The organism is Paraburkholderia dinghuensis (genome assembly GCF_003837865.1).
GTDB classification, from domain to species: domain Bacteria; phylum Pseudomonadota; class Gammaproteobacteria; order Burkholderiales; family Burkholderiaceae; genus Paraburkholderia; species Paraburkholderia dinghuensis.
In genome coordinates, this window is sequence record NZ_RQIS01000026.1 from 1 (window position 1) to 57164 (window position 57164).

Sequence of the window (57164 nt, forward strand, 5' to 3'; positions counted from 1 at the left end):
CCGTGAATCTCGACTTCTTCATCTGCAGAACTCCCTCTTAACGAGAAAATTCTACTTCTCCCGACGATGGATTTGCGGGGGCATTACCCATCCATCTGCAGCGTTGCAAGGATTTTTCGATCGAACTGGTCGATTTGCATAATTTAGTCAGCGAACTGTCATTAGACGAAACAAATCGACGCCAGTGGCCGTGCGCTTCGTTAAAAATGCATGAATTTTACATGTTATCGAGGCTAGCATAGACACCAGGCGATATGAAGTCGGGTCTACCTATGACAGCTCAAACACAGATGCAAACGACGGTGCCGGTTCTCGCGATCCGGAGTGTCCTCCAGGCGGGCGGGCTGATTGCGGTATTCGTCGCCTTGACGTTCGCTGGAAAATGGCTCGGCACGTCGATTAACCCGGCACTGGCCGGCTTCGTCGCGGTGCTCGCCGGGCTGTTCGCGAAGCTGGTTCCGGTGTCTTCCGTGGAGAGCGGCGCGCGCCTTCTCATCTCCCAAAGCGCGCTATTCCTGATTCCACCCGCCGTCGCGGTTGCGCGCCAACGTGACTTGCTCGCAGCGAACTGGTTGCCGATCGCTGCGATTGTCGTCGGGGGCACGGTGATTTGCGTGGTTGCGACGTCGTTTTCGGTGGAGCTTGCAACGCGCGCACTTCAGAGAGGTCGTGGATGATGGCGCTCGTCGTGGGTATGGCCGCGACACTGGCCGTCTATTTGCTCAACGTTCGCCTTCACCGGGCCTGGCGTAATGTCTTGACGTCACCTCTGATTCTCGGGCCGGCCATCCTCATCGCAGGACTTTCGCTCCTGCATGTGCCGTTCGACGCTTACCTGCAGTCGACGCATGTGCTTGTCTGGATGATTGGCCCGCTGACTTTGGCACTCGCGGTCCCGGTCTACCAGAATCGTCAGTACGTTCGACATTGGTGGCCGGTACTGCTCGTGGGCACCATCGTGTCGGGAACGACTGCGATGGTCTCTACCGTGATGCTTGCGCGGCTGTTCGACTTGCCAGCCATCGTCGAGCACAGTCTGGTGGCGCGGTCCATTTCGATGCCGTTTGCTTTCGTCGTATCGGATGAGCTTTCCGGGGCGCGGGACCTGACCACCTTGTTTGTGGTGGCAAGCGGCACCGCCGGGATGGTGCTTGGAGACGTGTTGCTCCTGGCTTTCAGAGTGAAGTCGGCACAGGCGCACGGCGCGACGCTGGGCGCAGTAGCGCAGATGGCTGGAACCATCCGCGCTCACGACCGGGGCATGCCGAATGGTGTTATGGCGAGTTTGACGATGGTTCTTGGCGGCGCCTTCACGGTGCTTGCAGCGCCGCTGGTCGTGCGGCTTATCTAGTACGCACGGCGTTCAGAGCGACCACTCTGTCCGGCGCGCCAACTGCATCGTCTCCACGTAATCAGGAGCGGGAATAGCGCTTGCGCTTACGTTCTCGTTTCCCATTTGCGTGGAGATAACGATGCAACGACGAATTTTCATCCTCACGGCGGCCGCAGCGCTCGCCACGAGTGGTTTCGGGGTCGGGGGCTGCACCACGACGCCGGGCTCGACTCCGACCGCAGCGGACAACGCATCGAAGCGTCAGTCGATTGACGCGAGTGTTGACGGCACCTTGAACAAACTCCATGCCACTGTACCGGGCTCGCGTGAACTTCTCGCGAAGGCGCGTGGCGTGCTCGTATTCCCGTCGGTGCTGCAGGCCGGGTTCATTGTCGGTGGGCAGTATGGCGAAGGCGCGCTGCGTGTAGGCGGGGAGACCGTTGGCTACTTCAACACCGTGTCGGGCTCGTTCGGCTTCCAGGCGGGCGCGCAGTCGAAGGCGATTATCTTCTGCTTCATGACGCAGGACGCGCTCAACCGCTTCCGCGCGTCGGAGGGCTGGTCAGTTGGGGCGGATGCGTCGGTGGCGCTCGTCAAGGTCGGCGCAAACGGTCTGATCGATACGACCACCGCGACCGCACCGGTCCAGGTGTTCGTCCTTACGAACGAGGGCCTGATGGGGGACGTCTCGCTGGCGGGCACGAAAGTCACGCGTCTGAACATCTAGAACCGCTTCTGGACGCTCTGAACGCGCGATGGACGCGCAAGAAAAAAGGCAAGGCGCGAGCGCCTTGCCTTTCTTCTTTGAGAGGTGAGAGCGGTGCGTCAGCAGCCGGTATTCTTCACCCGCTCCACGGCGAGCCCGAAGAGCGGACGCAGCTTCGTGCCGATCACATTGCCGAAAAATGCCGAGACGACCCACAGCCAGCCGTGCAGGCTACCCGACACGATGCCGCTGAAGTACGCGCCGATATTGCAGCCATATGCCAGGCGTGCGCCGTAGCCCATCAGCAGTCCGCCGACAATTGCCGCGATCAGCGAGCGCAGCGGCAGACGCCACACCGGCGCGAAGCGGCCGGCGAGCGAAGCGGCAACCATCGCGCCGATCACGATGCCGAAGTCCATGACCGACTTCACGTCGTGGCTGAGCGGCGCGGCGAGGGCGGCCGCGTTAGGGCCGGTGCTCCACACATGCCAGCTCGCGACGTCGATGCCCATCGCGGAGAACGCCTTGGCGCCCCACAGCGCGAACGCCGACGTGATACCCCACGGATGGCCCGAAAGCGCGAGGGTCACGAAGTTCAGGATCGCGAGCACGACGCCGCCGACGACGAGCGGCCACGGGCCGTGCAGCCAACGCGATGCGTTCGGTGCGCGCTCCACGTCGTTCACGAGACGGCCGTGACGGCGCTTTTCGATCAGCACGGTCAGCGCGGCGATCGCCGCGAACACCACGAGGTTCAGCGCGATGCCGGGGCCGACGCCGAGCGTCTTCACGAGCGAGATCGGCTGGAGATGCGGCAGTGCGGACCAGAACGGCATGTGCGCCGTACCGATCACCGAGCCGAGGATGAACGCGATCAGCGTGACGACCATCCGCGTGCTGCCGCCGCCGACCGTGAACAGCGTGCCGGAGGCACAGCCGCCGCCGAGCTGCATGCCGATGCCGAACATGAACGCGCCGATCAGGACCGACGTGCCGACGGGCGACACTTCGCCGACGACCGGATGACCGAACAGCGTGCCGGCGGAAAGCGCCGGGAAGAACAGCAGCACGCCGATCGCGAGCATCAGCATCTGCGCGCGCAGGCCGGCGCCGCGGCCATCGGCGATGAACACGCGCCACGCGGACGTGAAGCCGAACGCGGCGTGATAGAGCGTGATGCCGAGCAACGCGCCGAGGACGTACAACGCGGCCTGCTTCACGCTCACGGTCTGCGCGAGATAGATCGCGCCGAGCACGACGAGGGCGAGCGCGACGGTGAGCGACTTCGGATTGATGAAGTCGAGGCGGCGCGGCGTACCGCTGAACGACGTGGACATATCGGACATGATGAGCGGGGCGGCGCGAAAAATCGTTGAGGGAAAGGCCGCGAGTATACCTAAACGTCGCGTTGCGGCCGCCGCCTGCCAGGGGCGACGCCCCTCGACCGCAGGGGCTGGGTGCGCGCCTTTCCGCGAGCCTGAGAGCCCCGCCACACGGGGCTTTGCGGGATTCGGAGCCAGCTAACGCTGGTCGCTTAATAACCCCTCGTAATAGCGATATTTCGAATCTGCCTTGAAATCGTCATTTTTTTGCAGGCAAACGGCAAGGTTGCACCCCGGTGGCGAGAGGCGATGAACAGGTGGCGCGCCCGGTTGCGCTCTCACGCATCCGGGCCGCAACCAGAAGCTCGACGGTCCATCCTGTCGATTGAACAATGGGCTCACGCAATCTAAAGCATCGTCAGGTAGCCTGAATCATTCACGCGGCTTCGCGGGGCGCTTCGCCGAATTCTGCGCGCGGCACTGACCGCGCCGAATGGACACTTCGTGCAGCCGGGGCAGCAGCGGCGCGCTCTTTCTGAACGGTTTTGCGCGTCGCGGCCTGAATGGCGGTAAGGGCAATCGTGTACACGATGTCGTCGACGAGCGCGCCGCGCGAGAGGTCATTCACCGGCTTGCGCAGGCCCTGAAGCATCGGGCCTACCGAGACGACGTTCGCCGAGCGCTGCACAGCTTTGTAGGTCGTATTTCCCGTGTTGAGGTCGGGAAACACGAACACATTCGCGTGACCACCTAGCGGGCTCCCCGGCGCCTTCTGCCGCGCCACGTCCTCTACCGCGGCGGCGTCGTACTGGATCGGACCATCGATCACAAGATCGGGGCGCAAGCGTCGCGCGATCGCGGTCGCCTCCTTGACCTTCTCCACGTCCGCGCCCGCGCCGGAGGTTCCGGTCGAATAAGAGATCATCGCGACGCGCGGGTCGATGCCGAAGGCCCGCGCACTGTCCGCCGACTGGATGGCGATTTGCGCGAGTTCCTCGGCGTTCGGATCAGGGTTGATCGCACAGTCGCCATACACGAACACCTGGTCGGGCATCAGCATGAAGAACACACTCGATACGAGCGGCGAGTCCGGCAACGTGCGAATCAGTTGAAGCGCTGGGCGCACCGTATTGGCCGTCGTATGGACCGCGCCGGAGACGAGGCCGTCCACCTCGCCGGTGGCGAGCATCATGGTGCCCAGCACGACCGTGTCCTCCAGTTGCTGGTGCGCCTGAAGTTCGGTCAGGCCCTTCGCGCGGCGCAATTCCACCATCGGCGCGACATAGTGTTCGCGAACTACTTCGGGGTCCACAATTTCGACATTCGCGGGCAGCTCGATGCCGTGACCGGCGGCCACGGCGCGAATGGTTTCCGGCGATCCGAGCAGCACGCAGCGTGCAATGCCGCGCGCGGCACACAGTGCCGCGGCCTGGATAGTGCGAGGCTCGTCGCCTTCGGGCAGCACGATCCGGCGATTGGCGGCCCGCGCCGATTCGACAAGGCGCGTGCGGAATATCGGCGGCGACATCAGCGGCATCACTGGCACGTCCAGACGCGCGACCAGCGGTGCAGTCATGATTCGCTCCCCGATGAAATCGATAACCTGCTCCATGCGCTCGGCGTCGCCGCGGCCGATATGGCTCGACAGGTTCGCGAGGCGCGACGCGACGTGGAACGTATCCTCGTCGGTGCCGAGAATTGGCAAGTGATCCAGTGGACGTCCCCTGAACAGCCCCGCCAGTTCGGCGGGCAGCGCGCCCCCGCCAGTGAGAAGCATGCCTGCGATCGGCATGCCGCGAAGCGCGGCCAGGGCGACGGCAAGCATCGCGTCGGCCCTGTCTGAGGGCAGCACGACCAGCGTTCCTGGACGCAGGTGCGGTAGCAGTTTTTCCGGCGAACTCGCGGCGACGAGCACGTTTTGCACCCGCGCGGGTGCGGTCGCGCCGGTGCGCAGGACGCGCAAGCCGAGATTACTGACGACGTCGATCAATCGTGGCGAAAGCAGATGCTCGGCCGTTGGCACGGTCGCGAGCACGGGGGTGCCGTCCGCGAGTGTTTCGGATAACTTATTTTCTGCCGACGTTTCGGGCTGAACGTCCGCATGGTTCACGAGCACGCCCGCGAGCGGGCGCCGGCCGCCATCGCCGTACTGTTCGGCTGCTCCTGCGGCGATTGCGTCGAGGTCGTCGATACCACGCGCGCGTGCCGAGACCACCGGAATGAGTTCGGCGCCGAGCGCGCGGACGATTTCGATGTTCAGGCGTGTCGCGATCTGGAAGTCGACATCCGGAATCAGACCTTCGACCACAACGATCTGATTACCTTCGCCCGCTGCGTCCACGTTCGACACCACGTCCTCCATCAGGCCCGCGAGATCGCCCGCACGAACCCGTTCGATCGCGCGGGTATAGGCAATCGGTTCCAGCGTTTGCGTGCTGCACAGCGTGCGCGCGAAATACCCCGAGAGGTCGGGCTCGGCCGCGTCCGCCTCGGCCTGCGCGACCGGTTTCGCGAACCCGACGCGAACGCCAGCAAGCTGCAGCGCGCGCACGAGTCCGAGCGCCATCGACGTAAGGCCGGCGTCACGTGACACCGGAACGAGATAAAAGATACGTGCTGTGTTGCTCATGATCTGGTTTTTCCCTTATTCGGCCGGCAGGCCGCGCTCACGCAGGATCTGGACAGCCTCGGCAACCTTTGCAGCCGAGGGTGGTTTGACGTAGGCCAGCTTGTAGTCGAGGTCGAGGGATTTCCATTTGTGTGCGCCGAGTTGATGAAAGGGCAGTACATCGACACGCTTGACGATCGGACCCAGTTCGCGCAGAAAGTCACCGAGCTGCGCGATGTGGACGGGATCGTCGGTGAGGCCGGGTACCAGCACGTAACGGATCCACACGGATTTATTCAGATGCGCGAGGCGCCGCGCGAACGCGAGCGTCGGTGCGAGGTCGACGCGGGTCAGCTTCCGGTAGTGTGCCGGGTCGATATGCTTGATATCGAGCAGCACGAGATCCACAGCGTCGAGCCATGTGTCGCTGACCGTGCCGCCGAGGTAACCCTGTGTGTCGAGCGCGGTGTGCAGATTGAGCTCGTTGCGGAGCCGTTTGAGCAGTTCGCCAACGAACGCGCGTTGCGCGAGCGGCTCGCCGCCTGAGACCGTCACGCCACCTGTGAAGCGCAGGAATCGCGCGTAGGGGCGGATCTCTTCTACGGCTTCGTCAACGGTAATCTCGCGCCCGGACGAAAAGCGCCACGTGTCCGGGTTGTGGCAGTACTGGCAGCGCAGGGGGCAGCCAGAGAAGAAGTAGACGAAGCGCACGCCAGGACCGTCGGCCGCCGCGCCGGTGTCCACCGAGTGAAGCAGGCCGCGCGGCACTGCTGCTTTCGCGAGGACGCGGCGCGGGGCTTGCATGCGGTGGATTGTCGGAGTGTGAACGGCGGGGTACATGGCGTGTCCTTGATGATCGGTTTGCCGGACCGGTTGCGAAGGCATCCGGCCCGGCGTGGGGCTTAGAGCGAAGCGTGGAATGTTCGCGAAATAACGTCGAGTTGCTGTTCGCGCGTCAGTTTCACGAAGTTCACGGCGTAACCGGAAACCCGAATGGTGAGTTGCGGGTACTTCTCCGGATGCTCCATGGCGTCGATCAGCGTTTCGCGGTTGAACACGTTCACGTTGACGTGGTGTCCGCGTGCGTGAGCGAACGCATCGAGGCAGTTCGCGAGATTGCGCCTGCGCTCATCCGGACGCCGGCCGAGCGCATCGGGCGTGGCCGATGCCGTCCACGAAATGCCGTCGAGCGCGCACCAGTAGGGGATCTTCGCAACCGAAGCGCCCGCCGCGACGAAGCCCTTCGTATCGCGGCCGTTCATCGGATTCGCGCCAGGCGCAAATGGCTCGCCCGCGCGGCGGCCATCCGGCGTGTTGCCCGTCTTCTTGCCGTACACCACATTCGACGTGATGGTGAGCACGGACTGCGTCGGCACCGATTCGCGATAGAAGTACGGTTGCGCCGTAATCTTCTTCATGAACGTCTCGGTCAGCCATACGGCAATCTGGTCGACGCGGTCGTCGTTGTTGCCATACGCCGGATATTCACCCTCGATCACGTAGTCCACCGCGAGTCCCGCCTCGTTACGCACTACTTTGACCTTCGCATAACGGATGGCCGAAAGGCTGTCTGCGGCGACCGACAGGCCGGCGATGCCACAGGCCATCGTGCGCAGGATGTCGCGATCATGAAGCGCCATTTCGATACGCTCGTAGGCGTACTTGTCGTGCATGTAGTGGATGGCGTTGAGCGCCTTGACATACGTGCGGGCCAGCCAGTCCATCAACGGATCGAGCTTCGCCACCACTTCCTCGTACTCGAGCACGTCGCCCCTGATCGGTTCGAAGCCTTCGGCAACCAACTTGCCGCTTACCTCGTCCACGCCGCCGTTGATTGCGTACAGCAGAGTTTTGGCGAGGTTCGCGCGCGCGCCGAAGAACTGCATTTGCTTGCCGATGCGCATGGCTGACACGCAGCAGGCGATGCCGTAGTCGTCGCCCCATTGAGGACGCATCAGGTCGTCGTTTTCGTACTGGATCGACGATGTCTGGACCGAGACCTCCGCGCAGTAGTCCTTGAAGCCCTGAGGCAGCTTTTCGGACCAGAGCACGGTGAGGTTAGGCTCGGGAGCCGGCCCCAGATTGAACAGCGTTTGCAGGATGCGGAAGCTCGAGCGCGAAACGAGCGTACGGCCGTCCTCGCCCATGCCGCCGATCGCCTCGGTTACCCACGTCGGGTCGCCGGAGAACAGCTGGTCGTAGTCGGGCGTGCGCAGGAAGCGGACGATGCGAAGCTTGATCACGAGATCGTCGAAGAGCTCCTGCACCTCTTCCTCGGTGATGAGTTCACGCGCCAGATCTCGCTCGATATAGATGTCGAGGAAGGTCGTGATACGGCCAAGCGACATCGCCGCGCCGTTCTGTTCCTTGACCGCCGCGAGGTAGGCGAAATAGGTCCATTGCACCGCTTCGCGCGCGGTCAGAGCGGGCCGTGCGATGTCGTAGCCGTAGCTCGCCGCCATGGTCTTCAGTTCTTCGAGCGCGCGATACTGTTCGGAGAGTTCTTCGCGTGTGAGCAGCGTCTTCTCGTCGAACACGGCGTTGTCCAGTTCGTGGAAGGCACGCTGGCGATCGCGCTGGAGCGCGTCGACGCCGTAAAGCGCCACGCGCCGGTAGTCGCCGATGATCCGGCCGCGGCCGTAGGCATCGGGCAGACCCGTGATGATCCCGGACTTGCGTGCGGCGAGCACATCGGGCGAATAGACGTCGAAAATGCCCTGGTTGTGGCTCTTGCGATAGAGCGTCCAGATTTCCTTGATGATCGGATCGAGCTTGAAGCCATACGCCTCAAGACCCGATTCAACCATGCGCAGCCCGCCATTGGGCATGATCGCGCGCTTGAGCGGGGCGTCGGTTTGCAGACCGACGATGAGTTCATTGGCGCGGTCGATGTAGCCGGGCGCGTGTGCGGTAATGGACGCTGCACGGTCGGCGGAAACGTCGAGGACGCCCTTTTCGCGCTCGGCCTTAAGCAGAACCGAAAGCGTGTTCCACAAAGCCTGGGTTCGTGCAGTCGGCCCCGCGAGGAACGAATTGTCGCCTTCGTACGGCGTGTAGTTGAGCTGGATGAAGCTGCGCACGTCCACCGACGATTGCCACGGGCCCTCGACAAAACCTGCCCAGGGGTCTGCTTTCCATTCATGCGAGACTACGTTCATTCTGAAACTCCATCTATCTAGTTTGCTAGTACCGCTTGTGGCGGCGCGTTACGAATCGATACTTCCAGTCGGCGGATACGCTCGACCTGTCTTTTTCCGTTTGATCTACAGTTCTTCTCGCTCATTGTTCGAGCGAGGCGCATCACCTTTGGAGCCCCATCAAGCGGCGCGCAAAAGTCCCTGCTGATGCAGCCCGGCAATGCGAATCGCGTCACGCGCGATCATCGCTTCCTCGTCCGTCGGGATGACCCACGCCTGGGTGTGTGAGCCGCGGTCGATTCGCCCGCATGCGCCACCCACCATCCGGCGATTCGTCTGGGCGTGCAGGACGAAAGAGAAGGCGCGAAGGCGGTTGAGCACCATCTCCCTCAAGCGCGCCGAATTCTCGCCAATGCCACCGGTGAAGATGACGCCGTCGAAGCGGGTCAGCGATGTCGCGAGCGCACCGATATAGCGCACGACGCGGTGAGTAAATACATCGAGGGCGAGCTCCGCGCTCTGATCGCCAAAATCGGCTGCATCCTCGAGCGTCCTGAAGTCGCTCGACAGTTCAGAGATGCCGAGCAATCCCGAGTCGCGATTCAAGAGGGCTTCGACACCTGCGAGGTTCAACTGCGCGACACGCCCGATCTGCGCTGCAGCGCCGATGTCCAGATCGCCCGAGCGCGTGCCCATGACGAGGCCCTCGAGCGGGGTGAACCCCATCGTCGTATCGCAGCTTTTGCCGTTACGCACCGCGCAGGCCGAAGCGCCGTTGCCGAGGTGGACAATCACCAGTCCGTGATCGTCAGGGTCGAGGCCAAGCAGTTCGACGGCCCGCTCCGAAACATAGCGGAAGGACGTGCCGTGAAAACCGTAGCGGCGGATTCCGTGATCGCGATAGAAGCGCTGGGGAATCGCGTAGGTGAACGCTTCGACGGGCATGGTCTGATGAAACGCCGTATCGAAGACCGCGACCTGCGGTATCGACGGAAGGAGTTCGCTGCAGGCACGAATGCCGAGCAGATTCGCCGCGTTGTGCAAGGGCGCGAAATCAGTGCACGCCTCGATATTGCGAATGACTTCGGGCGTGATGCGAGCTGATTCGGTGAAGCGCTCGCCGCCGTGCACGACACGGTGACCGACTGCTCTCACGCGCTTGATCCAGCCGTTGCTTTTCACGAGCGAGAGGATCGCGCGGAGCGCGTTCTGGTGTCCGGTGCTGGTGAGTTCTTCGGTGAATCTTTCACCGTTCTGCCGAACGATCAGCCGGGCCGGTCCAGACGTGCAGAGTGATTCGGCGATACCACTGAGCAGCGGGCTGCTGCCGTCAGCCGGCAGCAGCTTGAACTTCACCGACGACGATCCGCTGTTTACGACGAGCACAAGTGGTTGTTGGTCTGACATGGTGGTACCCAGGAATTCAAAACGGTTCTTTGCCCAGGGCAGGCGAGGTGAGCGCCCCCGCAGTGAAGGCGCGGGGGCTGCACCTGGCTTGCACCTGAAAGGTGTTGTTACTTCCATCCTCGGTCGGGCGTTATGCCTGGCCGCCGGCAGCTTGCAGCGGAGCAGAGGCGGGCCGAGGGGGGCGGATAAACAGCACGATCGAGAGAGACACGGCGCACAGGGCGATGATCGCGAAGAAGGTGCCTTGCAGACCGCCACCCAATATCCCGATGAGTGCGCCAGTCAGCGCGCTGAGACCGAAGCCCTGATAGACCAGGCCGTAGATCTGGGTGACATTCTTCACACCGAAGTAGTCGCCGACCATTGCCGGATAGACCGTCAGGCATCCACCGAAGCTGAAGGTGATCGCCGCCATGGAGACGAGGAAAATCGGCTTCGAAAGCGGAGCGAAGAGCAGGAGACACACGCCGCTCAGCATCAACACCAGTGCGAGAGCGATAGCAGGCTTGCGGCCGACGTGGTCGGACCCGGGGCCCAGGATCAACCGCCCGGCGATGTTGGCCAGCGCCATGATCGAGACTGCTTCCGCAGCTTCCGCGGCAGTGAGGTCGACGAGACGAATGCCGACGTCGGTTGCGATGCTGATGGAATAAAGACCGCCCATGCAGGTGGTGAACAGCATCACGAAGATAAGGTACGCCTGCGGCATGCGAAGGACTTCGCGCAGGCTATAGCCCGTCTTCGCGGGGGCACCGGCTGTGTCCTGCGGAGCGCTGGTGAGCAGCGGGGTAATGCCAATGAGCAAAACGGAAATCAGGATTCCCCAGAACGCGAACGCACTCGATACGCCGAATTCGTGGAGCAATGCGACGTTGACGTACTTGAAGACAAAGCTGCCCAGTCCGTATGCGCTGATCGAAAGTCCGGAAATCAGGCCCTTGCGCTCCGGCATCCAGCGAATCATGTTGGAGAGCGTGAGCATGTAGCTGACACCGTTGGCAAAGCCGACCATGACGCCCGCGGTCAGATACAGTTGCCAGAGGGAGCTGACACGGGAGGCGAGAAACAACCCGGCGACGAGCAGGATGGCTGAGCCGATAACCGTTTTCCGGATGCCGAACTTGCGCTCAAGCGGGCCGGAAGCAGACGCCCCGAGCGCGAGAAAAACGGTAGTGAAGGCGAAGGTGAGTGCGACCTTGCCGAGCGGCCAGCCGAACTGGGTGACCAAAGGCTGGTTAAAGAGACTCCATGTATAAATGGAGCCAAGCACGAGTTGCGCGACAAGCGTGCCGAGCAGGACGACCCATGGCCGTTTGGAGTTAGAGATCTGATTCATGAAGTTTCCGTTCTTCACTGAAGGCGAGTGATAGCGTTCTTGCAGTGCATGAGCTGGACAAGCGCGTGGCGTTAGCGAGTAAAATTTTCTTTGAACAATGCATAGGTATCCTTAATACAAATGTTTCGACTGCGCCCTTGATAGACATTCGCGCCGACACACGGACTCGCGCCGGCGGAATTCGCCGGATTCGCTGCTTTTGTCCTTGGCAAAGGCTCGGTGAGATAGCGGCCGTATCTGCCAAATCCGACTGCTACCTCGTTGCTGCTGCAAAACGGAAAATGCGGGTACGGATCTGGTAGTGACTCGCTTCGGCGTGAAGCGTCATTCAGATCGCGTTATGTGGCGACGCACCGTAGTTGATAAATCAACTATAGGCTTGTCTGTAAGGAATTTGTATGTGTCACCGCGTCGCAATCTCTTATTTGGCAGCGACAAGTTCGCGGTTGTTACCGGAAGCGTCAATTGATGGGCGAATGATCCGTGATACTGAACGCGTCCTTGTGCGGAAAGTTAGCTAACCAGAATTCAGGCGAGGCAGCCTTTTCCGTCGATGTGCGCTGGCGGGAAGCCTCCGCCCGGCTTCGCTGACCCGGAACACCGGCGCCGGACATGAACGACCGCTCGCTCAAGCGCAAGTCCGCTTGCCTGTGCGCGACGCGTTGTCGCGAGCATCGGCGGTGCGGCAACAGCTGTTTTGGTCACTCACGGAGCGTGCCGAGCCACGAACAGCCATGCGGGATCGGAAAAATGGGTGCCGCGATCGCATTTGCGTTTTCGCGTTGCGCGGAAACCGGAGCTTCTCTCCAGGCGTTCTCACGTCCGAACAAGCACGTTCTGGCTGGTAGTGACCCGAAATCGATACGCGCGCGATTCGGCGATCAACGAGGGAAAGAGCGTCCCGACCCTGCGAACGCTTTGATGGGGTGAGCGAGTCGTCGAGCGCAAGAACGAGGTCGTCACGACACTCGGGAGATCAACGGCGGCCGGCAGGGGAGCAGCGCCCCATGGCTGAACCTGGGACGCAAATCAGATTCTGAGGTGGTCGAGGACGCGGGGCGAGCGGCTGGAGAAGGTAAGCCCCGAAACGCCGATACACGAGCCACCGAACGGTACGACGATGGCTCGCGCATTCGCGGCACACGCGTCAGACGCTTTCCCAGCCGGAGGCGGTTAGCACCTTGTCCAGAAGATAGCGTAACGTCGCAACTTCTGAGTCATCGAGGCAGCTGTACAGGTCCTGGTCGCGAATCTTCATCGTCGGCCCGACTTTCCTGAAGACTTTCTTGCCCGAGGCGGTCAGCGAGATGATCACACTGCGACCATCCTGACGATTGCTTCCGCTCGCGACCATCTCCCTGGAAAGGAGGGCCTCGACTGTACGGCTCGCCTGACCTTTATCGAGGTTGGCTCGCCGCGATATATCCATGAGGGTCTGCGGGCCGAACGTGCCGATGACGGCGATCACATTCGCCTCCGGATAAGGCAGACCCAGCTGCTCGCGAGCCAATTCGCTGCTCTTGCGATCAGCGATTCTGTTCAGCGCTTTCAGACGGTACGTCAGAGACTGGGTGGGCGACTCAGGGTGTTCCATAGGCATCGCTCGGAAAATTTAAGGTGCTGTTACGGTTCCAGGATGCTATGTTGGACGGACCATGGCGGGAGGTCAACGTTGCCGTAAAACGGCGGGCCTTGAAAACGTGATCCAGGGAAAGGTCTGCAACGATTCGACGAGCGTCCGGCAAGAGTCCTCACAGGCTACCGCCGATGATAGACGTTGGATCCTGGCCGCCGGGACGCTTCCGCGCTCGCCGGAGGCCGGACTCCTCACCCAGGAGGGGGCACATGACGATTCCCGACACGCGGGCCAAAATCGTCGATTCGGGCACCTGGCGCTTCCGTGCCGGCATCGGCGTCTTCGTGCTGGCCTACGCGGCCTGGGTGCTCGTCCCTCTCGCAGCCCTTGCCGGCATATCTGCCGCTGGCATCGCGACGCTGACCGGCGCGATCGTGGTTGCCAACAAACTTATGCTGCTGGCCTGTGTCGCGGTCATGGGCAAGCCCGGATTCGAGCGGCTGAAGGTTCACCTGTTGCGCCACTTCAGGCCGCTTTTCCCCGCCGATACCGTGGGGCCGGTGCGCTACGCCATCGGCCTCGTGATGTTCTGCCTGCCTCTGGTGTCAGGCATGCTAGAGCCCTACGTGGATGCGATCTGGCCCGGGCTGCTGCCACATCGGTGGGAGGTGCAGTTGCTTGGCGACCTGATGCTGGTTGCCAGCTTCCTGGTGCTCGGCGGCGATTTCTGGAACAAGTTTCGAGCGCTGTTCATCCGTTCCGCGAGAGTGGTGGATGACGGCGAATCCCGGTCTCGCGGATGACCCAAACTGCTGATTGACGGCAACCTGCGTCGCCTGAGCCCTTTCGACCGCTGCTGCGAACGATCGCTTCTGGGTCACCGGCTGGAATTTCGTTGCCGAGGTGACCCTCGCGTTTCTCGCGCTTCTCGCGCTCGGACGAATGCCATCGGCGCCTTTCCGGATATCGATGTTAAATACTGCTAACGAGTTTGCGAGGCAGGTGCCGTGAATGTCGATCTTTCCGGGCATCGCGATCGTCCTGACGGTGCTCCCTGGATTGATGGAGCGGAAGCGGCGGGGTGTGCGCGCGAGTGGGGTGTAAATATTGGGCATGGCGGAACGGGACAGCGAAACGCAACATGCGCGAGCGCGCGGAAGAAGGGGGATCGTCACGCCCGGGTACGACAGGTCGAAAAAAGGGTAAGCGTGGGCGCGGCATCACGGCGTGCGCTGGCTCATCGTCCGCAGCCACTTGCCGGGTGCGGTGTCGCGCCTTCGGGTGCGCCACGCAGCCGACCGTATTGCCCGCACCGGCAACATGGCTATTCCCTCATGGATAGTCCCTATGCAGCCGGGCGTCCCGCATGCCGTTATCGGTAACGATGCGCGCTCTTGCGCGCCGGCCCACTCGCTACGCTACGGACACGCCATGCTAAAGAACGTCACTATCCGCGGTGGACTTACCTTTGTTATCGGCAGCTTCATCGCGTTCCTGTTGATCATGATCGGGGTGGCCTACGGTTCGTTGAAGCTGACGAACGACAGCCTCACTGAAATCCGTGCAGGTGCGCAGTCGCTCGTTGCACTCAAGACGAGTTCGGAGAAGTTGCTGCAGGTGCGTCTCGCGCTTGGCGGCTATGAGACGCTCTTCAACGTCGGCAAGGCCACGCCGCAGATGCTCGATCAAGCCCATCACGTGCTCGCCGATTCGAACGATCAGTTCCGCAGCTACAGCGCGGGCCCGTTTGCCGGCGACGAAGCCCGGCTCGTGCAGGCGGTTGCGCAGACGCGCGCGGCGCTCGTCGATCAGGCGCTGGAGCCGGAGTACAAGGCACTGGTCGACGATGATTTCAGCACCTTCCGCACGATCCAGGGTGAAACCGCCAATCGTTACTACGCCGACTACGCCAAGGCGATCGACGCGCTCGAACAATGGCACGTCACGCAAGAGCAGCGCGAGGCCGACACCGCAGCGCAACGCTTCAACGTCTCGGTCATCGTGTTTGGTGTGATCGGCGTCGTGGGCATCGCACTTGGGCTCATTGCGCGCGCGGGTCTCTCGACGGCCGTCATCAAGCCTGTGAATCAGATGATCCGTCACTTCCAGCGCATCGCGGCAGGCGATCTGGGCGTGGACGTGCGCGTGCGCTCGACCAACGAGATGGGCCAGTTGCTCGGCGCGCTCATGCAGATGCGCGACGGGCTGACGGGTACCGTTTCGCGCGTGCGCGGCAGCACGCAGGAGATCGCGCTTGGCGCGAACCAGATCTCGGCGGGCAACGCCGACCTGTCCAGCCGCACGTCGCAGCAGGCCGCCGCGCTCCAGGAGACGGCGGCGAGTCTCCATGAATTGTCGGGCACGGTGCGCCAGAACACGGCGAGCGCGAAAGAGGCGAGCGGTCTTGCGCAGGGCGCGCTCGACACGGTCTCGCACGGCGCGGACGTCGTTGCGCGCGTGAACGTGACGATGAACGAGATCTCGGCGTCGTCGCGCAAGGTGGAGGAGATCACCGGCATCATCGAGGGCATCGCGTTCCAGACCAACATTCTCGCGCTCAATGCGGCCGTCGAAGCGGCGCGCGCGGGCGAGCAGGGACGCGGCTTCGCCGTGGTCGCGAGCGAAGTGCGCAGCCTCGCTCAGCGCTCGGGGACTGCGGCCAAGGAAATCAAGGAACTGATCTCCGCTTCCGTCGCGACGGTTGGATCGGGCGCGCGGCTCGTCGAAGACGCGCGCGACACGATGGACGCCGCGCGTACCGCCGTCTCGCACGTGAACGACATCATGCGCGAGATTGAAGCGGCGACGCTCGAACAGAGCGACGGCATCGAGCAGGTCAATCACGCGATCGCGCAGATCGACGAAGCCACGCAGCGTAACGCGGCGCTTGTGGAAGAGGTGGCGGCGTCGGCGCAGTCGCTCGAGTCACAGGCGGAAGTGCTGCGCGATGCGGTGGCCGTGTTCAAGGTGAGCGACGGTGCGCGGAGCCGGTGACGTTCAAGGCGCGCGGCGGCCTGAGCGGAAATGAAGGATTTGCTCTGGCATCCGAACAATACGGCGCTCGACTGAGCGCCGTATTGCCGACACCTGAACACAGCAGCAGAAAAAGCGCCTGAATAAAGAAAATGACGCATTCCCGCGAGGGAGTGCGTCATTGTCGATGGTGCTGCTTTGTTCGTAGCTTATTTGCTACTTATTCGCTGCTTTGTGCGTTGCTTCATTCGTTGCTTCATTCGTTGGTAGGCTCGATTGGACTCGAACCAACGACCCCCACCATGTCAAGGTGGTGCTCTAACCAGCTGAGCTACGAGCCTGTCGAGGCGCGAATTATAGAGACACTCGTGTGCGCTTGCAAGCGCTTTTCGAGCATCGCCATTCAGGCCGCTTCGCGCGCGAGGTCGCGCAGGTTGCGTGTCGCGTCGACGAGCACCTCGCGCGCTATGCGTGCGCGCTTGCCGATCAGCGCTTTGGCGCTGCGCATGTCACGTCCCTGATTCACCGTGATCGCACCCACCACGGCGCCATCGCCGTCGAGGCCGAAGAGCACGCACGGCGGCGCGGCGAGCGAGCCGCGCGCGAGCCATTCGGGCGCAGCCATGTCGCCCGCGAACTGGATGTTCAGGCCGCACTGGTCGGTCCAGAACCAGGGCGCGTCGGCGGATTCGGGCTCCGATTCGGGATCAAGCGCGAGCATCGCGCGTGCAGCCGTCACGGCCTGGCGGTTCGCGTTCTCCCAGGTTTCCTCGCGCACGGCGCGGCCGTTCGGGGCGCGGCGGCAGGCGGCGTCGCCGGCCGCGTAGATGTCGGGATGCGACGTGCGGCACTGCGCATCGACGACGATCCCGTTGTCGATGTCGAGCCCGGCCATGCGCGCGAGCGTCGTCTCCGGTTCGACGCCGATGCCGTAGATCACGGCATCGCCCGCGCAACGCGTGCCGTCCTGCAGCGTCAGCACGATTTCATCCCCTTCACGCGCGGCCGAAACGATCGGCACGCCAAGATGCAGCGAGACGCCGCGCGCGCGATGAACGTCGCAGAGGTGCTCGCTTAGCATGGGCGGCGAGCAGCGCATCATCGCCCGCGGGGCCTGTTCGATCACCGTGGCCTCGGCGCCGAGATCGACCGCGCTCGATGCCAGTTCCAGGCCGATCACGCCCGCGCCGACCAGTAGCACGCGGCGTCCGGGTTTAAGCACAGCGTGCAGGCGGCGTGCGTCGTCGAGCGTGCGCAGCGTGTGGATGCCGTCGCCGAGCGCGTCGAGCATCGGCAGGCGGCGCACCCGTGCGCCGGTGGCGAGCAGGAGCTTGTCGAAGACGATCGTCGTGCCGTCCTGCAGCGCGAGGGTGCGCGCGTGCGGATCGAGTCCCACGACCGGCACGCCGAGACGCAGTTCGATCGACTGTTGCTGATAGAAGTCGTCGGCGTGGATCGCACAGCGCGCGGTATCCGGCTGCAACAGGACGTCCTTCGAGAGCGGCGGGCGCTCGTAGGGCGCGTGTGGTTCGTCGCCGATCAGCACGACGCGGCCCGTGTAACCCTGGCGGCGCAGTTCCGCCGCCGCGGTGGCGCCGGCCTGGCCCGCGCCGACGATGGCAATGGTCGATGCGCTCATCGTGCGTGCTCCATTACAGATGCAGGCCGCCCGCCGCGTGACGGATGCCGCGTATGCCGAGACCGGCGTCGGCGTTGATCATCACGCCGCTCAGCACGCGGTTGTTCGCGCGCGAGGCGAGCATGACGTAGGGGCCGGTGAAATCGGCGGGTTCCGGGAAAAACTGCAACGGCAGGATGCTGGCGATGGCCTCGGGCGTGCGCGAGTCCATGATGCGCAGATCTTGCTGACCGAGCGAAGCAGGGCCGCGCAGGTCGCTAGCCATGCCGCACGGACCGACGCCGTTCACGCGCACTTTCGGTGCGAGTTCATAGGCGAGCTGGCGGATGATGCCCACGGCCGCGTGTTTGCTCGCGGTATACAGCGGGCCGCCGCCGCCGGGGTAGAACGACGAGTTCGACAGCGTGAAGATCATGCTGCCCTCCGATGCGATGAGCGCGCGTGCCGCCGCCCTGGCGCCGAGCAGATAGCCCTTCACGTTGATCGAGAAGAGTTCGCCGAAGCCGCTGTCGAGCTGCTCGGGCGTGAGATCGACGAGGCTCGACGCATGATCCCAGATCGCCGCATTGCCGATGAAGGTATCGAGCTTGCCGAACGCTTCAACGGCGGCGTTCACGGCGCGTTCATTGTCGGCGTAAGACGTGACGTCGCCTTGCACCGCGACGACTTCGCTCGCGCTGAAACGCTCGCGCAGCGCGGCGACCTTTTGCGCCGACCGTTCCAGCACGGCCACGCGCGCGCCTTCCGCGAGAAAACGCTCGACGAGCGCGAGTCCGAGACCCGATCCGCCGCCCGTGATCAACGCGACGTCATTGTCGAGCCAGCCCCCGGCGTCTTTCATGCTCATGCCGCCTCCGGCACGTCGACATACACGGCGCCGTCCATCAGAGTGACCGGGAACGTCGCGAGCGGATCGGTGGCGGGCTGGCACAGCGCACGGCCGGTCTTCAGACAGAAACGCGCGGCGTGCAGCGGACATTCGACCGTCGCATCGTCCTCGATATAACCTTCGGACATCGAAGCATTGCCGTGAGAGCAGCGGTCGTTCAGCGCAAAGAGTTCGCCGTTCACCTTGAACACTGCAATAGCGGCGGACGGGCCGTCCACCTTGATCGCTTCGCCATCGGACAACGCGTCGTCCTGGCAGACAAAGATTCGAGCCATGATCAGAAAAGCACACTCAGGTTATGGGAGGACAACACCGCCTGATCGAGCGTGATCTCGCGATGGCACAGTTGCCAGCCTGCGGCGGTGTCGGCGCGGCGCACGCGGTCGAGGCGGCAGCCCACGTAAAACGTTTCGTCGCGTTCCTTCTGCGACCGGTAGAGGATGTAGTTCACGCGCGCCTCGAATTCGCCCGGCGTGTCCGTCGCGGCGACGCGCAGGTTCGAAACGCAGTGGCGCGTGCGCGAGGGCGGCTCTTCCGCCCATGCCATGCCGGTTTCGAGCCGCGCTACGCGGCGTTCGAGCTGGAAGCGCGTGTCGTTGAAGATCCACGTGGTGGGCGGCTGCACGCCGCGGCGGCGGTCGCGCGTCTGCGCGTTCACGGTCGTGCGCATCGTGTAGTGAATGTCTTCGGCGAGCAGGTCGATCCAGTCGCGAAAGCGCCATTCGTCGAGCAGCGCGGCTTCGTGGAAAAGGAACTGCTCGATGTCGTGGTGCAGTTCCAGCGCGACGCGTGTGTCCTTGCCGGTCGCGCGTTGGGCCACTTCACTCATTTGAGCACCTCCGCTTCATAGCGCTGCGTGCGCTCGTTGATTTCGTCCCACGTTTCGGAGAGCAGCAGGTCGGCCCAGTAGCGATACAGGCCGCGTGCTGCGGTCTCGGAGAAGATGTAGTTCGTGATGCCTGGAATGCCATCGTCGCGGATGCGTTCCTGGCCGAGGCCTTGCTCCATGCACAGCTTCGATTTACGCGCGCGATGTCCGCGCAGCACCTTCTGCACTTCGGCCCAGTTCTCCGAATCGTCCTGTTCGAGAAAACCGGCCGGACCGAACGCGCGCGTCGCGCTGCGTTCGAAGGCGGCTTTCACTTCGTCGGAGGCGTCTTTATCGGCGATACAGAACGCCCACACCTCGACCTGGTTCGGTCCGCGCGGATGCCACACGCGCAGTGTTGCCGTGCCGTTGAGCCAGGAAAGCGTCGGGAACAGGTTGTTGTGGCCCGCGAGTCGAAGCGCTCGCACCTTGCCAAGACGCGCTTCTGCTTCTTCGTAGGTGTCACGGAAGTACTGTGAAACTTCGCCGTCCACCCAGACGTTCGCGTCCGGCTTTTCGGTGAAAAAGAAGCCGCTGCCGTGGCCGCGCTCGCCGTATTGCAGCGCGTCCTTCGCGGTTTCCCAGACGGGGCGTGCGGTCTGGCCCGCGCCGAGCGCCTTGTCCGTGTCGTTTTCTTTCGCGCCGAGCACCTGTACCGCCGATGCGTGCGAAAACAGCGCGTGATACTGGTCGCTCGCGAACTGCTCGGCCGGGAATTTCCAGTTGCAGTCGATCACCCACTTGTGCACGCCGCCGACGATCTCGGTGCCGCCCTCGCGGCGGTCGAGCACGCCGTCGAGGTACCATGCGATGTCGCCCATGTACGTTTCGAGGTCGGGCGCGTCGGCATCCCAGTTGCCGAAAATGAGGCCTTTGTATACGGCGACGCGCGTCACTTCCTGGAGGCCCCACTTCTCTTTGCACAGGCCTTGCGGATAGGCGCGCGGCTCCAGCGGCACGTCGATCAGTGCACCGTCCACGCCATACGACCAGCCGTGATACGGGCACGTGAACGCGCGCGCATTGCCGGAATCGGCGAAGCTCACGCGCATCGAGCGATGGCGGCACTGGTTGAGGAAGGCCTTGATTGAACCGTCTTTCTGGCGGACCACGACGATGGGGTCTTCGCCCATGTACGTGTTGAAAAAGTCGCCCGCTTTCGGTATTTGACTGACGTGCGCGAGAAAGAGCCAGCAGCGGCCGAACACGCGTTCGAGTTCGAGTTCGTAGATGGCGGGGTCGGTGTAGATCGACGGCGTGACGCGACCATTGCGTGCGTCGACCAACGCGTCGATGTCGATGTTTGTGGACATGCGAGTCTCCTGTCGATGGGACCTGGCGCTTTAGCGCTTGATCCCAGCCCATGCAAAGCTCCGTGGCATTTCGTCCCGGTGGGGAATGCAACCGGATCATCGTTGTCGCCCCGGTCAAAGTGAAATATTTTGTTTGTTGGCAGTTAGACGTTTGAACGATAATTACGCATGGAACTGAGACACCTGCGCTATTTCATTGCCGTTGCCGACGAGTTGAGCTTCACGCGCGCCGCGCTTCGACTCCACACCGCGCAGCCGTCGCTTAGCCAGCAGATACGCAATCTGGAGGACGAGGTCGGCACACCGCTCCTCGAACGCACGCGCCGCAAAGTCGAACTCACCGAGGCGGGCAAAGTGTTTCTTGCCGAGGCGCGTCTCGTGGTGGCGCAAGCCGACCGCGCGGTGGCGCGGGCACGCCAGGCGGGACAGCAGGGGCTCGCGACGGTGACGATCGGCTTCGTGCCTGCCGCGGAAATCCGCATCTTTCCCGCGATCCTGCCGCGTCTGCGAATGCGTTTTCCCGATGTGAACGTCGAGTTGCGCAGCCTGCCCACCGCGGATCAGGAGCAGGCGCTTCTGCGTGGGGACATCGACGTGGCATTCATGCGTCGTCCTGTGCATTCGCCTTTGCTGAAGAGCGAGATTGTGTTGACCGAGCCGCTCGTGGTGGTGTTGCCGAGCGCGCATCCGCTCGCGAAGCTCGAGCGCATTCCGCCCGCGAAGCTCAACGGCGAGCCGTTCATCAACACGCATTCATCGTTTTCGGGGGAACTGCATAGCGTCGTCGAAGGCTGGTTCGACGCACACGCGCTGCACCGCAAGGTCGAGCAGGTGGCGACCAATATTCTCCTGAACCTGAACCTCGTGGGCATGGGGCTCGGCTATGCGCTGCTGCCTGCCTATGTCGGCTCGCTGACGAGCAGCGCGATCTGCACACGTGAACTGGAAAGCGAGCCGCCCACGATCGACCTGCTGATGGTGACGCGCAACGAGCCGCATGGGGCCGAGCTTCAGGGACTGCTCGATATCGTGCGCGAAAATGCTGCCGCGTCTTGAGGTGCGGCGCGCTCAGCGTTTCGTCGCGGGCTTGTCTTCCGGTGCTTCGAGCGCCGTCACCATTTCTTCGGCCGCGCGCTGCAATTCAGGCAGGAACCGGCGCACGGCCTCCGCTGGGTTGATGGCCTGCTCCAGGTAGACCACGTTCAGGCTCGCCAGCACGCGGCCGTGCGCCTCGATCGCCACGGCCAGCGCACCGATCTTGCGCTGGTCGGACCAGTCGCCGTGATTCGAGCCGAAGCCGTCCGCGCGCGTCTGCCGGATCAGGTTGCGGATAAACGCGTCGTCGAGCGCGAGCTTCTGCTGCTGTTCGCCGCCCGCGCCCGAGCGCAGCACGTCGAGGATGTCCTCGCGTTCGGGTTCCGGGCAGGTCGCAAAGTAGACACGCCCCGCTGCCGTCAGCAGCATCGGCAGACGGCGGCCCACCATCGCGCGGTGAAACGAAAGCGGGCTGAAGCGGTGCGTCGTCTCGCGCACGATCATCGCGTCGCCGTCGGGCGTCGTCAGGTCCGAGGGCCACACGATGCGCTGAAGCATCTTCGCCATGATCGGCGGCGCGATCGTCGCGATGTGCTCGTCGTCCGTGAAGCCCTCGCTCAGCGCGCGCACGTTCAGCGTGAGGCGGAAACTGTCGTCGGAATCGCTGCGCCGCACAAACCCTTCTTCCACGAGCGTCTCCAGCAAACGCCGCACCGTCGTGCGGTGCAGACCCGTCGTCTCGCTCAACTGCTGGCTCGTCGCGCGGCCGTTTTCCATCGCGTTGAGCGCTTGCAGTACCTGCAGGCCGCGTGCGAGGCCACGCACGTTTGCATACTTCGTCATATCTCAAATTCCCCTGCCAAATCAGCGATGTGCATTCTATGCACATTTTTCTGAAAATGTTGAGCCAGCTCCAGGCCACACCTAGACTCGCTGAACATTTACCGGCCTGCGGCACTACGCCTCACCCGGACTGCCAGTCCCCGCCGGGACCTTTCAGCATCCGCAGCGGCCGTCGAGCCGAGCGAGCCAGGAGACACATGAATACCCCCAACGATCAGGCGGTGGATTCCTTCCGTTCCCGCGTCGAGGCGACCGATGTCGCCATCATCGGCGCGGGCCCCGTCGGCCTCATGATCGCCAACATTCTCGGCCGCGAGGGCGTGCGTGTCACGGTGATCGAAAAGCTCGAACAGATCATCGATTACCCGCGCGCCATTGGTCTGGATGACGAAGCATTGCGCGTTTTCCAGTCGGTCGATCTCGTGCGCGAACTGCTGCCGCACACCACGCCCGACCACTGGATGCGTTTCGTCACGAAGGACGGCCACTGCTTCGCATCGATCGAGCCGCGCACCGACGAATTCGGCTGGTCGCGCCGCAACGCGTTTCTTCAGCCGACCGCGGACCAGGTGCTCTACGAAGGCCTCAAGCGCTTCGACGGCGTGCAGGTCCTGCTGGGCCACTCGGTCGACTCGTTCACACAGGATGAAACCGGCGTGAGCATCGACGTCACGGGCGCGGATGGCGCGCGCCGCACGATCCGCGCAGCGTACATGGTCGGCGCGGACGGCGGCAACAGTTTCGTGCGCCGCGCGCTGAACGTGCCGTTCGAAGGCCGCACGAAGCCGAATCAGTGGATCGTCGTGGACGTGCGTAACGATCCGGTCGGCTCGCCGCACATCTACATGCATTGCGATCACACGCGGCCTTATGTGTCGGCCGCGCTGCCGCACGGCATCCGCCGCTTCGAATTCATGGTGATGCCTGGCGAGACGGAAGAAGAGCTGTCGAAGCCTGAAAACATGGCGGCGCTGATCCGCAAGGTCGTCGCGGATCCGGAAAGCGTCGATTACATCCGCAAGCGCGTCTATACGCACAACGCGCGACTCGCGTCGACGTTCCGCGTGGACCGCGTCCTGCTGGCCGGCGACGCCGCGCACATCATGCCCGTCTGGCAGGGCCAGGGTTACAACAGCGGCATCCGCGATGCGAGCAACCTCGGCTGGAAACTCGCGATGGTCGCGAAGGGGCTCGCCGATGGCCGCCTGCTCGACTCCTATACCGTCGAGCGCCGGGCGCATGCACGTTCGATGATTCACCTCTCCGAAGTCGCGGGCGACATCTTCGCGCCGACCACGCGCTTTGGCGCGCGGTTCCGCGACGTGTTCGTGAAGTCGCTGAACCATTTCCCGTCGGTCAAGCGCTACTTCGTCGAAATGCGATTCAAGCCGATGCCGCGCTATGAAGCGGGCGTCGTGCTGCTGCCGCCGCCGAAAGAAACGGGCGGCTGGCTCGCGCGCCTGCTCGAACGCTCGGGCAATTCGGCGCCGGGCCGTCTGCTCGGCCTGATGAGCGAGAAGCGCGATTCGCTGATCGGTCGCCTCGCGTACGGTCCCGATCCGCTCGCCGCTTCCCCCGTGGGCCGAATGTTCATCCAGCCGCGTGTGTGTCTTGCCGATGGCCGCGTCGTGCTGCTCGACGACGCGATCGGCAACGGCTTCGCCGTGCTCGCCTGGGGCGCGGACCCGACCTTCGGCCTCACGCCAGAGGCGCGTGCGCTGTGGGAGCGTCTGGGCGCGCGTTTCGTGATCGCGAAGCCGGACGTGCAGCTCAATTACACCGACGACGTGCCCGAAGGCGTGCTCGCCATCGGCGACGTCACGGGCCGGCTGAAGGACTGGTTCACGCGTATTCCGGAATCGGTGGTGCTGCTGCGTCCGGACCGTTTCGTTGCGGGCGTGTGCACACCGCAGCAGGTCTCGGGCGCCATCGTCGAACTCGCGGGCAAGCTCGGTGCGAACGCCGTCGCCGGTTTGCCGTCGTCACAGCATATCGGACGAGATCAGGTCGCCGTTACACAAGAAGCAGGAGCATAAATTAGTATGCCTATTCATCTCGAATGTCTTTCGCACACACCGTTGCACGGTTATTACGATCCGTCGCCGGAAGTCGTTGCGGAAGTCGAACGCGTGGGCCGCGCGGCGCGCGACCGCGTCGAAGCGTTTGCGCCCGACCTGATCGTGGCGTTCGCGCCCGACCATTACAACGGCTTCTTTTACGACGTGATGCCGCCGTTCTGCATCGGCGCGCGCGCTGAAGCGATCGGCGACTTCAAGAGCATGGCTGGCACGCTGCCGGTGCCGGAAGATCTCGCACGAGCGCTCGCGCAAAACGTGCTGGCCGCGGATATTGACGTTGCGCTCTCGTATCGCATGCAGGTCGATCATGGCTGCGCGCAGGCACTTGAAGTGCTCACGGGCGGACTCGACCGCTATCCGGTCATTCCGGTGTTCATCAACTCGGTGGCGCCGCCCATGGCGACGCTGCGTCGCGCGCGCCTGCTCGGCGACGCGATCGGCCGCTTCTTCGCGCGCACGGATAAGCGCGTGCTTTTCGTCGGGTCTGGCGGTATTTCGCACGAGCCGCCGGTGCCTGAACTCGCTGGCGCGATGCCTGAGGTTCAGGAGCGGCTCATCGCCGGACGCAATCCGACTCCGGAGTCGCGCGCCGCGCGCCAGGCGCGCACGGTGGCCGCCGCGAAGTCGTTCACGGCGGGCGACAGCCATCTGCATGCGCTCAATCCCGAATGGGATCGCGCGTTTCTCGCGACGCTCGCTTCCGGCGAACTGACCGTGGTGGACGGCATGACCAATGAAGCGATCACGCGCGATGGCGGGAAGTCGGCGCATGAGATTCGCACGTGGGTGGCCGCGTTCGGGGCGCTCGCTGCGTCTGGCCCGTATCGCGCGTCGCTCGATTACTACCGCGCGATTCCCGAGTGGATCGCGGGCTTTGCCACCATGCACGCGACGTCGGCGGCATGACGGAACGCATCAAGGAGAACGCGATGTCTAATTCGAACCTCGTGACGACGCTAGCCGCGCGCCTGCGCGCCGCCGAAGCCTCGCGTAACACGATCGTCCCCGTGCGCGGCGAAATCGCCCCCGACGACATGACCACCGCCTACGCCGTGCAGCAGGCCAACGTGGACCTGCGTGTGGCGAACGGCGAGCGCATCGTGGGCCGCAAGATCGGCCTCACCTCGCTTGCGGTGCAAAGGCAGCTCGGCGTCGACCAGCCCGACTTCGGCGCGCTGTTCGCATCGATGGCGTACGGCGACGGCGAACCGATCCCGCTTTCGCAGCTGATCCAGCCGAAGGTCGAAGCGGAAATCGCGCTCGTGCTCGAGCGCGACCTCACGCACGACAGGCACACCTTCGTCGACATCATCAACGCAAGCGCCTACGCACTGGCCGCCATCGAAGTGGTGGACAGCCGCATCGCGAACTGGGACATCCGCTTCGTCGATACCGTGGCCGACAACGCATCGAGCGCGCGCTTCGTGGTGGGCAGCCGCCCGGTGCCGCTCTCGCGGATCGATCTCACGGCGTGCGCGATGGAACTCTCGCGCGACGGCGAAGTGCTCTCGCGCGGCAACGGCGCGGCGTGCCTCGGCAATCCGCTGAACGCAGCCGTGTGGCTCGCCGACCGCATGGCGCAGCTCGGCACGCCGCTGCGCGCGGGCGACGTCGTGCTCACCGGCGCGCTCGGGCCGATGGTGGCCGTCACGGAAGCGGGCACGTTTACCGCACAGATCGAAGGGCTCGGCAGCGTCCGCGCCACTTTTACTGCCTGATCAGGGAACATAAATGGCTTCGCAAAAACTCAAGGCCGCGATCATCGGATCGGGCAACATCGGCACCGACCTCATGATCAAGATCATGCGGCACGGCAGGCATCTCGAGATGGGCGCGATGGTCGGCATCGACCCGGCATCGGACGGCCTCGCGCGCGCCGCGCGCCTGGGCGTCGCGACCACGCACGAGGGCGTGCAGGGCCTCGTGAACCTGCCCATCTTTAAAGACATCGACGTGGTGTTCGACGCCACCTCGGCCGGCGCGCACGTCAAGAACGACGCGTTCCTGCGCGAGCACAAGCCCGGCATCCGCGTGATCGACCTCACGCCGGCGGCGATCGGTCCGTACTGTGTGCCGGTCGTGAATCTCGACGCGCACATCGACGCGCCGAACGTGAACATGGTCACCTGCGGCGGCCAGGCGACGATCCCGATGGTGGCGGCCGTCTCGCGCGTGGCGAAGGTGCATTACGCAGAAATCGTCGCCTCGATCAGCAGCAAATCGGCGGGTCCGGGCACGCGCGCGAACATCGACGAATTCACCGAAACGACGTCGAAGGCCATCGAAGTGGTGGGCGGCGCGGCGAAGGGCAAGGCGATCATCGTGCTCAATCCGGCCGAGCCGCCGGTGATGATGCGCGACACCGTGTACGTGCTGTCCGAACTGGCCGACCAGGCGCGGGTGGAAGCCTCGGTCGAAGAAATGGCGAAGGCCGTGAACGCCTACGTGCCGGGCTACCGCCTCAAGCAGAAGGTGCAGTTCGACGTGATCCCCGAGAGCGCGCCGCTCAACATCCCGGGCCTCGGCAAATTCAGCGGCCTGAAGACTTCGGTGTTTCTCGAAGTCGAAGGCGCGGCGCACTATCTGCCGGCCTACGCGGGCAACCTCGACATCATGACCTCGGCGGCGCTCGCCACCGCGGAGCGCATCGCCAGTTCGGTCGTCGCCGCTTAAAGGACAACGCACATGAGCAAGAAACTCTATATCTCCGACGTGACGCTGCGCGACGGCAGCCACGCCATCCGCCACCAGTACTCGATCCAGAACGTGCAGGACATCGCCCGCGCGCTGGACCGCGCGAAGGTCGATTCGATCGAAGTGGCGCACGGCGACGGCCTGCAGGGCTCGAGCTTCAACTACGGTTTCGGCGCGCACAGCGACCTCGAATGGATCGAGGCGGTGGCCGACGTCGTCACGCACGCGCAGATCGCGACGCTGCTGCTGCCGGGCATCGGCACGATTCACGACCTGAAGGCCGCGTACGACGCGGGCGCGCGCGTGGTGCGCGTGGCCACGCACTGCACGGAAGCGGACATCTCGAAGCAGCACATCGAGTATGCGCGCGAACTTGGCATGGACACGGTGGGCTTCCTGATGATGAGCCACATGACCACGCCGGAGAATCTCGCCGTCGAGGCGAAGAAGATGGAACGCTACGGCGCGACCTGCATTTACGTGGTCGATTCGGGCGGCGCGCTGACGATGAACGATGTGCGCGACCGCTTCCGCGCGGTGAAGGCTGTTTTGAAGCCCGAAACGCAGACGGGCATGCACGCGCATCACAACCTGTCGCTGGGCGTGGCGAACTCGATGGTTGCGGTGGAAGAGGGCTGCGACCGTATCGACGCGTCGCTCGCGGGGATGGGCGCGGGGGCCGGTAATGCACCGCTCGAAGTGTTCATCGCGGCGGCCGAGCGTATGGGCTGGCATCACGGCACGGATCTGTACACGCTGATGGACGCGGCCGACGACATCGTGCGTCCGCTGCAGGACCGGCCGGTGCGCGTGGACCGTGAGACGCTCGCGCTGGGCTATGCGGGGGTGTATTCGAGCTTCCTGCGCCATTCGGAGGTGGCTGCGAAGAAGTATGGCCTGAAGACCGTCGACATTCTGGTTGAACTGGGCAAGCGCCGCATGGTGGGTGGCCAGGAGGACATGATCGTTGACGTGGCGCTTGATTTGAAGAAGCGCGCTGAAGCCGGACAGCAGTAAACAGCGGCACCGCGCACGGTCTTCGCGACCTGAATGAGCGGGAGGAGCCGATGGTTCCTCCCTGGCGATTAACCAGGATTTAAAGAGGAAGGACATCATGACTGCACAGGCAATCACGGAGGCGTCGACGAGCAAGTTCGCCCGCGTAAAGGTGGACGATCAGGACGTGCAGATTCACTACAACGACGCGGGTGCTGGCGCAGAAACGGTCGTGATGCTGCACGGTTCGGGTCCGGGTGCGAGCGGCTGGGCGAACTTCAACCGCAACGTCGAGCCGCTCGTCGCGGCCGGTTATCGCGTGATCCTCATGGATTGCCTCGGCTGGAGCAAGAGCGACCCGATCGTCTGCACCGGATCGCGCTCCGAACTCAACGGCCGCACGCTGAAGGGCCTGCTCGACGTGCTCGGCATCGAGCGCGTGCATATCCTCGGCAATTCGATGGGTGGCCACAGCGCCGTGGCGTTCGCGCTCGCGAACCCGCAGCGCGTCGGCAAGCTCGTGCTGATGGGGGGCGGCACCGCCGGTCCGAGCAGTTTCGCGCCGATGCCGACCGAAGGCATCAAGCTGCTTCAGGGTCTCTATCGCGAGCCGACCATCGAGAACCTCAAGCGCATGATGAACGTGTTCGTCTACGATGCGAGCGCCCTCACCGACGCACTGATGCAGGCGCGGCTCGATAACATGCTCGCGCGTCGCGACCACCTGGAGAACTTCGTGAAGAGCCTCGCGGCGAATCCGAAGCAGTTCACCGACTACGGTCCGCGCCTGGGCGAAATCGCGGCGCCGACGCTCGTGATCTGGGGCCGCGACGATCGTTTCGTGCCGATGGATACGGGTCTGCGACTGCTCGCGGGAATGCAGAACGCGCAGTTGCACGTGTTCAACCGTTGCGGCCACTGGGCGCAGTGGGAGCATGCGGACGCGTTTAACCGCATGGTGCTGGATTTTCTGCAACACTGATTGGGTCGCTTCTCGCGATGGTGATTCGTAACGTCGCGAGTGCTGGACCGGAAAAGGCGGCGTGCGTGACAGCACGCCGCCTTTTTTCGTTCTTCGACACGACTTTCAATCTGGCGATACGGAGTGTGTCGAGTTCGTTCTTGAGTTCCCTTGACGACCGACCATACTAGTACCCATACGCAGAGTCGCAGAGCCTATTCCGGAGGACTGCCATGCCGACGTACCAATACCGCTGCGAGAAGTGCGGCAAGACGTTCGAGAGCGTCGAACATCTCGCTGAACATGAAGCTGCTCATCCGCACTGTCCTGACTGCGGTAGCGAAAAGATTCAGCACGTGCCTACAACATTCATTCCGAAGACTTCAAGGAAGAGTTGAGGGCGGGTCTGCTTTTCTGTTCACGCGTCGAGCCGTTGTACGTCAACCTTATCGAAGACGGCGGGTGTATTCGTTCGCGCCGCTTGCTGATTTCGAGCCCGTATTTCACGCAATCGCCCAAAAACGTCACTTTTTCGCGAGCGCGTTGATGCTGTCGATCCGTTTGTCGAAGGTCTCCTTGTTGCGATTGCGGAGATCGTCGAGGTCGGACACCACCTTGTTAAACCGCACGGTCGCCCTGTCGTCCTTGATTTCGTCGATTTTCTTTTTCATATCGACAAAATCACTGATGCGTTTGTCCTTCTTTTCTTCCTCGGTAAGCTTGCTGATCAGGACTTCGAGCGCGTCGGAAATGCGCCCCAACTGGCGGCCATAGCTGTCGCTGTTGACGACGGCCTGTTCGGTGGCCGGATCGCCTGAGTTTTCGTTGTTGACGACGACACCTGCGAAGGTCCACGGCAAGATGGGCTCGTTGAGCGATTGCGGCGCGGCGATGAGGGGAAAGAACGAGCGCATCATCAAAGCCCAGTAATTTATGGCCGGTGCGAACAACGCGTTATTGTCAGTGGGTGAAGACATCGCATTCTCCTGGGAGTCCAGATGATAATTTCAGTGTCCTCGATAGAGCGTCGATGAAGGCGACGGAGCGGGCGGTGGCTCCGGAGCGGCAGAGCGCGCGAGGATCTTCTGCATGACATCGCGCACGATGTCACCTGCGGCGCCAGCCGTTGTCGGCGCGTCGTCCGGTTGACTGGCTGGTGCGGTTTTCGACTGGATGATGTCCTGCATGTGCTGGGCCGCGGTCGCGTCTTCGCCCAGCGGCGCGAGGTGTTTCGCGACCAGCGCGAGCAGGCTCTGCAAGTGCGTCACGTCGCGGCCGCTCGCGGCCTGTAGTGCGGCGGGGTCGATTGTGGGCTCTGACACTGCGATCGACGCAGGGCTCCGTTCCGGGTCGACCGGTGCATTCAGCGCCGCGGACAGGTCGGGCGCGGCGGCCTCGCGTGCGCTCAGCGGTCCGGCGATGCCAAAACAGTTGCGAATGGTCTTGATGATCGACGTGTGGTCATAAGGCACGGGTCCCGCCGCGCGCAGCACAGACCCCGCGGCGGTGTACGGCGAGACGATGATCGCGGGGACGCGCACGCCGAAGCGGTCGAACGTGAAGCGCTGGGTCGGCCGCGGCGGCTCGGGCTGCGTCGCGGCGGGCGGCGCAACGTGATCGAAGCAGCCGCCGTGCTCGTCGAACGTCACGATCATGAGCGTGCTGCCCCAGTTGGGCGACGCACGCACGGCGTTATACACGCGCGCGACGAGCGCATCCGCGAACGGCACGTGGTGCGGCGGATGCATATCGTTGGGCAGATTCTGCGCGTCAGGGTAATACCGCGGCTCAATGAAAGCGTAGGCGGGTAGTTGACCCGCCGCGGCGTCGCTGATGAATTCGTCGATCAGCCGGAAGTTTCCAAAGTACGGCCACAGGCGCGACAGCAGTGCGGCCTGCGGGAAATCGTGGAAATAGATCTTCCACGGCACGACGCCTTGCAGCTCGTTGAAGATGGTCTGCATCGGAAACGGAAAGCCATCGAGCGTATTGTTTTCGTAGCCGTTAGCCGTACCCGCATGCAGGAAGAACCGGTTGGGCCAGGTCTGGCACGGCGCCGAGGCGAACCAGCGGTCCGAGACGGCGAAACTGTTTGCCAGTTGGGTCAGCGCCGGAAGCTCGGCGGGTGTGAAGCCGTGCATGATGTCGGCGCCATTGCCGCCCTTGTTCCGGTAGTTGGAGACGAAGCCGCTCATCGGCGGTACGCCCGTCACAGGTCCGTTGAAGAGTTGCGCGTTGATGTCGTCGAACGATTCGCCGGGGTCGGGATCGGGCATCGTCGAACCGTCGGCGTCAGGCGGCGTGGTCCATGGCGCGATGCCGTCGTTGCCCGCGCAGTCTGCGCCGTCGAGCCCGTCGAAAGTGGGGCCCGCCGGACGCAAATGGCCGAGGACGTTATCGAACGAACGATTCTCCAGCATCAGCACGACGATGTGCTGTATGGCGGACCAGTCAGTCATCTCATCTCCCGCAGGTTGCACGAGTCTTGCGATGCTGCGGCCCCGCCCATCGGTTCTTGCCGGCGAAGCAGCTTCACGGATTATCCACGCGAAGCGCAATGGGCGGCGTGAAGGCGCGCGGACGAGTCGGTTGCGAAGTCAGTGAGTCAAGGTCATTGCGTTCTTTACGACGATGACGACGAACGCGATCGCGATCAGCGAACGCTGACGCAGCGATCATTGGATCCCGAACGACGATTGCGCTTAGAGGGCAGGCGTTAGCCGCCCGCGCGCGACGGGCGGACCGATGAAGCGAAGCGACGAAATCACGGGCAACGCACCGCGTTCCGAACCGTCAAACGATTCCGGTCGTATAAAACACGATGATCACGAAGAACACCGCAAGCGTCTTGATGATCGTGACCGCGAAGATGTCGCGATACGATTCGCGGTGCGTGAGGCCCGTTACCGCGAGCAGCGTGATGACCGCGCCGTTGTGCGGAAGCGTGTCCATGCCGCCGCTCGCCATCGCGACCACACGGTGCAGCACTTCCATCGGAATGTTCGCGTACTGCGCGCTCTTGATGAACAGATCGGACATGGCCGCGAGCGCGATGCTCATGCCGCCCGATGCCGACCCGGTGATACCCGCGAGCGCGCTAACGGAAACCGCCGCATTGACGAGCGGGTTCGGAATGCTCTTGAGCGCGTCGCTCACGACGATGAAGCCCGGCAGCGCGGCAATCACGCCGCCGAAGCCGTATTCGGACGCGGTGTTCATCGAAGCGAGCAGCGCGCCCGCCACCGCGGCTTTCGTGCCGTTGGCGAAGCGCGAACTGACGCGGTGGAACGCCGTGACGATCACGAGCACGATGCCGAGCACGAGCGCGCCTTCGACGGCCCAGATTCCCACGACCTGCTTGATGGTGGTCGTGACGGGCGCGTGAATGCCGGGTAGCACGTCGGGCGTTACAGTGAAGCTCTCGCCGTACCAGATCGGAATCCAGCGCGTGAGCAGAAAGTTCGCCACGCCCACGAGCACGAGCGGAGCGATGGCGAGAAGCGGATTCGGCAGATTCGCCGTTTCGACGCGCTCGGGCTCATTCAGGAGCGACGTGCCGTAGCCCTCGCCCGCCGCCATTGCACCGCGGCGGCGCCATTCGAGGTACGTGAGGCCCACGATGACGATGAAGAGCGAGCCGATGATGCCGAGCACGGGCGCGGCCCACGTGGTCGTCTTGAAGAACGTCGTCGGGATGATGTTCTGGATCTGCGGCGTGCCGGGCAGCGAGTCCATCGTGAACGAGAATGCGCCGAGCGCGATTGCGCCGGGCATCAGCCGTTTCGGAATGTTGCTCTGGCGATAGAGCTCGGCGGCGAATGGATACACCGCGAACACCACGACGAACAGCGACACGCCACCGTAGGTCAGCAGCGCGCACACCGCGACGATCACGGCGTTGGCGCGCGAGCGGCCGATGTAGCGGATCGCGGCAATAACAATCGATTCGGAGAAGCCCGAGAGTTCGATGACCTTGCCGAAAACGGCGCCGAGCAGGAACACGGGGAAGTACAGCCTCACGAAGCCGACCATCTTTTCCATGAAGATGCCGGAGAACACCGGCGCGACGGCGGTTGGCTCGGTAAGCAGCACGGCGCCGAGCGCGGCGATGGGCGCAAACAGGATCACGCTGTAGCCGCGATAGGCGGCGAGCATGAGAAACACGAGCGCAGCGATAACGATAACGAACGACATTAAGCCTCCCGCGATAGTTATAGTTCGATGCATCGTGGTGTATTGCGCCGATTCTACCGAAACGTATCACCGTTGCAGCGCCGGCTGTACCGTCCTATCTTTGCCGCAGGCGGGCCGCATGTACGCGCAGGCGGCGACGCTCGGGAGGGCGGCGATGATCGGCTTCGAACCGGATCGGATCCTTTGGCGGACGATTGTGCGATGTGGCGCATGGGCGGTGCTCGCGGGCTGTCTTGCGACAAGCGCTTCCGCGTACGCGCAGACGGCCTCAGACGCGCAGGCGCCGCGCAAGAACTGGTACAACGATCCGTTTTTCGCGCTCTCGAGCGCGGTGAGTGCGTGCCCGATGCCACTCGGGCCGCTGATGACGCAGGCGGAAGCCGAAGACGATGCCCACTACCGCGTGGAGCGCGGCACCACGTGCTGGCTCGCGCACAAGTGCTCGAAGCCGAATTCGTACCTGTATGACGCGGACATTGCCACCGCGATCCGTGAGCGGTTCAAGGGCGACGCGTCGCTCGCGAACACGAGTCTCTGGATCACCGTGCAGCGCCGTTTTGTCTACGCGGAAGGATGCGCGAGCACATCCTTCGACCAGGCCGCGTTGCAGCGCCGCCTCGAAGCCATCCCCGATGTCGAGCAGGTTTTCGTGCGCGTGACGGCCGATCCGCGCGGCGCGCTGCCTTACAAAACGCTGGCTCCGTCAAACTGAGCGCTCGCGTTGCCGGGTACAAGCCGCGCAGGCGGCCGCTAGCATGGCACAATCGCAGGTCGAAGAACTAGAAAACCCATCGGGTCCGCCATGACACGTCCAGATTCGTCGCCGTCGTTCCGTTTTCTCAGGCTGCCGGTCGCAATGAGCGCCTGCATGGTGTTCGCCGCTTTGTCCGCGTGCAGCAGCAGCACGCCGCCGCTGTTTCTTTCCGACGGCCGCCCGACGATCCAGGTGCAATGTCCGGCTGAGGGCGACCGCGACTCCTGTGCACAGCAGGCGCGCGCGCGTTGCGGCGGCACTTACGACACGGTTGGCACGTCCATCGAGGGCGCCAACTTCAACCTCGTCTTCGCCTGCCGCGCCAAATAAGGCGCTGGACTTCGGCGGCCGGCCAGCGTCCATGTGGCGTGCCGGTCGAAGGCGAACGGATGAATCGACGCCGTATCAGTCAACCTCAGTCATTCAGCGTAAAAACCTTCCCGAGCCCGAAGAAATCGATTGTTTCGTAAATGGCGCGCAACACGTTGCCATATTCCAGTTCGCCCGATTCCGCTATGTTCTTGTGGCTGAAATCCGACGCCTTCTGCCGTCCAGAAAATGCATTGAGCATGCTGCTCCACAATTGAGTAATATTCGGGCGTTATAACCGCGGTTTATCCCGTTGAAGTCTGAAGTGAACGCACCATCCGTTTTTTCTGGATCGGTCGAGGCTTTCGTGCGGTAGCCAACGGATAGCCGGGCGTACGAAATTTATTGTTCAGAGGTGCCTGGGGCCTATATATTGCAGTTTGCGTGGCAATATCCGGCGCGAGTCCGGATAAAAACAATCAAGAACGCTATTTGAGTATTTGCGGAAAATTAGAAATTACGTAGACGCGCCGGCCCGCGTGTCATTAAATCGCTTGCCATTACCGGGGACGACAGTGAATCACCATCAACTCGAAAAAGATATCGAGCATCTGGAACATGTCATTGCACGGCTTTCCGGTCAGGATCGCATTCCGCTTTCATATTGGCGAGAGCGGGTCGAATCGGTGATGAGCGCGGATCTCGTGCCGTCGCAAGTGCAACGTGTGAAGCGGCTCAAAGAGGCGCTGTGCGAGCTTGAGCAACGCGTGGATGAAAGCCGGCGGCGCTAGGCGGTGCGAAAAGCGAAATGGATTGCCCATGCGTGACGAAAAAGAGGCGCAATCCGGCGCACTTTCGCTTCAGAACGGTCACAATGTCGTCGTGTGACCGAACCGGAGAACACCTTCCATGCCGAGCTACAAGCAATTGACCGCCCAACTTGAGAAGCTTCACAAGGAAGTTGCCGCAGCCCGTGAAAAAGAAATCGAGCAGGCAATCGCGGATATCAAGCAAAAAATTGCCGAGTACGACATCACACCGGAAGAACTCGGCTTCACGAGTCGCGTAGCCGCGAAGCGCAAGAAGCCGCAGCCGGCCCGCTATATGGATCCAAAAACCGGCCAGACGTGGAGTGGCCGCGGCCGTGCGCCGGGCTGGCTCGCCGGCAAGAACCGCGACCGCTTCCTCATCAAGGAGTGACCGGCCGTCTCTCGCGAACGTTTTGCGGGGGGCGTGAATTTTCAGGCTGGCAGGCGCCACGCTCCCCGCAGAAGCTCGCCCCAAGCCGCTTTTGCGGCCCGTACCAAGATCGTTTGCGCGCCGCATGTAGCCGTGCTATCCATATGCCCGTATCGAATTTTCGTCGCATGCGGCAATGCCGTGTATCATTCGTCCCCGGCGCCGCTTTGCGTCGTTTCGCGCCGGTGTGAGCCCTGATTTCCGGACCGTTCGTGCTATTTGCGCGCGGCTCCAGATGCCGTGCCTGCCCTGCGATGCCGTCCGGTGACCGGACCCGGCTGGTGGCCCACACCAGCCGCCCACGCTGCAACCCATGCCTCGTGCTGCCCGGTTGCCTGAATTTCATCTGTGATACCCAGTCCGATGTCAGTTTCTGTTTCCGAACTTGAACGCCGCCGCACGTTTGCGGTCATCTCTCACCCGGACGCGGGCAAGACCACGCTGACCGAAAAGCTGCTGCTGTTCTCGGGCGCGATCCAGATCGCCGGCACGGTGAAGGGCAAGAAAAGCGGCCGCTTCGCGACGTCCGACTGGATGGAGATCGAAAAGCAGCGCGGCATCTCGGTGGCGAGTTCGGTCATGCAGTTCGAGTATGGCGACGCTGTCATCAATCTGCTCGACACGCCGGGCCACGAGGACTTCTCGGAAGACACGTACCGGGTGCTGACGGCGGTGGACGCCGCCGTGATGGTGATCGACGGTGCGAACGGTGTCGAAGCGCAGACGCTCAAGCTGCTCGAAGTCTGCCGCAGCCGCAAGACGCCGATTCTCACGTTCATCAACAAGCTCGACCGCGAAGTGCGCGAGCCGCTCGACCTGCTCGACGAGATCGAGCAGCACCTCGGCGTGGCGGCGGTGCCGTTCACCTGGCCCATCGGCATGGGCAAGGAATTCCAGGGCGTCTACGACATCCAGCGCGATCAGGTGCGCGTGTTCCGCGCGGGCGAGCAGTCGCTCGGCGGCGCGGTGGAAACGCTGCAGGCGATCAGCGACGAAGATGGCGAGCGTCGTTTCGGCTATCACTGGAAGCGCACGAAGGAAGAGGTCGAACTGATTACCGGCGCGACGCCGACGTTCGATCGTGACGCGTTTCTCGCCGGCGAGCAGTCGCCGGTGCTGTTCGGCTCGGCGATCAACAACTTCGGCGTGAAAGAGATTCTCGATGCGCTCGTCGATCTCGCGCCGCCGCCGTCGCCGCGCATGGCGGTGCAGCGTCCAGTCGATCCGAGCGAGCCGAAATTCACGGGCGTCGTGTTCAAGGTCCAGGCCAACATGGACCTCGCGCACCGCGACCGCGTGGCGTTCATCCGCGTCTGTTCGGGCCGGTTCGAGCGCGGCATGCAGCTGAAGGTCACGCGCAACAACAAGACGTTTCGCGCGAATAACGTGGTGAGCTTCCTCTCACAGCGTCGCGAGACCGTGGCCGAGGCGTACCCCGGCGATATCATCGGTATTCCTAATCATGGCACGCTGAGCCTCGGCGATACGCTCACCGAAGGCGAGGATCTCCAGTTCACCGGCCTGCCGTTCTTCGCGCCGGAAATCTTCCAGACCATCGAAGTGGTCGATCCGATGCGCGCGAAGCAGCTGGGCGAAGCGCTCAAGCAGCTCGGCGAGGAAGGGGCGATCCAGGTGTTCCGCCCGTTGCACGGCGGTTCGATGATTCTGGGCGCAGTGGGCCAACTGCAGTTCGAAGTGGTGTCACACCGTCTGTCCGCGGAATACAAGGTGGACGTGCGCATCATGCCCGCGCGCTACCGCCTCTCGCGCTGGGTCACCTGCGACGACGCCACCGAACTGCGCCGCTTCACCGACGCCTACGCGGCCCGCATGGCCTACGACGCGTCGAACGCGCCCACTTACCTGGCTTCGCACATCTCCGAAATCGAAGTCGCGCAGAAGGCGTGGCCGAAGATCGTGTTCAACGAGTTGCGCGAGCATTCGGGCGCGCCGTTCCGCAAGGGGCTGTAATAGCCCGCTTCACTCCGCGCGCAGGTTTCATCCTTGCGCGCGGACGTCCTTCCTGCGCCGCGCGCGGCGACCTGAACTGTGTCGCGATGCCGCGCACCGAAACGGCATCCGCACGACTCCTCTACGCATGGCGTGCAACGGCTCGCCTTTCGCGCTGAACATACCTTGCGCGAAATCGGCGCGCCGACGCCACGATTCGCATATCCTGACGCGGAAACAGAAAGAACGTCTGTGACGTTCATCCAACCAGTCAGGAGAGACTGTGACAGTACGCAATCTCGATGCACTATTCCAGCCGAAATCGATTGCCGTGATCGGCGCCTCGCGGCGTCCCGGCAGCGTCGGCGAGATGGTGTGGCGGCGCGTGATCGAAGGGGGATTCACCGGGCCGTTGTGGGCCGTCAATCCGCACCACGCCAACTACGCCGAAGGTTTCGACGGGCGTCCCGTGCTTTCCGATGCGGGTGACCTGCCCGAAGCGCCCACGGTCGCCATGATCTGCACGCGGCCCGCCACGTGGCCGTCGCTCGTGCATCGCCTTGGCGGCATGGGCACGCGCGCGGCGATCCTTGTCGGCGAAGTGCGCGATGCCGACGACCACGCCCACCTTCGCCACGCACTGGCCGCAGCGCGTCCGCACCTGCTGCGTATCGTCGGGCCGGGCAGCGTCGGTGTCATCACGCCTGCGCTCAACGCGCAACTGGGCGCGGCGGCGACGGTCGCGCGGCCCGGCGGCGTGGCGTGGGTGTCGCAGTCGAACGCACTCACCAATGCCGTGCTGCGCTGGGCCGACAGGCGCGGGCTTGGCTTCTCGCATGCGATCGCGCTCGGCGGTGAAGCCGACGTCGATGCCGGCGACGTCCTCGACTACCTCGCGAGCGATCCGTCGACGCGCGCCATCCTGCTCGAACTCGATTCCGTGCGCGCGGCGCGCAAGTTCATGTCGGCGGCACGTGCGGCGGCGCGTAACAAGCCGGTGCTCGCGCTGCGCAGCGGACGCGACGATCCGGGCGACGCGCTCTATACCGCGGCGTTCCGGCGCGCGGGCATGGTGCGCGTGGACACGCTCGACGACCTGCTCGACGAAATCGAAACGCTTGGCGTGGGCCGGGTTGCCGCGAGCGACACGGCCACGCTCATCACGAGCGACCGTGGCGTCGCGACGCTTGCGCGCGACGCGTTCAACATGGCGGGCGACACGCTCGCGGGCTGGCCCGACGATGCGCGCGCGGCGATGCGCGCGGCGCTGCCGCACGTGGAGCCCGGCAATCCGCTTGTGCTCGGCGAAACGGCGACGCCCGAGGATTTCGCGCTCGCGATGCAGACGCTCGGGCCGTATCCGAAGACGGGCACGGTGTTTGTCGTGCACGGGCCGACGCATAGCGCGCCGGTCGAGGACGTGGCGCGCACGCTCATCGAGAATCAGCGCGTGGCGTATCGTGGGGTACTGGCGTGCTTCTTCGGCGGCGTGGACGCGGCCATGCGCGACGCGCTGCACGCGCATGGCATCCCGGTGCATACGACGCCGCGGCGGCTCGCGCGCGCGTTCACGCGTCTCGTCGATTACCGGCTTGGCCGCGCACTGCTGATGCAGACACCCGAAGGCACGCCCGCGCAGCGCGCCGATGCGATCGAGGCCGCACAGGCGCTGGCGCGCGAAGCGCTGGCGGCGGGCCAGTCCGAGCTGACCGGCGAGGCGGCGTCGAAGCTGCTGGGCCTGTTCGGCCTGCGGACGTGGACGCCCGGTGAAAGCGTTACGCTAGACGCGGTCGAGCCGGTGGTCGAGGTGGCCGTGGAGTTTCGCGACGACGAGAATTTCGGGCCGGTGTTCCACTTCGTCGCGCCGTCCATGGACGGCAGTTCGCCGCCCTTGCGCGTCTACGGGTTGCCCCCGCTCAATCCGACGTTGGCGCGCGACATCGTCACACAGTCGCCGCACGCGCATCGCTTGAGCACACCTGAGCCGCCGCTCATCGCGCTTACCGAACTTTCGCAGGCCGTGTGCGACGTGAGCGAGATCGTCGGCATGGAGTTGACGCTGCGGGTGTTGCCCGCCGAAACGCTGCTCGCGGCGCCGCGCCTGCGGCTCGCCGCCAAGCGCAGCCGCTTCGCGATCATGCCGTATCCGCGCCGGCTCGAAGAGACGCTGGACTGGTTTGGCCAGCGCCTCACGATCCGGCCGATTCGCCCTGAGGACGAAGAGCCGCATCGCGCGCTGATCGCGTCGATGACGCCTGAAGATTTGCGACTGCGGTTCTTTTCGGCGGTGCGCAGCTTCGACCATACACAGCTGGCACGCATGACGCAGATCGACTACGACCGCGAGATGGCGCTCATCGCGACGGTCGAGGACGAGGACGGCAAGCCGCGCACCCTCGGCGTGGTGCGTGCCGTGACGGATCCGGACAACGAGACCGCGGAGTTCGCGGTGACCGTGCTCTCCGGCCTGAAGGGGCGCGGCCTCGGACACATGTTGATGGAGCGGATCATCGCGTATGCACGCTCGCGCGGCACGCACTGGATGCTCGGCGAGGCGTTGCGCGAGAACACGCCGATGATCCGGCTTGCGCGTTCAGTCGGCTTCACCGTGACGCCGACCGAGGACCCCGGCGTGGTTGGCTTCCGGATGCCGCTTGAATGACGCAGTTTTGACGCAGTTGGCCTGAATCCGATTCAAGCCGGTTCATGCGGCCTCACGGCCGCGGTGGCGAAACGCAGTTGCGAAACGCGGTGGCGTAAATCAGGCAGCGAGCTTCGCGCGTGCGTCGTCCACCTGGCCGCGCGTGAGCGCGAGCTCTTCGAGCCAGGTTTCGCCGTACTGCGCGCCGGTTTCCTTTTCGAGGCGCGCGATGGTCGCGGCGCAGCGCGCGGCGTCCTTCGGGGTCGCGATAAAGGCCTTGACGGACTGGCCGCCCTCGAACGCTTCGAAGAGCGGCGCGCGGAGTTCTTCGGGCAGCGTGCGCGTCCACTGATGCGTCTTGCCGTTGAACGTCAGCGTCGGCGGCAGCACGCGCTCCTTCTTCGTCGCCGGAATCAGGCCGAAATTGCGTGCGGCTTCGGCGATCTGCTCCGGCGAGAACAGTTCGTCGGGCGTGATCTGGAATTGCTCGATCGCGGTTTCGACGGTCTTCATCGCATTCGCGCGGTCGTCGCGCTTCTTCTGCGCGCGGGCGACGATGTCGCGCAACTCGTCGGCCTCGTCGCTCGTGATCGTGAAGCTCGCCTGCTTCTGCTGAAGCTCGGAAAAACGCTGGAATTCTTGATCGGTCAGGAGTTTCGCCATGTGGGGTGCGTGCGCGGTAGCCGCGTGCCCTGCAGGACGGGCGCGGCGTGCTGGAATTTGAAAGGGCCGCCATTCTAACGTTTTGCGCGCATGCGTTCTAGTCGCGAGGCGCAGCTTCGAGGGGCCGCAGCGCCACACGGCTCGATGTCGGAAGTGTCTGATGTTCGCGCGCGGCGGCGCTTCCTATCATCGCGGGATGAAAAACACCGCCCCCCATTCATCCTCCGCGCGGTCCGCGAGGCTGCTCACGCGCGGCATCGACCTGCTGGACGCCGGCAAGCTCACCCTCGCCGAAACGATGTTTCGCGAACTGCTGGCGCAAGACCCCACTCATCCCGACGCGCTCCATCAACTCGGCGTGACGCTCTCGCGGCAGTCGCGCTACGAGCAAGCGGAGCAGGCGATCCGCTCGGCGCTCGCGATCCGCGAGACCGGTCCATACTGGCGCGATCTCGGTTGGGCGCTGCTCTGGCAGGGCCGCGACGCGGACGCGATCGCGGCGTATCAAAGGGCCATCGGCGCGGGCTTGCGCGATGCGCGACTGTTCAACAATCTCGGCAACCTGCTCAAGAAGTCCAACGCGCGAGCACAGGCCGAGGCGTGTTACCGCGAAGCCATTGCGGCCGATCCGGCCTACGCGCTCGCCTATGGCAATCTCGCGATGCTGCAGCAGGATGCGGGGCGCGTCGATGAGGCCGAAGCGAGCCTGCGCCAGGCGCTCGCGATCGATTCCGCGTCGCCGCACCTGTGGCAGTGCTACGGCGGCCTGCTGGAGCGTCTGAACCGCCTCGACGAAGCCGACGAAGCCTATTGCCGCGGCGGGCGATGGGAGTCGGCGCAGTACGTGCGGCGACGGGAAGCGCACTGGCATCAACTCCCGCAGATCGATGCGGCAGCGCTGGCGATGGTCGCCTCCGGCGAGGCCGAACATCTGACGCCGTGGGGCCTGCTTGGCATTCCGTCGCTGACGCCCGCGCTGCATCGCGACGCAGGGCGGCGCTTCGCCGGCAGCCGCTGGCGCGGCGAACTCGCAGCGGTGCCGCTCGTGGCGCGCGGTGCGGGCCTTGCTGCGGCGCTCGCGGCGTTTGCCCAGGGTGGCCGCTTGCGCATCGGCTACCTGTCGTCGGATTTTCACGATCACGCGACGATGCGTCTCGTTGCGGGCGTGCTCGAACTGCACGATCCGGCGCGTTTCGACGTCCATCTGTATTCGTGGAGCCCCACGGCCGGCGATGCCTGGGGCGCGCGACTCGCGACCCTGCCTGCGACGCTGCACGACATTCGCTCGATGAGCGACGAACAGGCCGCGGCGCAGATCGCGCATGACGGCGTGCATGTGCTCGTCGACCTGAAGGGGTACACGACCGATACGCGGCTCGGCATCACGGCGCTGCGGCCCGCGCCTGTGATCGTGAGCTGGCTTGGCTACCCGGGCTCGCTTGGCCACGCGCGGCTCGCGGACTACCTGATCGGCGACGCGGTGGTGACGCCGCCCGAAACGGCCGGTCACTACAGCGAGACGCTCGCGCTGATGCCGCATTGCTACCAGCCGAACGATCACCGGCGCCTCGTGCCGCCGGCGCCGTCTCGCGCCGAAGCCGGGTTGCCCGCGAGCGGCGTCGTGTTCTGCAGTTTCAACCAGACGTTCAAGCTCGGCGCGCAGATGATGGCGATCTGGTGCCGGCTGCTTGCCGCGGTGCCGGGCAGCGTGCTGTGGCTGCTCGCGCCGGGCTCGGAGCGCGCCGAGTCGAACCTGCGGGCGTTCGTTCAGACACAGGGTGTCGATCCGTCGCGAGTGATTTTTGCGCCGCGCGTGAAGCAGGATGCGCACCTCGCGCGCCTGCAACTGGCCGATTGCGCGCTCGACACGCTGCCTGTGGGCTCGCATACCACCGGCAGCGACGCGCTTTGGGCGGGAGTGCCGATGGTGACCATCGCGGGCGATCTGTTCGCCGGACGCGTGGGCGCGAGCCTTTTGCACGCGGTCGGGCTAGAGGCGCTCGTCGCGCGCGATCTCGACGCGTACTTCCAGCTTGCGCTTGCGATCGCAACCGATCCGGGCTGGCGCGGCCAGTTGCGTGAGCACCTCGCGCGGGCGCGTTACGAGGCGCCGCTCTTCGACGCGCAACAGTTCACGCGCGATCTCGAACGGCTCTATGTGGAGATCGTGGAGCGCGAAGCGCGCGGCGAAGGCGCGAGCCGCGATCCGGTGGTGGTGCGCTGAGCGAAGGGCGTCTGCGCCAACCGTCGAGATTGTCCCGCATTGACGCGCGCCCGCTGTGGCGTAATCTGTCGCCAATGACCTTCGGGAGGTATCTCGCATGGCACAGGCGCTTCATCCGCAGGTGGCGCAAACGCGCCGCATCGGGCGCACCGCGCTCGACGTGACCGCACTGGGCCTCGGTACGGCGCCGCTCGGCGGCCTGTATCGCGACCTTTCCGAAGAAGATGCGCAAGCGACGGTCGATGCCGCACTGGAAGCGGGCATACGCTTCTTCGATACTGCGCCGCACTATGGCCATACGAAAGCGGAGCATCGGCTCGGCGCGGCGCTAAGGCGTCATCCGCGCAGCGAGTACGCGATTTCCACGAAGGTGGGCCGTCGGTTCGTGCCGCGCACGCATCCCTACGACGGCAGCGAAGGCTGGGATCGCCCGCTGCCGTTCGAGGCCATCTACGACTACACCTACGGCAGCATCCTGCGTTCGTTCGAGGACAGCCAGCAGCGACTTGGCATCGTCGATATCGACATCGTGCTCATCCACGACATCGGCCGGTACACGCATGGCGAGCATAACGAGCACTACTGGCGGCAGCTGACCGAAGGCGGCGGCTTTCGCGCGCTCGATGAATTGCGCGCGTCGGGCGCCGTGAAGGCCGTGGGCCTTGGCGTGAACGAGCGCGAGGTGATACTCGAATTAATGCGCGAATTCGATATCGACTGTGCGTTGCTCGCGGGTCGCTATACGCTGCTCGAACAGGCGCCGCTCGACGATCTGCTGCCCGAATGCGTGGCGCGCAACGTGAGTATCCTGCTCGGCGGCGCGTTCAATTCGGGCATTCTCGCGCACGGGTTGAGCGGCGAGCGCAAGTTCAACTATGGCGATGCGCCGCCCGAAATACTCGAACGCGTTGCCCGGCTCGATGACGTGTGCCGGTCATTTGGCGTACCGCTCGCTGCTGCTGCGTTGCAGTTTCCGTATGCACATCCCGCGATTGCGACGGTGCTCAACGGCGCGCGCAGCGCGGCCGAAGTGCGCGAGAACGTGACATCGTTCGAAGCGGCCATTCCCGCCGGTCTGTGGGTCGCGCTGCGCGACCAGGGCCTCGTCGATTCACGCGCGCCACTGCCCTCGTACTGACATGACGACGCCCGCCACGACCGCCACGACGGCGAAGATCGACGCGCACCAGCACTACTGGGACCCGTCGCGCGGCGACTACGACTGGCTTACGCCTGCGATGACCGCGTTGTACCGCATCTTTGGCCCGCGCGACCTTGCACCGCTGCGCGAGCGTTGTGGCGTGACGCGCACCGTCGTCGTGCAGGCGGCTCAAACCGTCGAAGAGACACGCTATCTGCTTGCGCTTGCACGCGATGATGCGTCGATTGCGGGCGTGGTGGGCTGGGTCCCGCTCGATGATCCGCAAGCGCCCGAACTCATCGCCGATCTCGCGCGCGAGCCGAAATTGCGCGCTGTGCGCCCGATGCTGCAGGACCTGCCCGACGACGACTGGATCGCCACCGCTGATACCTCGCGCGCGGTCGAAGCGCTGATCGCGCACGACCTCGCTTTTGACGCCCTCATTTTCACGCGCCACGCTGACGCGCTTGCCACGTTTCTCGCGCGGCACCCCGCGTTGCGCGTGGTGATCGACCATGGCGCGAAGCCGCCGATCCGCGACGGCGACGCGGGCTGGTCCGCCTGGGCCGACGCGATTACGCGCTTCGCGCGTTTCCCGCAGGTGTGCTGCAAGCTCTCGGGGCTTGCCACCGAAGCCGCGCCGGGCTGGACCGACGCAACGCTGCGTCCGTGGATCGAGCATTTGCTGGCGGCGTTCGGTGCGGAGCGCCTCATGTGGGGCAGCGACTGGCCGGTGCTGAATCTCAACGGTGACTATGAACGCTGGCACGTGTGCGCGCAGCGCCTCCTCGCGACGTCCACGGATGCTGAACGCCAGGCCGTATTCGGCGCGAACGCGGCGGCTTTTTACCGACTGTGAGCGCGGGACGGTACCGATACAAGCTTCATCGCCTGAAAGCGGCTGCACTACGCGGTATCGCGCGGCCGCAATTCCAACCGATTCAACGGATTCCAGCCGAATCCAACCAATTCCAACCGGAGTGACAGATGGCACAGAGACTGGCCGGCAAGACAGCGTTGATTACGGCGGCGGGACAGGGCATCGGTTTCGCCACCGCCGAACTGTTCGCACGAGAAGGCGCGCGCGTGATCGCCACGGATATCCGTCCCGACGCGCTCGCGTCGCTGCCGGTCGACGCGCGGCGTCTGGATGTGCGCGATGCGCAGGCCATCGCGGCGCTCGCGCGCGAGCTTGGCGCGATCGACGTGCTGTTCAACTGCGCGGGGCTCGTGCATGCAGGCTCGATCCTCGATGCGAGCGATGAGGATTGGGACGTCGCATTCGACCTGAACGCGAAGGCGATGTACCGGATGATCCGCGCGTTCCTGCCCGCCATGCTCGATGCGGGCGGCGGGTCCATCATCAACATGTCGTCAGCGGCGTCGAGCGTGAAGGGCGTGCCCAACCGCTGCGTGTACGGCGCGTCGAAGGCGGCTGTGATAGGGTTGACGAAGTCGGTCGCCGCCGACTTCGTCACGCGCGGCATCCGCTGCAACGCGATCTGTCCGGGCACCGTGGCGTCGCCCTCGCTCGAAGAGCGCATCGCGACGCAGGCGGGCGTGCAGGGCACGAGCGTCGATGCGGCGCGCGCGGCATTCATCGCGCGCCAGCCGATGGGGCGCGTCGGCAAGCCGGAGGAGATCGCCGCGCTCGCGCTCTATCTCGCGTCGGACGAGTCGTCGTTCACGACCGGCCAGGCACACGTGATCGATGGCGGCTGGGTGAACTGAGCCTGGTTCCAGCTTCCCCGCGACACTGGATTTCACTGCAACGTCTCAGAGGAAACACAGCTAATGAAACTGCTTCGCTACGGCCCGAAAGGCCATGAAAAGCCGGGCCTGCTCGACGCCGAAGGCCGGATCCGCTCGCTGGCGGGCGCGGTGACCGACATCGCGGGGGACGTGCTCTCCGATGCGGGCCTCGCGCAGCTGCGCTCGATCGACCCGGAAACGCTGCCTCTCGTCGAAGGCAATCCGCGTATCGGCGCGTGCGTGGGCCATGTCGGCAAGATGGTGTGCATCGGCCTGAACTACGCGGATCATGCCGCCGAGTCCGGCATGCCCGTGCCGCCCGAGCCGGTGGTGTTCAACAAGTGGACGAGCGCGATCGTCGGCCCGAACGACGACATCGAAATTCCGCGCGGTTCGAAGAAAACCGACTGGGAAGTCGAACTGGGCGTCGTGATCGGCAAGCACGCGAAGTATGTGGACGAGGCGCACGCACTCGACTATGTGGCGGGCTACTGCATCGTCAACGACGTCTCCGAGCGCGAGTGGCAGATCGAGCGCGCCGGGCAATGGGACAAGGGCAAGGGCTTCGACACCTTCGGCCCGACCGGCCCGTGGCTCGTGACGCGCGACGAGGTGTCCGATCCCCAGAACCTCAATCTGTGGCTCGAAGTCGACGGCCACCGCTATCAGAACGGCAATACGCGCACGATGATCTTCACCGTCGCGAAGCTCGTGTCGTATCTCTCGCAGTGCATGAGCCTGCAGCCGGGCGACGTGATTTCGACTGGCACGCCGCCGGGCGTTGGCATGGGTGTGAAGCCGTCGCCGGTGTTCCTGAAGGCGGGCCAGACCGTGCGCCTCGGTATCGAGGGGCTCGGCGAACAGACGCAGAGGACGCGCGCCGCCGAGTAAGCGGCTGTCGCTCGCGTTCTGCGTGTTGTTAGCAGTGAGGTACCCGCGGGGCCGCGCGCCCCGCGTTTCACGTCATATTCGCGCGGTTCAGGCTGCGGAGTCCGCCTCGCTGCGCCCCTCTTGCTCCGGAAGCCGGATCACCGTCCCCTGCGCGATCGCGACGAGGTGCTCGTCGCCGTTCTCCATCACGTACACGCTGCACTGGCAGGTTGCCTGCCGGCGGCCCGCGTGGATCACCTTCGCCCGTGCGATCAGCGTGCCGTTGAGCGCCGGCCGCAGATAGTTGATCTTGTATTCGCCGGTCACCACCCGCGGCCCGAGCGCGAGCGCGCCCGCGAAGGTCAGCGCGTTGTCGGCGAGGTAGCTGATTACGCCGCCGTGGACGAAGCCATGTTGCTGCCTCAGCTCGTCGCGTACCGGCAGCCGCAGTGTCAGTTCATCCGCCCCTATGTGCATCAGATCGGTGCCAAGCAACACGCTGAACGGTTGCGCATGCAGAGCACCGCGCGCACGATCCACAAGATCAGTCATCGTCGGATTCCCCGGGCCCACGCCCGCATGGTGTCCCAACCACTCTAGGAAGCGCCTCGCGGCGGCGCAAGGTGAATCGAAAAGGAGTGCGCCTGTTGTTGCGGGAAATCCGTCTAAAAGGCTGCCGCGGTGCGCGCCAGCGAGCGATCGCTGGCGGCTGACGCGTTCCGCGCGGCGAAGTGTGGCAAGCCGCCGTGGTGTTCGCGTCAGTGCCGGGTCGTTCCGGTTTCGGGGTATCGGCGGTGCGCAGCGGAGCGTCCTTCGTGCGGCATCGCTCCCTTGGCGTTCAACCCGGCAATGCCAGATAGGCCGATTGCAGGTGATAAGGCGTTGTCGACGGCATGTCGGCGCGCGCCACGTCTCCCGAAGCGCTTCGGCATTCGACCCATCCCCGCGGCGTCAGGAAGCGCGCCTCGAAGCGGCCGATCTGCGCGGGCAGCGTGGCGGTCACAGCAGCGTCGCCGTGCGTGGCGATGGCGCGCAGATACTCGGTTTGCGCCCAGATGCGCTGCGTGGCGTCGATCACCCGACCTTGTTCGTCGAACGCAGCCGCGACGGCGCCGCTCTCAGGGTCCACGCCATGCTCCACGGCGAAGCGAAACGCACGCGCGAGGGCCAGGTCGAGCCCCGACGCGCCCAGCCGTTCCCCCGCGCAGGACGCGAGCCAGAACCATTCAAACTGATGCCCGGGCTCGAGCCGGTTGCCGGCCGCACCGACCGGCAACTCCGCGATACAGCCTGTCGGCGCATGCAGGAAGGTCCGTGCGACGGCCTCGATTAGCTGCGTGAGCGCGGCATCGAAGGCGGCATCGCCGGTCGCTTCGCGGGCGGCGAGCCAGGCTTCGGTGAGATGCATGAGCGGATTCTGCAGCGGCGCGCCGGTGACGGAAGCAAACGACGCGTCGAGCGATGCGTTGAAGAGGCCGTCCTCAGCCGCGAAGCGGTCGATGATCAACGCAGACGTTGCACGTGCAACGTCCAGCGCCGCGCTGTTGCCTGCGCGCTGGCCATAGACCGAGCACGCGAACACGACGAACGCGTGTGTGTAGAGGTCCTTGGTCGTATCGAGCGGTGCGCCCTGCGCGTCGACGCTATAGAACCAGCCGCCGCGCACGGGGTCCTGGAAATACTGCTGCAAGGCTTCGAAAAGCGTATGGGCGTGCGCCATATCGCCCGCCTGCGTGAAAACGAAAAGCTGGCGGGCGCACGCCATCGCCCGGTAGCGGGCGACAGGCAGCGGCGCGGCTCCAGCGGCGTCCAGTGCCTCGTAGGGCAGGCGCAGCGCGGCGTTGAAGCCCGGGCCGCGCCATAGTGGCAAAACGATGCGGTCGAAGTGATCGCGCAGCCTTTCTGCGCCGGAGTGTGCAGTCATGAGCGGGGTCTGTGGCAAAGACGGGTGCGACAGAGTGTCGACGTCCGCGATTGTACGCTGCGCCCCCCGTCCGACGCGCGGCGCGCAAGCTGCTGTAATGCTTGCCGCGCTCGCGTTTCACTCGCTGCGCGCCACGAGAGCGGCGCCGTTCCCGCGAGTGGTCATGCGACAATGCGGTCTCGATAAAACATGTTGCGCGGCGGACCGGACCAGTCCTCGCGCGGTTCAGGAAGCCTCGATTCCTCATGGCAGATAACGCAGATAACGATCTCCTGAGCCCCTCGCGCGCGGCGCGTCGTGGGCCGTCGAAGCGCCGGACATCGTCCGCTGCCCGCGATACGGAAAACAAGCCAGCGCGCACGGCGCAATCCACGCAGGCGTTCGCACAACCGGGCGAGCCGCTGCGCGACGAGACCACCCTTGATCTCTTTGCCGCCGATCCGTTGCATGCGCCCGTTCAGGTGACCGGGACCGGCGATCGCACGGGCGTGTCGGACAGTTTCGAACTGCAGGAGCAGGAGCGCCAGGCGGTCGAGGCATCGCAGGTCACCGCGACGACAGACGGTGCTGAGGCGCTGGTTGCGGTGTCGCACATCAGCGTTCAGGCGGAAGCCGCGACGGCGGTTGCAGCCGGGGCCGCGACGGATACCGCGCTGCGCGACGATGCTAACGGGAGCGTAGCGAGCGAAGTCGCCGCGGCGTTGGAATCTGCGGCGACCGCGTCCGTGGGCAGCGAAATCACAGCCGACGCGGTTGTACCGGTAACGGACAGGCCGCAGGCCCCCACCCTGGCAGAGGGGAGCGCCGCTGCCGAGGTGGTTTTCCAGGACGCTGCCGCGACTCAAGTGAACGAGGCCGCTACCGAACCGATGCTGCCCGGGCAGGCACTTGCGCAGTTGCGTTCGAATCGAACCGTCGCCGCGCCGCGACCGGCGAAGGGTCGCCGGACGGTATCGCGTGAAGCGGACGCCGATTCCGCCGCCACTGACGATGCCCCCTCCGCCGGACCGGAACAGCCCGCCGAGCCGGCCAACGCATCGCGCGCCGAAGCGTCGCCAGCTAGCGATCGCCCGGTGCCTTCGTTCCGCTATGCCGGGGATTTCACGCGCGCGGGCATGGTGGCCGAGTCAGCGGTTGCCGACGCCACAACGTCCGCCGCCCGCCTGGTGCCGCCTGAGATGGACCCCGCACGGGCGGCGGCATTTGCAGAGGCCATTGACGCGCTGAATGGCGTGATCGCGGATCAGCGCCGTGCGGCGGCCGAGTTGTCGCGCCGCATGAGGTGGATGCTCGGTGCTGTCGTGGGCGCGCTGCTGGTGACTGTGGCTGCCGGCGTCGCGCAGACCCTTATCGTTTCGCGCCTCGCGACCGACGCCAGCGCCCAGCAGCAGCGCCTCGCGCAGATGATGCAGGACCAGCAGGCCGTGATCGCGAACGCACTGGCGCGTCTTCCGTCCCAGGCCGAGGCACCTGCCGCGCAAGTCGCTTCGCAGAGCACAGCCCGTCCGGTGGCGACGAGCCCTGCGCACCACACGCAGCGCGCCGCGACGCACGTTCACCATGCGCATACAGCCAGCCAATAAAAAGTAATTCGACCCCTTGCACCGTCGTCATAGTGTTGTCTTGATGCAACGCAATGGCGATGTGCTCAACGGTGCGGCGCACTGCCGCAGATTTTTTGCTGCGACGCACTAGGCGGATGTCAGGGAAAACCCTATAATGGGTTCGTCTTAGGGAAAACCCTGACCTACCAACTGACTGGGAGTCGCCATGAGCTTTATCCTCGCACTGTTCGAAAGGGTGAGCGAGTTCTTCGTCTCGCCGTACTTGCCGATGGATTCGGATTACTCGTACGCTGCGCGTCACCGCGAAGCCGAACGCATTCGTCGCTCGCACTATTTGCCGTTCGGCACGCCGCGCGGCTAACTCGCGCACACGCGGCACAGAGCGCGGCGTCAGCCGCCACGCTTGCCGCAACGAATACCTCTGCCATGCAGGGCCGGCTCTCTGGAGAGAGCCGGCCCTGTTGCATTTGCAGTCGCAGCTTTGCTGCGGGCAGCGGCGCATGCAATGTCAGTTGGCGTGCCGAAGGGTGCCATCGGCATGAGCATGGCTACGAAAGTGGCGGGCGTGGTTGGCCACTGGCTGCGGTTCGTCGTGCCGCGCGAGCAAGTGCCGGCGAGGCGCCTTGCGCTGTGCATTCGCGCAAGCTTCCATTTCTCCGATTCGGACGACGCGTACCCCAAGCGCGTGAAGGCAGCGCGCTCATCGCGGGCGGTTGTGTCGCGCGGTACGCCACGCTGCACAAATCTGGTGGTGCGACGGAAAAACGTTGCGCATCAATAGCTTGTCCGGGATATGCCCAGGTTTTCCACATCCCTTTCCACGAAAACTGTGGACAAGCCCGGTGCGCAAGGCGTGCCTCGTTTGGCACCAGTTCGAGTTTTCCGGATAGTCGAACGGACAACGATATTTGTCGCAACTCAACCAGCCGCCATTGCTCATCGAATTCCTGACTGGTTACGCGGGCGCGATTGCTGCGCGGGGGTATGCCGCTGGTCTCGTGGGAGCGGGTTTCAACACGCCCGTTGGCGCGGTGGCGCTCGGGTTGCCTTCGTCGCCACGGTAATATGGCGCGCAGTGTCTTGTTCCTGACGGACGTGCTCCCAATGTCCGCGAATTCCGGACGCTAGCGCCCCCGTCTGGGCTTCCCCACGAGATTTACCACCACCATGTCGAACACGTATTTCTACGATCCCGCGATCGGCCACGGTCTGCCTCACGATCCGTTCAAGGCGATTGTCGCGCCGCGCCTGATCGGCTGGATTTCCAGTCGCTCGGCACAAGGCAGCCTGAACCTCGCGCCGTACAGCTTCTTCGGTGCGTTTGCGACGTTTCCGCCTGTCATCGGGTTCTGCAGCGAAGGCCGCAAGGACAGCATCCGCAACATCGAGGAAACCGGCGAATTCGTCTGGAACCTGACGTCGAAGCCGCTCGCCGCGCAGATGAACCGCACATCGGCTCCCGTCGCCGCCGATGTCGATGAGTTCGCGCTCGCAGGCCTCACGCCCGCGCCGGGGCGCAATGTGAACGTGCCGCATGTCGCCGAGTCGCCCGCTGCGCTCGAATGCAGACTGCTTCAGGTCGTGCGGCTCAATACGATAGACGGCACGCCAATGGACAACTGGCTCGCCCTCGGCCAGGTGGTGGGGGTGCATATCCGCGAGGAATATCTCAAGGACGGCGTGTTCGACACGCACGCGGCGCAGCCCGTCATGCGCGCCGGCTATCGTGCCGACTACGCCCAGATTGGCGAAATGTTCCAGATGATCCGGCCGACGACGTAAGTGAGACGTCGCGGAATCGTCGAGCGGGGCGGGACGCCTGGCCCGAAAAAAGAAACAGCCCGATCGGCAGGTAAGCCGGTCGGGCTGTTTCGGTCGGGCTGTTCAGCCCCGACCACACCGTTGGCCCACCTTGTAAGGCGGGCCAAAGGACTTGCCTTTCGACAAGCTTAGAAGCGCGTCAGAATGCCAGCCGCGCCCATCACCTGATTGGCCGTCGACGACGCCCCGCCCGCGTTGTACATCACCGCGACGTTCTGGCTGCCCGACGCGTGCTGGTACATGGCTTCGGCGTAAACTTCGGTGCGCTTGCTCAGCGAATAACGCGCAATCGCGTTCACCTGATTCCACTTCGGATCGGCGCCGAACGTCGTCGCGCCGTTCAGATGCGCGTCGGTGTACGTGTACGAGATGCCGGCCTTGAGTGCCGTCGTGAAGTTGTACATGCCGTTGACTTCGTAGTTGTCAAAGCGTGCCGAGCCATTGTTCAGGCCGAATGCGCTCGTACCCTGGTACTGGGCGTGCGAATAAACGAAGCCCACCACTGCCGGGCCGAACGCATAGTTCACGCCTGCAGCGATCGAGCGTTGCACGTCGGACGTCAGGTTGCCGCCATTGGCGGTCGACTTGACTTCGGCCTGGTCGACCGCGCCGGTGGTGTTCGCGTAGTTGGCGCCGACCTTGAGGCCCGAACCATTGGTCTGCAGGTAGCCTGCAGCGACGTTCAGCGGTCCGAAACTGTAGCTCGCGGCTGCGCTGTATGCGCGGCTCACGGCGAACTCGGTGCTGTTGCTGAACGCATACATGCCGGCGAGCTTCAGGCCGTTGTAGTTCTGGCTCGTGAACTTGACCGCGTTGTTGAAGCGGACGGTGTGCTGCAGGTTGTCGTTGTCATACGGGTGTGCGAAGCCCGAATCACCGAACGTGCCGCTCGTCGCCGACAGCGGCGTGACGAAATCGACGGTGGTGTCGTACTGACGGCCCAACGTCACCGTGCCGAACGTGTTGCTGGCCAGACCAACATAAGCCTGGCGGCCGAACATCCGGTTGTTCTGCTTCAACCCGCCGTTGGCGACGTCGAAACCGTTCTCGAGCACGAAGATGGCCTTGAGTCCACCGCCGAGATCTTCGCCGCCGCGCAGGCCGAAGCGGCTGCCGCTGATGTTGCCGCTCTGAAGCGCGACGCGACCGGAGCCGCCCACGTTATTCGTGTAAGCGATGCCGGCGTCGATGAGGCCGTACAGCGTAACCGAGCTTTGAGCGTGTGCCGATGCTGCGGCGAACGCAGCAACGCATGCAACGGCGATAGATATTTTTTTCACTGTAACACTCCAGTTCTATAGCGATATTGGGTTGAAGCGCTGCGGAGTATAGAAAAGCGATCTCGATAAAATGCCTTCCGCGTTTCGAACGGTCCTTTCTGAAATTAAGAAGAATCCCGTCATTTAAATGAAGCATCGGTCTCAAATACCGACGCGGTAACGCTTCAGTGGTCACCACCTGAGGAAGGGCGCACGCAGTCTCGTGGGGACGCAAGTGGCATTTACACAACATCGGTCTCATCTCACCGATGGCGGGTCGGCCGGCATTCCATTTCATTGAAGTGCGATTGAAGTGCGAGTGAAGTGCCTGAAGCGGCTGACTTCGGCGGCCCGTGCCCGGCGATCGAGGCTCGCCGCCGGACGGTCCAGGAATTTTTGATACGATGCACGCTTTGCCAGCCAATCCCTTTCCCGCGTGAAGCGTTACGTGTCGTGTGTTCGCGATCAATTCGCGAAATGGTCCGCCCGCCTGAGGCCTGCTCTCGCGGCCGCCGCCGCCCGTGTCAAACCGCTCTTCGCGGCCGCTTGCGCCCGGATACGGCCACTCCTCGCCAAAGGGCTCGACCATCTGCGGCATCCCACGCGGCGCACCGTCCTTTACGCGATGGCCGCGGTCCCCGCGCTGGTCGTGCTCTACGTGCTGGTGCTGATCCCATTCACGCCCGGCATCGGCGATATCCGCAAGGCGCGCGTCGACAAGCCCGCGCAGATCCTCTCCGCCGACGGCAAACTGCTAGCCGAATTCAAGCCGTCGAATCGCGAATGGGTGCCGCTCAACGAGATTTCGCCGTATATGGTCGACGCGCTGGTCTCGACCGAAGACCACCGCTTCTACGAACATCACGGCATCGACTTCAAGCGCACGGCGGGTGCCGCGCTGCGCACGTTTTCGGGTGACCGCCAGGGCGGATCGACGATCACGCAGCAACTCGCGCGCAATCTGTATCCGGACGAGATCGGCCGCGCGCCCACGCTCACGCGCAAGATCAAGGAAGCCATCACGGCGTTCAAGATCGAGGCCGTCTACAGCAAGCAGCAGATTCTCGAAACGTATCTGAACACCGTTCCGTTCCTCTACAACGCATACGGTATCGAGATGGCGGCGCGCACGTACTTCGGCGTATCGGCGGATCAGCTGGACATCCTGCAGAGCGCAACGCTCACGGGCATGCTCAAGGGCAACGCCTACTACAACCCGGTGCTCAACCCCGAGCGCGCGCTCGCACGACGCAACACGGTGCTTGGGCAGATGGTGAAGTACGGCAAGCTCACGCCCGCACAGTACGCGACGCTCTCGAAGAAGCCGCTGGGAATCGATTTCGAGCGCCAGACCGAGCCGCCGGGCCCCGCACCGCACTTTGCACAGCAACTGCGTCGCTGGCTGATCGCGTGGGCGGACCGTAACGACTACAACGTGTACTCAGACGGACTCGTTGTGCGCACGACGATCGACGCGCGCCTGCAGTCGATGGCGACGGCCGCGCTCACGCAGCACGCGAACCAGTTGCAGGGCATCGCAAACGGCGCGTGGAGTGGACGCAACGGCTGCAACGCGGGCAATGATCTCTTCAGGACGTTCATGCGCGAGACGCCGGACTACAAGGCGGCACGCGACGCGGGAGCAAACGACCAGGATGCGCTGAAGCATCTCGCCTCCGATCACGCGTTCATGCGCGGTTTGTGCAAGACGAAGACGGAAGTGCAGGCGGGCTTCCTCGCGATCGATCCGCGCAACGGCCAGATCAAGGCGTGGGTCGGCAGCCGCGACTTCACGGACGAGCCCTACGATCACGTCCAGCAGGCGCGGCGCCAGCCCGGATCGACGTTCAAGCCGTTCGTCTATGGCGCGGCCTTCGCCAACGGTGCGAAACCGACTGACACTTTCATCGATCAACCCGTCGAGATTCCGGTGAAGGGCGAGGAAATCTGGCGACCGGACGACGCCGAAGCGCCGACCAACAAGCCGATGACGCTGCGTGACGGGATCGCCTGGTCGCGCAATCGCATCACGGCGCAATTGATGATGCAGGTGGGCCCGGACAAGGTCGCGCGCCTCGCGCGTGCGATGGGCGTGCGCGACAGCCAACTGGACCCGGTGCCGTCGCTTGCACTCGGCACGAGCCCGGTGACGCTCAAGGAGATGGTGTCGGCATACAGCACGATTGCCAACGATGGCGAATACATCGAACCGCGCATGGTCACGAGCATCGAGGACAGCAAGGGCAACGTGCTCGCGGAATTCGCGAGTGCGTCGCCCCAGCGCGCACTCTCCGCTTCCGCCGACCGCACGCTGATCGACGTGATGCGCGACGTGGTGAACCGCGGGACGGGATCGAGCATCCGCTCGCGCTTCGGCATCCGCGCGGATGTCGCGGGCAAGACCGGCACCACGCAGGGCAACACGGACGGCTGGTTCGTGCTGATGTCGCCGCAGCTCGTGGCGGGCTCGTGGGTGGGATTCGACGACGGCCGCGTGACGCTCGACGACTACTGGGGGCAGGGGGCGCGCAGCGCGCTGCCGATCGTCGGCGATTTCTTCCAGCGTGCGCTTCGTGCGCGTGTGGTCGATCTGCGCGCGCGGTTCGATACGGAAGTGGCGCCTGGGGTGTTTGAGACGTTCCGGCAAAACCTGAATGCGTGGATTGAGAAGTTGTTTGGGCCGACGCCGAAGGTCGAGGCACCGGTCAAACGTGCGCCGGTTCAGGCGCAGCGGGCTGCGCCGGCGTCGGCTCCGGCGCCGGAAGTTGCGGCATCGGCTGCGGCTGGCGTTTCGGCAGCTTCCGAGGCGGTGCCTTCGGCGTCCGCACCGACTGCTGCGTCACAGCCTTACGAAGTGGGCTTGCCGCCGATCATCGCTCCGGCAAGCGCGCCGGTTGCGACATCGCCGCACCTCCCGCAGGAGCCGGCGCTCGCACCAACGCCGACGCCTGACGATGCCGAGCCCGCTCCCGGCGGCCCCGCCGCGCAGTACACGCCGCCGGTGCAGCAGCAGCCGGGGCAGTGATGTCGTAGCGCGCTGCGTTGTAGTGCTGGTTTGGGCTGCGAGCCGGATGTCGCGCTCTGGCCTTATCCCCAGATTCCGTGGAAAGGCTTGTGGGCAAGCTTGGGATAGCCGACCTAAGT

Annotated in this window: 49 protein-coding genes and 1 tRNA gene; 28 read left to right on the forward strand and 22 right to left on the reverse strand. The window is 64.2% G+C overall.

What is annotated here, in order from left to right:
• The first annotated feature begins 272 nt into the window (after positions 1-272).
• The 3 genes from D1Y85_RS24695 (at position 273) to D1Y85_RS24705 (ending at position 2060) form a co-directional block, all read left to right on the forward strand.
• Complete coding sequence (locus D1Y85_RS24695; protein ID WP_185219118.1) at positions 273-677, forward strand: CidA/LrgA family protein; 405 nt, start codon at positions 273-275, stop codon at positions 675-677.
• Entirely contained in the window at positions 674-1351 is a 678-nt protein-coding gene (locus tag D1Y85_RS24700; RefSeq protein WP_124153709.1) for an LrgB family protein, read from the forward strand. Before D1Y85_RS24695 ends, D1Y85_RS24700 begins: the two co-directional genes overlap by 4 nt.
• Positions 1352-1472: 121 nt before the next feature.
• A complete protein-coding gene (locus D1Y85_RS24705) occupies positions 1473-2060 on the forward strand; it encodes a BPSL1445 family SYLF domain-containing lipoprotein (protein WP_124153710.1) in 588 nt (195 codons plus the stop codon).
• 98 nt (positions 2061-2158) lie between these two features.
• On the opposite strand, the gene D1Y85_RS24710 is transcribed toward D1Y85_RS24705, so the two are convergent.
• The 7 genes from D1Y85_RS24710 to D1Y85_RS24740 all read right to left on the reverse strand — a co-directional run bounded on the left by D1Y85_RS24710 (position 2159) and on the right by D1Y85_RS24740 (position 13443).
• Positions 2159-3385: a YeeE/YedE family protein gene (locus D1Y85_RS24710; protein ID WP_124153711.1), complete on the reverse strand. Its 1227-nt coding sequence runs from the start codon at positions 3383-3385 to the stop codon at positions 2159-2161.
• A gap of 412 nt (positions 3386-3797) precedes the next feature.
• Positions 3798-5990, reverse strand: a complete 2193-nt coding sequence (gene pta / locus D1Y85_RS24715) for a phosphate acetyltransferase (RefSeq protein WP_124153712.1) — start codon at positions 5988-5990, stop codon at positions 3798-3800.
• Between the two features lie 15 nt (positions 5991-6005).
• Positions 6006-6773 (reverse strand): pyruvate formate-lyase-activating protein, encoded by a 768-nt coding sequence (gene pflA, locus D1Y85_RS24720; protein ID WP_124153713.1) that lies wholly within the window; start codon positions 6771-6773, stop codon positions 6006-6008.
• 98 nt (positions 6774-6871) lie between these two features.
• Positions 6872-9127 carry a formate C-acetyltransferase gene (gene pflB, locus D1Y85_RS24725; RefSeq protein WP_124153714.1) on the reverse strand — a complete coding sequence of 752 codons (2256 nt, stop codon included), beginning with the start codon at positions 9125-9127 and terminating at the stop codon, positions 6872-6874.
• Between the two features lie 159 nt (positions 9128-9286).
• Positions 9287-10513 (reverse strand): acetate/propionate family kinase, encoded by a 1227-nt coding sequence (locus tag D1Y85_RS24730; protein WP_124153715.1) that lies wholly within the window; start codon positions 10511-10513, stop codon positions 9287-9289.
• Positions 10514-10643: 130 nt separating this feature from the next.
• On the reverse strand, positions 10644-11849 hold the full coding sequence (locus D1Y85_RS24735; protein ID WP_124153716.1) for an OFA family MFS transporter: 1206 nt from the start codon (positions 11847-11849) through the stop codon (positions 10644-10646).
• Positions 11850-12996: 1147 nt separating this feature from the next.
• A complete protein-coding gene (locus tag D1Y85_RS24740; protein ID WP_185219119.1) occupies positions 12997-13443 on the reverse strand; it encodes a MarR family winged helix-turn-helix transcriptional regulator in 447 nt (148 codons plus the stop codon).
• Between the two features lie 251 nt (positions 13444-13694).
• Between D1Y85_RS24740 and D1Y85_RS24745 the strand changes: the two genes are divergently transcribed.
• Together D1Y85_RS24745 and D1Y85_RS24750 are read left to right on the forward strand one after the other, a co-directional pair.
• Entirely contained in the window at positions 13695-14228 is a 534-nt protein-coding gene (locus D1Y85_RS24745; protein WP_124153718.1) for a transporter suffix domain-containing protein, read from the forward strand.
• A gap of 628 nt (positions 14229-14856) precedes the next feature.
• Entirely contained in the window at positions 14857-16419 is a 1563-nt protein-coding gene (locus D1Y85_RS24750) for a methyl-accepting chemotaxis protein (protein WP_124153719.1), read from the forward strand.
• A 243-nt stretch (positions 16420-16662) separates the two neighbouring features.
• On the opposite strand, the gene D1Y85_RS24755 is transcribed toward D1Y85_RS24750, so the two are convergent.
• The 6 genes from D1Y85_RS24755 to hcaE form a co-directional block, all read right to left on the reverse strand.
• A tRNA-Val gene (locus D1Y85_RS24755) sits at positions 16663-16739 on the reverse strand.
• A gap of 62 nt (positions 16740-16801) precedes the next feature.
• The gene (hcaD, locus tag D1Y85_RS24760) at positions 16802-18037 is read right to left on the reverse strand and encodes a 3-phenylpropionate/cinnamic acid dioxygenase ferredoxin--NAD(+) reductase subunit (protein ID WP_124153720.1); all 1236 of its coding nucleotides are present in this window, start codon (positions 18035-18037) and stop codon (positions 16802-16804) included.
• A 13-nt stretch (positions 18038-18050) separates the two neighbouring features.
• Positions 18051-18884, reverse strand: coding sequence for a 3-phenylpropionate-dihydrodiol/cinnamic acid-dihydrodiol dehydrogenase (gene hcaB, locus D1Y85_RS24765; protein ID WP_281278320.1), 834 nt, complete (start codon positions 18882-18884; stop codon positions 18051-18053).
• Positions 18881-19201, reverse strand: a complete 321-nt coding sequence (gene hcaC, locus D1Y85_RS24770; protein ID WP_124153721.1) for a 3-phenylpropionate/cinnamic acid dioxygenase ferredoxin subunit — start codon at positions 19199-19201, stop codon at positions 18881-18883. Before hcaC ends, hcaB begins: the two co-directional genes overlap by 4 nt.
• A gap of 2 nt (positions 19202-19203) precedes the next feature.
• Positions 19204-19755, reverse strand: coding sequence for a 3-phenylpropionate/cinnamic acid dioxygenase subunit beta (gene hcaF / locus D1Y85_RS24775; RefSeq protein ID WP_124153722.1), 552 nt, complete (start codon positions 19753-19755; stop codon positions 19204-19206).
• On the reverse strand, positions 19752-21107 hold the full coding sequence (hcaE, locus tag D1Y85_RS24780; RefSeq protein WP_124153723.1) for a 3-phenylpropionate/cinnamic acid dioxygenase subunit alpha: 1356 nt from the start codon (positions 21105-21107) through the stop codon (positions 19752-19754). Before hcaE ends, hcaF begins: the two co-directional genes overlap by 4 nt.
• A gap of 168 nt (positions 21108-21275) precedes the next feature.
• On the opposite strand from hcaE, the gene hcaR reads away from it, so the two are divergent.
• Positions 21276-22163: a DNA-binding transcriptional regulator HcaR gene (gene hcaR, locus D1Y85_RS24785; protein WP_124153724.1), complete on the forward strand. Its 888-nt coding sequence runs from the start codon at positions 21276-21278 to the stop codon at positions 22161-22163.
• A 12-nt stretch (positions 22164-22175) separates the two neighbouring features.
• On the opposite strand, the gene D1Y85_RS24790 is transcribed toward hcaR, so the two are convergent.
• Entirely contained in the window at positions 22176-22985 is an 810-nt protein-coding gene (locus D1Y85_RS24790; protein ID WP_124153725.1) for a DNA-binding transcriptional regulator, read from the reverse strand.
• A 197-nt stretch (positions 22986-23182) separates the two neighbouring features.
• Here D1Y85_RS24790 and D1Y85_RS24795 point away from each other — a divergent pair, with 197 nt between their 5' ends.
• The 7 genes from D1Y85_RS24795 to D1Y85_RS24825 all read left to right on the forward strand — a co-directional run bounded on the left by D1Y85_RS24795 (position 23183) and on the right by D1Y85_RS24825 (position 30112).
• Positions 23183-25021: a bifunctional 3-(3-hydroxy-phenyl)propionate/3-hydroxycinnamic acid hydroxylase gene (locus D1Y85_RS24795; protein WP_124153726.1), complete on the forward strand. Its 1839-nt coding sequence runs from the start codon at positions 23183-23185 to the stop codon at positions 25019-25021.
• 6 nt (positions 25022-25027) lie between these two features.
• Positions 25028-25969 carry a 3-carboxyethylcatechol 2,3-dioxygenase gene (locus D1Y85_RS24800; RefSeq protein WP_124153727.1) on the forward strand — a complete coding sequence of 314 codons (942 nt, stop codon included), beginning with the start codon at positions 25028-25030 and terminating at the stop codon, positions 25967-25969.
• A gap of 23 nt (positions 25970-25992) precedes the next feature.
• Positions 25993-26781, forward strand: coding sequence for a 2-keto-4-pentenoate hydratase (gene mhpD, locus D1Y85_RS24805; protein WP_124153728.1), 789 nt, complete (start codon positions 25993-25995; stop codon positions 26779-26781).
• A 13-nt stretch (positions 26782-26794) separates the two neighbouring features.
• Positions 26795-27736 (forward strand): acetaldehyde dehydrogenase (acetylating), encoded by a 942-nt coding sequence (locus tag D1Y85_RS24810; protein ID WP_124153729.1) that lies wholly within the window; start codon positions 26795-26797, stop codon positions 27734-27736.
• A gap of 12 nt (positions 27737-27748) precedes the next feature.
• Positions 27749-28774, forward strand: coding sequence for a 4-hydroxy-2-oxovalerate aldolase (dmpG, locus tag D1Y85_RS24815; RefSeq protein WP_124153730.1), 1026 nt, complete (start codon positions 27749-27751; stop codon positions 28772-28774).
• Positions 28775-28871: 97 nt separating this feature from the next.
• Positions 28872-29735 (forward strand): alpha/beta fold hydrolase, encoded by an 864-nt coding sequence (locus D1Y85_RS24820; RefSeq protein ID WP_124153731.1) that lies wholly within the window; start codon positions 28872-28874, stop codon positions 29733-29735.
• 212 nt (positions 29736-29947) lie between these two features.
• Positions 29948-30112, forward strand: coding sequence for an FmdB family zinc ribbon protein (locus tag D1Y85_RS24825; RefSeq protein WP_124153732.1), 165 nt, complete (start codon positions 29948-29950; stop codon positions 30110-30112).
• Between the two features lie 126 nt (positions 30113-30238).
• Here the strand turns inward: D1Y85_RS24825 and D1Y85_RS24830 are convergent, their stop codons facing one another.
• The 3 genes from D1Y85_RS24830 to D1Y85_RS24840 all read right to left on the reverse strand — a co-directional run bounded on the left by D1Y85_RS24830 (position 30239) and on the right by D1Y85_RS24840 (position 33908).
• Positions 30239-30691, reverse strand: a complete 453-nt coding sequence (locus D1Y85_RS24830) for a hypothetical protein (protein WP_124153733.1) — start codon at positions 30689-30691, stop codon at positions 30239-30241.
• A gap of 30 nt (positions 30692-30721) precedes the next feature.
• Complete coding sequence (locus D1Y85_RS24835) at positions 30722-32173, reverse strand: alkaline phosphatase family protein (protein ID WP_124153734.1); 1452 nt, start codon at positions 32171-32173, stop codon at positions 30722-30724.
• A 334-nt stretch (positions 32174-32507) separates the two neighbouring features.
• Positions 32508-33908: a GntP family permease gene (locus D1Y85_RS24840; protein ID WP_124153735.1), complete on the reverse strand. Its 1401-nt coding sequence runs from the start codon at positions 33906-33908 to the stop codon at positions 32508-32510.
• A 193-nt stretch (positions 33909-34101) separates the two neighbouring features.
• Between D1Y85_RS24840 and D1Y85_RS24845 the strand changes: the two genes are divergently transcribed.
• Positions 34102-34620, forward strand: coding sequence for a BON domain-containing protein (locus D1Y85_RS24845; protein WP_425466982.1), 519 nt, complete (start codon positions 34102-34104; stop codon positions 34618-34620).
• Positions 34621-34776: 156 nt separating this feature from the next.
• Positions 34777-34992, forward strand: a complete 216-nt coding sequence (locus tag D1Y85_RS24850; RefSeq protein ID WP_246025046.1) for a hypothetical protein — start codon at positions 34777-34779, stop codon at positions 34990-34992.
• 85 nt (positions 34993-35077) lie between these two features.
• On the opposite strand, the gene D1Y85_RS27260 is transcribed toward D1Y85_RS24850, so the two are convergent.
• Positions 35078-35233 (reverse strand): hypothetical protein, encoded by a 156-nt coding sequence (locus D1Y85_RS27260; protein ID WP_185219120.1) that lies wholly within the window; start codon positions 35231-35233, stop codon positions 35078-35080.
• Between the two features lie 313 nt (positions 35234-35546).
• Here D1Y85_RS27260 and D1Y85_RS24855 point away from each other — a divergent pair, with 313 nt between their 5' ends.
• The 4 genes from D1Y85_RS24855 to D1Y85_RS24870 all read left to right on the forward strand — a co-directional run bounded on the left by D1Y85_RS24855 (position 35547) and on the right by D1Y85_RS24870 (position 40822).
• A complete protein-coding gene (locus D1Y85_RS24855) occupies positions 35547-35762 on the forward strand; it encodes a hypothetical protein (protein ID WP_124153737.1) in 216 nt (71 codons plus the stop codon).
• A 118-nt stretch (positions 35763-35880) separates the two neighbouring features.
• Entirely contained in the window at positions 35881-36171 is a 291-nt protein-coding gene (locus D1Y85_RS24860; RefSeq protein WP_124153738.1) for an H-NS histone family protein, read from the forward strand.
• Positions 36172-36573: 402 nt separating this feature from the next.
• A complete protein-coding gene (locus tag D1Y85_RS24865; RefSeq protein ID WP_124153739.1) occupies positions 36574-38181 on the forward strand; it encodes a peptide chain release factor 3 in 1608 nt (535 codons plus the stop codon).
• Between the two features lie 262 nt (positions 38182-38443).
• The gene (locus D1Y85_RS24870; RefSeq protein ID WP_124153740.1) at positions 38444-40822 is read left to right on the forward strand and encodes a GNAT family N-acetyltransferase; all 2379 of its coding nucleotides are present in this window, start codon (positions 38444-38446) and stop codon (positions 40820-40822) included.
• Between the two features lie 99 nt (positions 40823-40921).
• Here D1Y85_RS24870 and D1Y85_RS24875 read toward each other — a convergent pair whose 3' ends face one another.
• A complete protein-coding gene (locus D1Y85_RS24875) occupies positions 40922-41464 on the reverse strand; it encodes a hypothetical protein (RefSeq protein ID WP_124153741.1) in 543 nt (180 codons plus the stop codon).
• Positions 41465-41660: 196 nt separating this feature from the next.
• Here D1Y85_RS24875 and D1Y85_RS24880 point away from each other — a divergent pair, with 196 nt between their 5' ends.
• From D1Y85_RS24880 to D1Y85_RS24900, 5 genes are all read left to right on the forward strand, one after another.
• Positions 41661-43688 (forward strand): O-linked N-acetylglucosamine transferase, SPINDLY family protein, encoded by a 2028-nt coding sequence (locus tag D1Y85_RS24880; protein WP_185219121.1) that lies wholly within the window; start codon positions 41661-41663, stop codon positions 43686-43688.
• A 97-nt stretch (positions 43689-43785) separates the two neighbouring features.
• Positions 43786-44826, forward strand: a complete 1041-nt coding sequence (locus D1Y85_RS24885; RefSeq protein WP_124153743.1) for an aldo/keto reductase — start codon at positions 43786-43788, stop codon at positions 44824-44826.
• A 1-nt stretch (position 44827) separates the two neighbouring features.
• Positions 44828-45688 (forward strand): amidohydrolase family protein, encoded by an 861-nt coding sequence (locus tag D1Y85_RS24890; protein ID WP_124153744.1) that lies wholly within the window; start codon positions 44828-44830, stop codon positions 45686-45688.
• A 128-nt stretch (positions 45689-45816) separates the two neighbouring features.
• A complete protein-coding gene (locus tag D1Y85_RS24895; protein ID WP_124153745.1) occupies positions 45817-46560 on the forward strand; it encodes an SDR family oxidoreductase in 744 nt (247 codons plus the stop codon).
• A 63-nt stretch (positions 46561-46623) separates the two neighbouring features.
• The gene (locus tag D1Y85_RS24900) at positions 46624-47472 is read left to right on the forward strand and encodes an ureidoglycolate lyase (RefSeq protein ID WP_124153746.1); all 849 of its coding nucleotides are present in this window, start codon (positions 46624-46626) and stop codon (positions 47470-47472) included.
• 87 nt (positions 47473-47559) lie between these two features.
• Here D1Y85_RS24900 and D1Y85_RS24905 read toward each other — a convergent pair whose 3' ends face one another.
• Together D1Y85_RS24905 and D1Y85_RS24910 are read right to left on the reverse strand one after the other, a co-directional pair.
• On the reverse strand, positions 47560-48003 hold the full coding sequence (locus D1Y85_RS24905) for a PaaI family thioesterase (RefSeq protein WP_124153747.1): 444 nt from the start codon (positions 48001-48003) through the stop codon (positions 47560-47562).
• A 286-nt stretch (positions 48004-48289) separates the two neighbouring features.
• Positions 48290-49375, reverse strand: a complete 1086-nt coding sequence (locus D1Y85_RS24910; protein WP_124153748.1) for an AGE family epimerase/isomerase — start codon at positions 49373-49375, stop codon at positions 48290-48292.
• 245 nt (positions 49376-49620) lie between these two features.
• On the opposite strand from D1Y85_RS24910, the gene D1Y85_RS24915 reads away from it, so the two are divergent.
• From D1Y85_RS24915 to D1Y85_RS24920, 3 genes are all read left to right on the forward strand, one after another.
• Positions 49621-50958: a hypothetical protein gene (locus D1Y85_RS24915; protein WP_124153749.1), complete on the forward strand. Its 1338-nt coding sequence runs from the start codon at positions 49621-49623 to the stop codon at positions 50956-50958.
• 187 nt (positions 50959-51145) lie between these two features.
• Positions 51146-51301 carry a hypothetical protein gene (locus tag D1Y85_RS27265; RefSeq protein WP_185219122.1) on the forward strand — a complete coding sequence of 52 codons (156 nt, stop codon included), beginning with the start codon at positions 51146-51148 and terminating at the stop codon, positions 51299-51301.
• An 806-nt stretch (positions 51302-52107) separates the two neighbouring features.
• A complete protein-coding gene (locus D1Y85_RS24920) occupies positions 52108-52722 on the forward strand; it encodes a flavin reductase family protein (protein WP_124153750.1) in 615 nt (204 codons plus the stop codon).
• A 167-nt stretch (positions 52723-52889) separates the two neighbouring features.
• Here D1Y85_RS24920 and D1Y85_RS24925 read toward each other — a convergent pair whose 3' ends face one another.
• Positions 52890-54041, reverse strand: coding sequence for a porin (locus D1Y85_RS24925; RefSeq protein WP_124153751.1), 1152 nt, complete (start codon positions 54039-54041; stop codon positions 52890-52892).
• 469 nt (positions 54042-54510) lie between these two features.
• On the opposite strand from D1Y85_RS24925, the gene D1Y85_RS24930 reads away from it, so the two are divergent.
• Positions 54511-57045, forward strand: coding sequence for a penicillin-binding protein 1A (locus tag D1Y85_RS24930; protein ID WP_425466983.1), 2535 nt, complete (start codon positions 54511-54513; stop codon positions 57043-57045).
• The last annotated feature ends 119 nt before the right edge of the window (positions 57046-57164 follow it).

Excerpts from the sequence above, each read along its gene's own strand:
- D1Y85_RS24905 (WP_124153747.1), bottom strand. The coding sequence starts at position 48,003 with ATGACTGATCTTGTGGATCGTGCGCGCGGTGCTCTGCATGCGCAACCG.
- D1Y85_RS24835 (WP_124153734.1), bottom strand. The coding sequence starts at position 32,173 with ATGACTGACTGGTCCGCCATACAGCACATCGTCGTGCTGATGCTGGAG.
- D1Y85_RS24820 (WP_124153731.1), top strand. The coding sequence starts at position 28,872 with ATGACTGCACAGGCAATCACGGAGGCGTCGACGAGCAAGTTCGCCCGC.
- hcaE (WP_124153723.1), bottom strand. The coding sequence starts at position 21,107 with ATGTCCACAAACATCGACATCGACGCGTTGGTCGACGCACGCAATGGT.
- D1Y85_RS24875 (WP_124153741.1), bottom strand. The coding sequence starts at position 41,464 with ATGGCGAAACTCCTGACCGATCAAGAATTCCAGCGTTTTTCCGAGCTT.
- D1Y85_RS24920 (WP_124153750.1), top strand. The coding sequence starts at position 52,108 with ATGTCGAACACGTATTTCTACGATCCCGCGATCGGCCACGGTCTGCCT.
- D1Y85_RS24880 (WP_185219121.1), top strand. The coding sequence starts at position 41,661 with ATGAAAAACACCGCCCCCCATTCATCCTCCGCGCGGTCCGCGAGGCTG.
- hcaB (WP_281278320.1), bottom strand. The coding sequence starts at position 18,884 with ATGAGCATGAAAGACGCCGGGGGCTGGCTCGACAATGACGTCGCGTTG.
- D1Y85_RS24790 (WP_124153725.1), bottom strand. The coding sequence starts at position 22,985 with ATGACGAAGTATGCAAACGTGCGTGGCCTCGCACGCGGCCTGCAGGTA.
- D1Y85_RS24745 (WP_124153718.1), top strand. The coding sequence starts at position 13,695 with ATGACGATTCCCGACACGCGGGCCAAAATCGTCGATTCGGGCACCTGG.
- hcaR (WP_124153724.1), top strand. The coding sequence starts at position 21,276 with ATGGAACTGAGACACCTGCGCTATTTCATTGCCGTTGCCGACGAGTTG.
- D1Y85_RS24865 (WP_124153739.1), top strand. The coding sequence starts at position 36,574 with ATGTCAGTTTCTGTTTCCGAACTTGAACGCCGCCGCACGTTTGCGGTC.
- D1Y85_RS24825 (WP_124153732.1), top strand. The coding sequence starts at position 29,948 with ATGCCGACGTACCAATACCGCTGCGAGAAGTGCGGCAAGACGTTCGAG.
- dmpG (WP_124153730.1), top strand. The coding sequence starts at position 27,749 with ATGAGCAAGAAACTCTATATCTCCGACGTGACGCTGCGCGACGGCAGC.
- hcaF (WP_124153722.1), bottom strand. The coding sequence starts at position 19,755 with ATGAGTGAAGTGGCCCAACGCGCGACCGGCAAGGACACACGCGTCGCG.
- D1Y85_RS24710 (WP_124153711.1), bottom strand. The coding sequence starts at position 3,385 with ATGTCCGATATGTCCACGTCGTTCAGCGGTACGCCGCGCCGCCTCGAC.
- pflA (WP_124153713.1), bottom strand. The coding sequence starts at position 6,773 with ATGCAAGCCCCGCGCCGCGTCCTCGCGAAAGCAGCAGTGCCGCGCGGC.
- D1Y85_RS24750 (WP_124153719.1), top strand. The coding sequence starts at position 14,857 with ATGCTAAAGAACGTCACTATCCGCGGTGGACTTACCTTTGTTATCGGC.
- hcaD (WP_124153720.1), bottom strand. The coding sequence starts at position 18,037 with ATGAGCGCATCGACCATTGCCATCGTCGGCGCGGGCCAGGCCGGCGCC.
- D1Y85_RS27265 (WP_185219122.1), top strand. The coding sequence starts at position 51,146 with ATGAGCTTTATCCTCGCACTGTTCGAAAGGGTGAGCGAGTTCTTCGTC.
- D1Y85_RS24895 (WP_124153745.1), top strand. The coding sequence starts at position 45,817 with ATGGCACAGAGACTGGCCGGCAAGACAGCGTTGATTACGGCGGCGGGA.
- pflB (WP_124153714.1), bottom strand. The coding sequence starts at position 9,127 with ATGAACGTAGTCTCGCATGAATGGAAAGCAGACCCCTGGGCAGGTTTT.
- D1Y85_RS24735 (WP_124153716.1), bottom strand. The coding sequence starts at position 11,849 with ATGAATCAGATCTCTAACTCCAAACGGCCATGGGTCGTCCTGCTCGGC.
- D1Y85_RS24885 (WP_124153743.1), top strand. The coding sequence starts at position 43,786 with ATGGCACAGGCGCTTCATCCGCAGGTGGCGCAAACGCGCCGCATCGGG.
- mhpD (WP_124153728.1), top strand. The coding sequence starts at position 25,993 with ATGTCTAATTCGAACCTCGTGACGACGCTAGCCGCGCGCCTGCGCGCC.
- D1Y85_RS24740 (WP_185219119.1), bottom strand. The coding sequence starts at position 13,443 with ATGGAACACCCTGAGTCGCCCACCCAGTCTCTGACGTACCGTCTGAAA.
- D1Y85_RS24730 (WP_124153715.1), bottom strand. The coding sequence starts at position 10,513 with ATGTCAGACCAACAACCACTTGTGCTCGTCGTAAACAGCGGATCGTCG.
- D1Y85_RS24705 (WP_124153710.1), top strand. The coding sequence starts at position 1,473 with ATGCAACGACGAATTTTCATCCTCACGGCGGCCGCAGCGCTCGCCACG.
- D1Y85_RS24840 (WP_124153735.1), bottom strand. The coding sequence starts at position 33,908 with ATGTCGTTCGTTATCGTTATCGCTGCGCTCGTGTTTCTCATGCTCGCC.
- D1Y85_RS24795 (WP_124153726.1), top strand. The coding sequence starts at position 23,183 with ATGAATACCCCCAACGATCAGGCGGTGGATTCCTTCCGTTCCCGCGTC.
- D1Y85_RS24700 (WP_124153709.1), top strand. The coding sequence starts at position 674 with ATGATGGCGCTCGTCGTGGGTATGGCCGCGACACTGGCCGTCTATTTG.
- D1Y85_RS24800 (WP_124153727.1), top strand. The coding sequence starts at position 25,028 with ATGCCTATTCATCTCGAATGTCTTTCGCACACACCGTTGCACGGTTAT.
- D1Y85_RS27260 (WP_185219120.1), bottom strand. The coding sequence starts at position 35,233 with ATGCTCAATGCATTTTCTGGACGGCAGAAGGCGTCGGATTTCAGCCAC.
- D1Y85_RS24915 (WP_124153749.1), top strand. The coding sequence starts at position 49,621 with ATGGCAGATAACGCAGATAACGATCTCCTGAGCCCCTCGCGCGCGGCG.
- D1Y85_RS24910 (WP_124153748.1), bottom strand. The coding sequence starts at position 49,375 with ATGACTGCACACTCCGGCGCAGAAAGGCTGCGCGATCACTTCGACCGC.
- D1Y85_RS24695 (WP_185219118.1), top strand. The coding sequence starts at position 273 with ATGACAGCTCAAACACAGATGCAAACGACGGTGCCGGTTCTCGCGATC.
- D1Y85_RS24900 (WP_124153746.1), top strand. The coding sequence starts at position 46,624 with ATGAAACTGCTTCGCTACGGCCCGAAAGGCCATGAAAAGCCGGGCCTG.
- D1Y85_RS24850 (WP_246025046.1), top strand. The coding sequence starts at position 34,777 with ATGGTGTTCGCCGCTTTGTCCGCGTGCAGCAGCAGCACGCCGCCGCTG.
- pta (WP_124153712.1), bottom strand. The coding sequence starts at position 5,990 with ATGAGCAACACAGCACGTATCTTTTATCTCGTTCCGGTGTCACGTGAC.
- D1Y85_RS24860 (WP_124153738.1), top strand. The coding sequence starts at position 35,881 with ATGCCGAGCTACAAGCAATTGACCGCCCAACTTGAGAAGCTTCACAAG.
- D1Y85_RS24810 (WP_124153729.1), top strand. The coding sequence starts at position 26,795 with ATGGCTTCGCAAAAACTCAAGGCCGCGATCATCGGATCGGGCAACATC.
- D1Y85_RS24890 (WP_124153744.1), top strand. The coding sequence starts at position 44,828 with ATGACGACGCCCGCCACGACCGCCACGACGGCGAAGATCGACGCGCAC.
- D1Y85_RS24830 (WP_124153733.1), bottom strand. The coding sequence starts at position 30,691 with ATGTCTTCACCCACTGACAATAACGCGTTGTTCGCACCGGCCATAAAT.
- hcaC (WP_124153721.1), bottom strand. The coding sequence starts at position 19,201 with ATGGCTCGAATCTTTGTCTGCCAGGACGACGCGTTGTCCGATGGCGAA.